The following is a 55189-nucleotide window of genomic DNA, read 5'->3' as shown; positions in this document are numbered from 1 at the left end:
ATTGGTCGTGGCAGTAAAGAACGACAGGAGTACACTAAAGGCACCAAGATCAACGTGCTTTCTTGATCTTTATTTTGTCAAGCTTCGCTCTGGTCTTGGTCGATTCCTCAGAGCGCGTGAGAGCTTTGGCAATGGCCTTCAAGCCCATCCCCTTTGACACCAGTAGGTGCAATTTTTGAATTTCCTCTTGTGTCCAAGCTTGACGGTGACGCTCAAATCGTTCTGCCATGGTTTTCGTCTACCTTATCAATGTGTCTGATCTGTCAAAAAGCATGGTGGTCGTGTTGACGCCAGCTCAAGCAAAATCACGAGTATCTTAATGAAGCAGCGGTGATACCAAACGCGACAAATGACAGACCCACCCCAAAGCGGACAATCAAGACCAAACTTTGCAATTCCGGATGGCGGACGGACCGGACATCAACGTTTAGCGTGCCAATGTCCGGTCATTGCTCGCTAGCCTTCAAGTGGGGCTCTGTTGATGCGACTGACCTCCTCCATAATGTCGAAAACATGGTCGGCGGTCACTGTGATCCCTATCGCTTCCAGGCGCTTCAGATGCATACTTTTATAGCTTTCCAGATATTCGCGGTTCCGAAACAGGTATGTGGACCCATAGTGATTGGTTCCATCTTCGACAGTCCAAATCTTCCAGATTATTCCCGGCTCCTCCGCGATACTCTTTGCAAGTTGCTCGGTGCCGGCGAGAAATTCTTCTGTGATCGGACCTTCATAGGTCATATGCAGATCCCAGACTTTCAGTGTACTCATGTTTAGTTTCCTTTGTGAGTTTGGGAAAGTTCAGCGGTTTTTCCCGAGTTGGAAGAAGCATAGGACCGCAAGCAAGGCGAAGAAGATGGGGTCAGACCAGCCAAACCCGGTGAAAACTCCTGTCAGGCAGGCGTAAAGCGTGATGATGACGCCAAGTAGATTGGTCCACATCAATCCTGTGAGAATGGCGATTGCAGCTTCACTGCCATGTTCAACGTCCCGAAACAGGAAGCTGATGATCCCGATGCCGCCCAGAAATATCGAGTTATGCTGTGACAGGAATACAGCGTATTGGTCGTTTAATTGCAGGCCGTAGTTCGGCCAGAGGATGGCCGGGGCAAAGAACAGCGCGAGTGCGAACAACATGTAAATCACGCCATGCGCGGTCAGGAGTGTTTTGTTAGGCATGTTACGGCTTTCTAAGGTTGAGGCAGTTTTTTTCGGAATTGGTTGAGTGTCTTGATCGTCTGGCGTTTGTCCTGCACGCTGAGATCACCAAAAATCTGTTCCAGAGCTTGATTGTGGAGTGGCAGGAATTCGGCCACTTTTTGGCGCCCGGCTGCGGTCAATAACAGAACACGCGCCCGTCTGTCGGTTTCATCGACACTCTTTTCCACCCATCCGGCTTGAACCAGGTTTTTGACAACCACATCCAGGTTGCCGGATGTAGACAGCGTCAGCCGCATCAGATCGTTGATTGACAGCGGACCCTTGTTGCTAAGTGTTTCCAGCGCGTCCCATTGTGGCGCTGTAAGGCCCGCCGAACGAAACGCTGACACCATAGCGCGCATGAACAATTGCTGACTGCGTAGCAGGGCCAGCACCAGGGTTTGGTTTTCTCGGGCTTGATTTTTATGTCTCATGTTGCGCATATATCCCTAGTTAGGGATAAATTCAAGTACTCCCCATAGAATGACCTAATCCACTCATTCGCTCGATGTGCAGCATTTGTTGGAATGACGCATAAAGCGAGCTTTCGCTGCATCTGCGCTAATGTCCGCAATCATTTCATCTCAGTTCATCAAGCAACGTTATTCTGTCACTGGAAATACATTTGTCTTCTTGACAACTCCGTAGACAAAGCTGCTGTCCATGGAGGCAATACCTCCAAGAGGATGCAGCTTTCTGCGAACGAATTTTTCGTAATCTGAAAGATCAGCCACGACCACACGAAGCAGGTAATCCGATGAGCCGGTCATAACGAAACACTCCAGTACCTGGTCAATCCGCGCAATGGCTGCTTCGAATTTCTTTACTGTCGCTTCAGTATGGCTTTCCAGTTTGACGTGAACGAATACCGTTACCGGCAACCCGTAAGCCTCGGCGTCTATGTTGGCGCTATAGCCGGTGATGATTCCATTTTGCTCGAGCAGCTTCAGCCGCCTCAGACAGGGCGAAGGTGACAAGTTCACCTCTGCTGCCAGGTCTTGATTCGTCATTCGACCATTGCGCTGCAACGCTCGAATGATCTGTTGGTCTTTGCGGTCTATTTTTTTCATAGATTAGCATATACTGCTACAAACGAGGTAGTATAAGACATTTTTGGAATATTTTGCCACTCGTGTCGTCATACTCTGCTTCTTGAAAACCAAGGAGTCACCCAATGCGCAACCGCCCCGACAGCTTTTCCACTCTTGCCATTCACCATGGCTATAACCCGATGGAAAACGAAGGCGCGTTGACGCCTCCGCTGCATCTGACCTCGACATTCGCTTTCGAAACCGCGGAAGCAGGCGGTGCGATGTTCGCGGGCGAGCGGGCAGGGCATGTTTATTCGCGCATCTCGAACCCGACTTGCGATTTGCTGGAGCAACGCATCGCGGTGCTTGAGGGGGCAGAGGCAGGATTGGCCCTGGCCTCGGGGATGGGGGCGATCACCGCAACGATGTGGACTCTTCTTGCCCCGGGGGATGAGGTCATTCTCGACAAGACGCTCTATGGCTGCACATTTTCCTTCATGCGGCACGGGCTGGCAAAATTCGGTGTGACAGTGACCCATGTGGATCTGACGGAGCCGGAAAACCTGACAGCGGCGGTCAGCGGAAAAACCAAGGTGGTCTATTTTGAAACACCCGCCAATCCGAATATGCGCCTTGTAGATATCCAGTCTGTATCAGCCATTGCCCATGCCAACGGCGCCTACGTGGTGGTGGATAATACCTATGCCACGCCCTATCTGACCCAGCCAATCAAACATGGCGCAGATATCGTTCTGCACTCGGCGACGAAATATCTAGGCGGTCACGGAGATGTTGTTGCAGGGTTGCTGGCCGGATCGGCCGAGCTGGTGACTGAAATCCGCCTCTATGGGATGAAAGATATGACCGGCGCGGTCATGGCCCCGTTTAACGCGATGCTCATACTGCGCGGCCTCAAGACACTGGAATTGCGCATGGATCGGCATTGCAGCAGCGCTGCGACCATCGCCGAATATCTGGAGCAATCCGCCGGTGTGCGAAAGGTCTGGTATCCGGGACTGAGCAGTTTCGAGCAGCATGATGTCGCGCAGCGGCAGATGTCCAAATTCGGCGGCATGATTGCATTTGAACTGGATGGCGGGCTGGAAGCAGGGCGCGCGATGATGAACAGACTGCAAATGATCACCCGCGCCGTATCATTGGGAGATGCTGAAACACTGGTGCAGCACCCGGCCAGCATGACCCATTCGACCTATACGCCTGAAGAACGCGCCGCACACGGCATCAGCGATGGGCTGGTGCGATTGTCCATTGGCCTGGAGGGGATCGACGACGTGATCCACGATCTCGAACAAGCCTTGCCAAGACCCCCTGTCCGCAGCGCAGCTTAAGGAAATTGACCATGTCCATTGATCTCAAAACAATTGAACAACGTTTGCTGTGGCTGTCCCACTGGATGATCCACCATGCGAACCACATTCGGCCCAAAGCTGACGGGATCAAGGTTGGCGGGCATCAGGCGTCTTCGGCGTCGATGGTATCGATCATGACCGCGTTATATTTTCAGACCCTGCGCCCGGAAGATCGCGTAGCAGTCAAACCGCATGCCTCGCCGGTCTTTCACGCGATTCAGTATCTGATGGGCAACCAGACCCGTGAGAAGTTGGAGAACTTTCGCGGATTTGGTGGCGCGCAAAGCTATCCTTCCCGCACGAAAGATATCGATGACGTGGATTTTTCGACCGGGTCGGTGGGCCTTGGCGTTGCTATCACCTCGTTTGCGTCACTTGTGCAGGATTATGTACAGGCCAAATCCTGGGGCGATACGCAAAAGCTTGGACGCATGATCGCATTGGTTGGCGATGCTGAGCTGGACGAAGGCAATATCTATGAGGCCCTGCAAGAGGGATGGAAGAACGATCTGCGCAATTGCTGGTGGATCATTGATTATAACCGCCAGTCATTGGACGGCGTGGTGCGCGAAGGCCTGTTCCAACGGATCGAGCAAATCTTCGACGCCTTCGGATGGGATGTTGTGCGGGTCAAATACGGCGCTCTGCAACGCGCTGCGTTTGAAGAGCCGGGCGGAGAGAAGCTGCGTCAATGGATCGATGAGTGCCCCAACCAACTCTACTCGGCACTGACCTTCATGGGGGGCGCTGTGTGGCGCGAGCGACTGATGGAAACCCTCGGCGATCAAGGCGACGTAAGCGCGTTGCTTGATGCGCGCAGCGATGACGAACTGGCCGCTCTGATGGAAAACCTGGGTGGGAACTGCGTCACCACCATGGCAGATACCTTCGCCGCAATAGATCACGACCGCCCGGTCTGTTTCCTTGCCTATACGATCAAGGGCTGGGGGACGCCGATTGCTGGCCACAAGGACAACCATGGTGGGTTGATGAACAAGACTCAGATGGCCGAATGGAAGAAATTCATGGGTGTTACTGAGGGTGATGAATGGGAGCGCTTTGCCACCATCGCAGACCCGGCAGCGTTTGAGAAAATGCTGGCAAAGACGCCCTTCTTCGCCAGCGGGCCGCGCCGATACTCAGATGACCTTATCGACGTCCCCTCAGTTGAGTTGGATCCGGGTCGTGAAATCTCGACTCAAATGGCATTCGGCAAGATTCTGGATGACCTGTCCAAAGGCAACAGCGCGCTGGCCGAGCGGATCGTGACGACCTCTCCGGATGTGACCGGCACAACCAATCTTGGCCCTTGGGTCAATCGCAGGAAACTGTTTGCGCGCACCCATCAATCCGACACTTTCAAGGCTGAAAATATCCCCTCCACCGCGAAGTGGGAGTTCACACCAGATGGTCAGCATATCGAACTTGGCATTGCTGAAATGAACCTGTTTTTGCTTCTGGCGGCGGCAGGGCTTTCGCACTCGGTTTTTGGCAAAAGGCTTATTCCCATTGGAACGGTCTATGATCCTTTTGTGTCCCGTGGCTTGGATGCGTTGAATTACGCTTGTTATCAGGATGCCCGTTTCATGATCGTGGGCACGCCCTCTGGCGTCACTTTGGCGCCGGAAGGCGGGGCGCATCAATCAATCGCTTCGCCGCTGATTGGCATGTCGCAAGACGGGTTGGCCGCATTTGAGCCCGCCTTTGCGGATGAATTGGCGGTCATCATGGAATGGGCCTTTGCCTATATGCAAAAAGATGGCGAGGGAGATCCCGATGAACGCACGTGGTTGCGCGACGAGACCGGCGGTTCGGTCTATTTACGTCTGACGACCAACCCGATTGAGCAGCCCGGTAAGCGCGTGGATGACGATTTCCGTCAGGGGGCCATCGACGGTGCCTATTGGCTACGCAAACCGGGGCCGAACTGCGAAGTTGTCATTGCTTATCAGGGCGCGGTTGCCCAGGAGGCCATCAGGGCAGCGGGCCATATCGCCCAGGGGCGGCGGGATGTTGGCGTTCTGGCAGTGACCTCTGCCGACCGGTTGAACGCCGGCTGGACTGCAGCGCAACGGGCGCGCACAAATGGCATTCGGGGCGCTGAGGCACATATCGAAACGCTGCTGGCAGATGTGCCGCGCGACTGCGCATTGATCACAGTGATCGACGGACACCCGGCAACTTTGTCCTGGTTGGGTGCCGTTCATGGCCACAAAACGATTCCGCACGGTGTGGAGCATTTCGGCCAAACCGGGTCTATTGCGGATTTGTACCGTCATTTCCGCATTGACGCCAACGCGTTGATCCAATCAGCTGGCGAATTGTCCCATGGTCGTAAAATCCCTCCGATTGTGGCTATAGCATAGCAACAGCAGACATTGGTTCACGTTGCTGCGTCTGTATCTATGGGCTCTCCTGTCGCCACTCTCTGCGGAGCGCTTCAACTGGTGGTAACAGCCCATTTTGTGAGTCCGGTTTTCATGCTGCGTGCGCTCGCGGTGTGGGAAATGCTGCGGTAGCGTAAAGTATGGTGCTGTCGGGCAGCGGGAAAAGCCGCCATTCGTACAGAGTGCAGCAAGGATCAGGGGCTGAATTTACGCAATGCGGGACGAAGCCGACCACTGATCTAAAATGCGCCGCACTCCTCCAAGACGATTTCGGCCCGTTCTTGAACAGACACCTTTGGCAACTCCATTCTCATGTAGCCTAGTGCGTCCAACGCCTCCTCGATGCGGATGTGTTCCTGTACTGCCGCCTCAAAACTATGCTGTCGTTCGGCGTCATTGGCAAACAGCTCCATCCAGGGCGGGACCACGAAAACGCGCTTCCGGTATGCATGGGTTTCTCCAAGTGTTTCTTCAACCCGTCGACCGCCTGAATGGGCCAAAGCGATAGCCGCGTCGATCAAACCACGGTCGAAGAAAACAATGCCTTCAGAGTTTTGCGCGTCCTGCAAGTCGGATTTGGCCATCTCGATTGCACATAGAGCGAACGCTTTCATGTTCACCCATGGCAATGCCTTGCCGCCTCTCGCAAGTTCATCCGAAACGATGCGGCGGCCCGGCTCTTTGACTGTCGCAAATCCGCGCTCTTCAAAAGCCTTCAATAAAGTTGATTTCCCGCCGCCAGAACACCCCGTCAGCAGGACAAACCTGTGGCTCAAATCGATTTCCCCTTTTCTGCTCTATCTTCTTCAATGCAATTGATGCTGCACCGCCGAACGGTGCAACAAGGGCTCAGAGCCAGGTTTCGCCGCTTGCGGCGCCAAAGTTCGCTCCTGCCATGCGAACGACAGCACATCGACCGTGACAGTGGAAGATCAGAGGCTTGAACTATTCTGCCGATGGCTGGTTCCGTTCCATCTGCGCCAAATTGCCTGCTGCATTGGCATTCGGCGGCTCTGAGCCCAGAACTACGGATGCTGTATTGGCAAGCCCATCACGTAGTAGACTGGCAAAACGAACGACAGAAAATGAGCAAGTGTTGCCAAAGGGTGTTCAATCGCAACGCGCAACTTCGACTTTTCCAAGTAGAACATTTTTACCGTATCAGCCTTATATCGCGGAGAAAATGCCAACAAGACTCCATACGTTACAAGCATCGACAAGGCGGCAACGGCAAAGCTTTGATTCTGTGTCGTAGTGAGGATCTGAATTTTGTTTGAACATTTTTACGCAAAGTATGCTCATATTCCAATGGCAGCAAAGACCGCACTGTGTGAATTGACCGTTCCAGCCTCGCTGCGCGCTGCACCAATGGCCGGTTTCATCGCCGCGTCACAGCGCCAGATTTCGTGCGCATGCAGCATTTTTTCCGTTGCGAGTGCACGCAGCACAAAATGGCAACGACTGGTGAGGGCTCAAAGCCGTCATCTGACAGTTTTTGTATGGTTCAAACGATCAGAAGTGGTGGTCGATGTCTGCTGTGCGGACAAACATGCCCCTGGTATTTTCCGCTCGAATGACCGCTTTGTACGCTTTGTGATCGCGGCGAAAAACATCTCTGGCGGGAAGTAGGCCTTAGGTGGTGATGTAAAACTGAACGGTTGTTGGATAAGATCAAACCTTCAATCTGACAGAAACAGTGGATTTCTTTCTGTGGAGAAAGCCTCTGATTGAGTTATGTAAATTGCAAGATTATCGAAGTCCTTTTGATCTGTTTGAAACGAACCCACGTTGTTGGCTTCGAGTACTGATTGATGGACCAAACCAAGATTAAGAGGCCAAGAAGGTTATTCCGTGAGGACCAAAGGCGGCAATAGCCCAGCACCTGCACTCCGATTTTCTCTGGTAGGAGACTGAAAACACCGCATTTTCAGTTCCTGAGTCTCTAGTATCCGGACCTGATACCGAGAGGCTTCCAAACAATAAAGCCAAGCCATCTTTTCGCATGGAAACACCGTTCATCCAATGTTCACATTCTATATATGCCCTTTTCATCTCTGCGAGCCATGTTGTCCTACTGAAATTAAATACCGTTGGTTCACAGAAACAACCGACGAGCAGGGGATCGTCTGTGACAAAGACTGGAAGTAGGTCAGCCCAACGCAAGTTGAGAATTTTTCGCTACCTAACCTGCGCCGTTTTATTGGCTTTCACTTTTCTGGTTGGCGACAGTCAATTCAATAAAGCAGCGGCGCAGACTGCTAGTTTCAGGTCTGTTGATACGAATACTGACGGTGTCTTGAGCTTGAATGAGCTGTCCGCCGCCTTTGGAGAAGTTGGTGCGCGGCGGCTTCTTGAAGACATTGATCGCAACCGAGACAATCGCATCACGATCCTTGAGTTACGGTGGGGAACAAAAAACAAGATAGGTAGCACTGGTGACCGCGGCGGTCGTGGAGATCGAACTAAAGGTCAAGATGATCGCGGATCTAACAACGAAGGGGCTAGTGAGCGGGATGGAGACGATGACCGTGGCGACGATCGGAACGATGATGACTGACCGAAAACCGTTCGTTTGCGCACTCTAAGTGACTGTCCGCAAGGACAAACCGGAGATCGAACTAGCATCAGATTGCTTTGAGACAGAAACGAGGACCCTGAAAAGTGTTCATTTGCCGTTCATTCGTTTGCATGCCAATCCTTCATTCCACTTTGCAAATGTTCTCACATCACTTTGGCAAAACGATTTCACTGAACAGCCAGTTACGGAGCAATGCATGACACAGTTTCCCCAAACCTCGCATATTGCCTGCGAAATCGCAAAATGGGCGTTTACAACCCGCAGAGTTGACCGGTCTGATGTACATGGACTTTCCGCGCAGTTGGATACTGCAAAGGCAGGGGATCTTATCCTCTGTGAGATCGCCGAGATTGGTCATCACAAGAAAATCCAATTAGCGGAACGTCGCGCCTCTGTCAGTTACCCAGGCGATTACGTTGTTCTATGCTTGGGTGACCGATACGCACCAGACCAATTTCTTGCCAGCGCGGTGATTGATGATGATCTTATCGATCTCGTTGCCGGTGGCGGCGTCGCAGGTCGCGTAGACGCCGCGCATGATTGCATGGATGATCCAACACGGTTAAAGCCAATCGGCCTTTTGACCAATGCCAAGGGTCAGGTGATCAACGTGGCAGATTATGCGTTACCATCGATGCCGACCAACGAGCGCGTAACGGTCATTGGTGTTTTTGGAGCCTCAATGAATTCAGGAAAAACTACAGCCGCATCAAGCCTTGGCCATGGGTTGATGCGCTCTGGATATACCGTCGCCGGTGTCAAAGCCACCGGAACCGGGGCCTTTGGTGACTTCAACAGTTTCGAAGATGGGGGCGCGCCAGCTCTTGATTTCACTGACGTCGGAATGGCGACCACGTATCGAATGCCATTTGAAGCGATCGAATCCGGATTTGATACACTGGTTGCAACTGCAGCGTCGCGCGGTGCCGAAGTCGTGGTTGTCGAGATCGCTGATGGCGTCTTCCAGCAGGAAACACGGGCAATCTTACAATCCTCACGCATTCGGGATCGATTGGACGGCATTTTATTCGCTGCGCCGGACGCGCTGAGTGCGTTGGGCGGTGTAACCGTTCTAAATAATGTGGGTCTCAGCCCATTTGCGGTATCCGGAAAGGTCAGTTGTTCCCCGTTGGCTGCTGCTGAAGCTGCAGAAGTAACCTGCCGCCCAATTTTAACACGCGAAGATCTTTGGTCGCCAGCGATTATCGCCCAACATGTTGCACCGTTGATGCGACGCGACCGCGAAGATGTGGCCGCATGAACCCCCTCCCAAGACTGGCCACAAGGGACCGCATCATTGATGCGGTCCTCGTGGTATCCTGTGGAATCGTGCAGGCTATTGCGCTTGCTTTCGCAGCGTTTGCTACACGAGATGCTTTTGCGGCACTTCACGCCGGGGATGTACTTGCAACAAATACTGTCTTGCAACTGGGGGTCTCCGGTACCGTCGCAGCAGCATGTCTCTTCTTTTCACGATATCGGGCAGAAGCGCTTGGCCAGAGTTACACAATTTCACTGCGCCGGACGCTTTATCGACAGATTGCGCGACTTCCAAAGTCCCGACATGAAAAACGCCGAGTTGGAGCGTTGTCCCTAAGGTTTGTCGGTGACTTATCTGCAGCGCGACTTTGGTTTGGTCGCGGATTGCCGGATGCATGGTCTGCAATGATTGTGATCCCTGGCGCGGTATCCATTCTCTATTTTCTCGACCCTATGCTTGCGATCAATGGTATCGCCTCGCTGAGTGTTGCACTGGTCGCAATGGGGTTGCTGGCCTGGCATCTCGTTCGGCGCCATCAAAAACTTCGTCGAAATCGAGCCAACATTGCTATTTCCATGATTGAACGCATTTCTATCGCACCTGAATTAGACCAGATGGGTCGAACCGACCGTGAACTGCGCAAGCTTGACAAACAGGGCGCATGTTTGCGCAGTGATGCGCTGGCACGTCGCGGTAGAACAACCAGCCTGCAGGCGGTCTTGCAGCTGGGTGTGGCGTTAACCGCTCTGCTGATGCTTTGGCAGGCCAGTCGGTACGCCATTGCTCCGTCGACAGTTGCAGCTTGCCTGTCGGTATTGGCGTTGATTGCCCTTCCGTTACAAAATCTGGCTGAGGCGTGGGACCAATATTGCGCGTGGAGGGTCGCCCGTGAAAAAGCCGAGAAGCTGCTTTCGGAACCAGAAGTGACCAGATCTGCAATAAACCTAAACGACCCGATTACCATCAAGGTGGCCGGAGAGCTTGATCAGGAGCCCATCTCATTTGTGGCTCCGCCGGGATCAGTTTCCAAATTAACAGATATACATGCAAACAGCCTCGCGCGTATCATCGCCGGGCTAGACGCAAACGATGGCATTGATGTCTGTTATGGTGGGGGAGTTAGTACCCCGAAGATCGCCTTTATCGGAGACAACCATGTTGGACTTCAGGGAAGTTTGCGACGATCCGCAACGCTGAGCTGTCGGAGACGACCGAGCGATCTGAGGATAGCAACGGTTATGCGGGTTTTTGGGCTGTCCGATCTCCTCGCGGCGCCCCGCGGCCTAGATCAACGGTTGGCGGAGAACGGTAAAGGTCTTTTGCCACTCCAGACTCTGCAATTGGATCTCGTGCGCGCTGTTCTCGGCAAAGCTGATGTCGTCATCATCGCGTCAGTCAGGTGGATGTCATGCTGGCATCACACGGTTGAATTGCTCGAAACTCTGCAGGAGTTTTCGTCGGCCACCATCATTTTGGCCGAACACGCCATCCCGCTTAGTTTAGAACAGAATTCAAGGGTTATTTGATATGCGTTCATCTACTCTATTTGGGATTTATGCCGCTGTACTGATCGGTTTTTTGGGTGGGTTAGCGGGCCTGACCCTATACAGTCTCGAAAAAACCCGATGGTGGGATGCCCGAATTTCCTTGGCCCATGAGTCATATGGCCTGCATCTGAGGCTTGAGGCGGACCTATACCGTCTGTTCAAGCAACACGGTGACGCACTTCTTATCGGCGATCGGGATGATGGGATCAGCGAGACAGAGCTGCAGGAGAAAATCGCCCAGACTTTGGATGCAATCCGAAAGACCATTGCCCGGGAAATTCAGATGGTCGGCGAAGAGGAGTTCGAAGAACTGGAGCTTCTCGATGAGATTGAAGACGATATAGAAGCTGTCAATGCAGCCATCGCGAACCTTTCAGAGGCTGGTAGCCCGATTGAGACATTTGTGCGGATCGAGCGCCTGGCCGCCCTGCTGGACGGGGACATTGATGACGAACTGGATCAAAAAATTCAGGCCGCGCTTGATGAAGAAGTGGAAGAGGTTGAAGAAGTTTTGGCCGAAGCAGCAGCCTTTCGAGAATGGAATGAACGATTGGTTTACGTGATCGTTATTGCGGCCATAGGTGTGTTGCTGGTGGCCCTTGTATCGTTCAACCGCCAAATCAGAAAACCACTTACGTTGCTTGCAGACGGCGTTGGGCGCCTGCGAAGAGCCGATTATTCGAAGCCCGTAGATCTTGGTGGTAGCCGTGAATTCAGGGAATTAGGCACTGTTCTGAATAGCATGGCGGAAGGCTTGGCTGCCCGAGAAGCAAGTCGCGCCGAGCAAAAGAGGCAACTTGAAGAAACGGTTGCTGCCAGAACGTTCGAGCTTCAACAACTTATCGACAAACTTGAAATGGGGGAAGAGAACCGCAAACGATTGATGGCCGATATTAGTCACGAGTTGCGAACGCCACTGGCAATTATCCTTGGAGAGGCCGACGTTACTTTAAGGACATCAGACACATTGTCAGAGGATACTTCCGACTCACTCGCCCGTATTCGGGATTCCGCAAAGCACACCAATCAAATCGTTGATGACATGCTAACCGTCGCTCGGTTCGAGGCGGGTCAACTTAGGCTGGATCGCAAGAAAACGGATCTACGAAAAGTGGTACGAGATGCCGTGGCGATGTTCCCTGATCCGGTGCAGGTCGAAAGCCCAGAATGTATGGTGAAGGCTTCGGTCGATGAGGTTCGGCTTCGCCAGTCAATACTCGCGTTGTTGCAAAATGCACGACGATATGGAGGCCCAACAATCAGCGCAATACTGGAAGAAGGGCTCGCGTCTTGCTCGATTACAATCGAAGACGACGGTCCCGGCCTGAGCGCAGCGGAAAAATCCCAGGCATTCGACCGGTTCTTTCGGGGCTCAAACGCCTCGGGGCAGGGGATCGAGGGAAGCGGTCTGGGGCTTCCAGTCGTTAAATCGATTGTCGAAGCCCATGGTGGGACCGTTGATCTTCAAGATCGCCAGGAGGGCGGGTTGAAAATCATTATAACGCTGCCCAAAGAACCCCTAATGAAAATTGTACAAACCGATGTTCGACGAGAAACGGGCTAATGCCTGTCTGTTTCAGAAGCAAATTGCAAAACCATAAAACCTCACGCAGCTTTGCCATACAAGGTTTCAGACAGAGAGAAAACTGAGGCACACTATGAATATTCTACTTGTCGAGGACGAAACACGCGTAGCTGACTTCATACGCCGCGGATTGTCTGCTGAAGGTTGGTCCATAGATCATGCACCAAGCGGGGAAGATGCTTTGGAGCACGTAGCATCCGGCAATTATGATATTATCTTGTTGGATCTGATGTTGCCGGGAATTCAGGGACAAGATGTTTGTCGCAAGCTACGTGCCCGAAAGTCAAAGATCCCTATCCTGATGTTGACCGCCTTGGATAGCCCTGAGGAACGGGTAGAAGGATTGAAGATTGGTGCAGACGACTATCTTCCTAAACCCTTTGATTTCGACGAACTCATCGCTCGGATAGAAGCGTTGCACCGCCGCGCCAACAGCTATGCAAATAATCTCAGCAACACGGTGATTACATGCGGAGCACTTACATTTGACAAGCAATCCCTTCAGGTCGCTGTCGAAGGTCAAGAAATCCAGCTGTCGAAGAAAGAGCGCGACCTTCTCCTTTTGTTTTTGACCAATGTTGGGCGCGTATTATCAAGAGAGCGGATTCTGAATTCAGTTTGGGGAATGAATGAAGATCCATTGACCAATGTTGTAGATGTCTATGTCGGGCGCCTCAGACGCAAGATCGGTGCAGATGGTCAGAGGATCGTGACCCTCAGAAACGTCGGTTACCGCATGAGCTGAATACTTCGTTTGTGGATCAGTCGAAGATGTACCTCCATTAAAGAGGCCTAGGTATTGCGCAAGGTTGAATAGCTATGCTCCGGCTCTTGAGCGATCTCAGGATTTGAGAAGAAAACACTCAAGAAACTTTCTTGCCCACTTTGTGTAAGAGAATTCAGCATGCCGACCAATGCCAACAAGACGCTTTACAACTGTGTGAGCCAAGGTCTCAATTAAAGCCGCTAAGCGATTTCGAATTTAATTGAAACAGTCAACCCAGGTGAGTTGTTTGTAGCCGCTAAGAGCGCCGAATGATGATCTGCTATAGCCTTCACCAGCGCCAAACCCAATCCATTCCCAACACTGGTTCGTTCACTTTCTAGCTTATAGAAAGGAACAAATAGCTTGCCCAGTGTGTTTTCGGGAACACCAGGGCCATCGTCAATAACCGAGAGCGTAATGGTGCTTTCTTCTTGTTCAACAGTCAGGAGAATCCTGGAATGATCCGGACAATGATCAATTGAGTTCTGCAGAAGGTTTGCACAGAGCTGTTTCAACATACCTTCATCACCTTCGATTAGTGTACGCCCTGATTGGTTATCCACAAAAATAAGACTTTGGTCCTTAACTTCCGCAAGTGGAATCATGTTTTCAACTGTTTCTCTACCCAATCTATTTAAATCCAGATAGCTGAACGCTTTGGGGCCGCCTCCTTCTTCAATACGGTTGATCCTCAAAACTGTTTCGAAGGTCCATTTGAGACGATCGAGTTCAGATTGAATTTGGTCAATCGGTTCTAAGGATCGACCTTCCGATTGTAGAGAATCCTTCGCTTTCTGAAGTGCTATATAAGCATGAGTGAGCGGGTTTTTCAGATCATGCGCAATGGCTGCAGCGGCTGATCGGGTCGTTGACATCAAAGCCGTCAGTTTGTCGAGATGGCCGTTCATTAGCCGTGCAACCCGGTCTATCTGATCATTGTTTTTACCGACCGAAAGTCTCGCTTTGATTTCCCCTCTTGAGACTTTGTTAAGCGTCTTCGCCATTTGATCGAGTTTGCGATATGTTCTTATGCTTGTGATGTAGCCAACCAACAGAGTGCACAGTGTTGCTCCTAATCCGATTGCGACCAAGGACCAGGCCAACGAACGCAGTGTACTTTTTACAAATGCAAGATCGCGGCCAACCACAATTACAAATCCACGGTAAGTTTGCACATTAACCCGATGGATACGTTTTTCACCGCCCAGATTTATTCCATCGTCTTCGATTTCTCCCCAACCTCTAAAGGAGGGGTATTCGTCGATGTTACCCGCTAGACGCTTCCCCTGACTATCGAACAGGCCAATCAAACTGGTGTCGAACGGCAACCATAGAGTTGCGTCATCGATCGCTTGTACAACATCAGAATCGTTGTCGTTATCGTCCAGAATTTCCTGAATAAAACGCATCTCATCGATCAATAACGAATCCATTTCACGCTGCAAGTCGCCACGAATTCTTTCGAATGTCAAAAAGGCCAATGCTGTAACTGAAAGGAGTATTACTACTGCTGCATACAAGGCAGTGGTAAAGGCTGCTCCAGATACAATGTTTGAGCGTTTCATTAGTCTTTCATCCGATTTATATGGCGACCCCATTGGTTTGGCTAACAGCAAACCTTTTTCGGCCGGTCCGGTGTGTGATCCGAGGGTTTTAGCTGCAATATTGACGCAAGAATGGGGAATTTGACTGAAGTGGCTGCACCACTGGTGATTCAGACCCGGTAAAGTGAAAAAAGGTCAATCCCTAACCTCTGTGCAAAATGCACTTGATTGAGCACATCCGGTCACCTTCAACCCATAACATACAAAGATTTCTTTGTCTGAAACAGAAAGCAAAAGAACGCAGGTTTCGATGAACATACAGCGCGCCCCTCCGAGGGGGAGGAAGGGCGCGCTGTTGTGACTGAGGGAAGCTTGCTTGCGAGTGAGTGGCCCGTGTCCTCACGGTACCGGTGACACCCTTTAGGAGGGTTCGAGTGCTTCCTCAGTTGAGTAATCGGTTTCAGTTCCAAACCTGATGACATCTTCTGCAACGTGACCTTGCCAACAGGTTTTCATGAACTTTACATTTTTGATAGGTTGTCACGATCTGTCTCTTTGATCACCCACCCTTTGTGCAATGTCCGTGATCTTCGAACGGTGTAGCGCCATGCGTGGACAACTCATAAGTCATGTTTGAAAAATGGAGCGCCAAGGTCCAGACTTCGTCAGTCTTTATGTGGATGAATGTCACACCGTCCAAGCCATGTGCGACAGATGCCATACCTTCTGTATCCTGCACTATCAGGCGCGCTTCTGAGAGATTGGTATCATGAAAAATTTGAATTATTTCTCCGTTTGTTTCTGACGTGCATTGGAATTCTGTTTCGTCCGCCAACGCCACAGTCGCAGGCAAGAGTGCCATTAGGAATATTGAATTCTTCATCATTGATTTCCTGATCAAAGGGTTGTGCTTTTAGAGTTGAGTGTTCCGGGTGGCAGTGAGAACTCTGAGAAATGCCGTTCTTAAGTTTGTGTTCAGGCCGCAATGGGAGGCTTCCCAAAACTTACACACACCCGCAGGCCCGGTTCATTGCTTTCTGCGGTGATTATTGCGCCGTGTCGCATCGCTACGGCCTTCACAAGCGATAACCCAAGCCCATTTCTAGCTTCGTTTCTTGGGTGATCACCTCGGAAGAACGCGTCAAAAATTTGGCTGATTTGAGGTTCCGGAACCCCAGGCCCATTGTCTGCCACAACCAGTTCAATCGCATCAGACTTGGCTGTTAGAGAAATCTTGATCCAAGATCCCGAAGGGCAATACCGGAGTGAGTTGTTCACAAGATTGACGAGCAGCTGCTTCAGCATGCATTCGTCACCTCGTAACAAAATCGTATCGGCATTGTAATCTGCCGTGATGTGCTTGCCTGCGTCGACCGCAACCGGATAAAACGCTTCGGCAACATTCTCAACGAGCGCACTAAGATTGACTGTTTTAAACCCGTTTTGATGCCCGCCTGCTTCGATCTGTGACACTTTGAGTATTATGTCGAAGACAGTTCTGATGTTCTTAAGGCTGCACTCCAACTCGTCGAGGCTGGGTCGCGGGTCGCTACCATACTCAATTTGGCTGTGTACCTGCTGCAAAGCCATGAACCCGTTCGTTAAGGGCTCCCTCAAATCGCGAGCGATAGTGGCTGCAGTTGATTGAGTGCTGTTGAGTAAACTGGAATTCCAGTCGAGACGTCGATTGATAATTTGGAAAACCCGATCGAAATGGTCGCCTGTATCCGTCACGGGAAGACGAATAGCTGTGTTTTCTTCAATGGCATGATCCAGAGTACGCTCAATCCACTCGAGTTTTCGAAAGCTCTGAGAACTGAAATAGTAACCAAGGCCCAAAACAGTGGCGGTTGTAGCGAGCGTCAATAGCAACAAGCCCTCCCATAGCGTTGTCAAAGCTTGATTAAGCGATGTCAGGCTGCGGGCGACCACCGTGCGATACCCGAGATAATTAGAACTGTGAAGCACATAGACAGGGGATGCTCCACCGATCTGGACAAAATCCGGATCAACCTCGTTCCAACCAATCTCGCCGGGCGCTTTCGTGATTGATCCAACGAGGGCTGAACCGTGCTGGTCGAACAGTGCGATTATGTGAAGCCCGGTTCGATTGGGGCTATTCAAATGTTCAATTGCTCGCTGAACTGCGTCTGCCCCACCGTCCAGCAATATCTCGTGAAACAGAAGCTCCTCGTCGAGGATTTGTTGTTCAAGGTCAGAGCGGAGCCGGTCTTCTAGCGCTAGGTAGGCAGCGTATCCGAAGACTGCAGTTATGATCCAGACAATCAATGCGGCGAAACAAGCTGTCCGGAACGGAACGCCCGCGAGAATGCTAGCGCGGCCCATGAAGGCTGTATCCAACGTTCCGAGACGTGTGCAAAAGTGGCGTCTCAAAGGGTTTGTCGATCTTCGACCTCAAACGACTGATATACGTTTCGATCACGGTCGAATTTGGATCAAAGTTGTAGTCCCAGACTTGCTCTAAAAGCATGGTGCGTGTCACGATCCGCCCTGTATTTCGCATCAGAACTTCCAACAGCGCAAATTCACGGGGCAACAAGTCAATTGTAATATCTTGCCGTTTCACTACCCGGCTGAGCAGATCCATTGAAAGATCGTGAACTTGCAGCTCAGTTGCAGCAATGCCGGTTGGTTGTCGTCTGATGATGCTGTTTAAGCGCGCAAGGAGTTCTGAAAAATGAAAAGGTTTAACCAAGTAGTCGTCGGCACCTTCGGTCAAGCCTTCGACTCTGTCCTGAACGTCTCCGATTGATGTAAGGAACAGAACCGGGGTCTGTTTTTTCGCAGCCCTCAGGGCTTTGAGAACGGAAAGACCATCCACTCCTGGCAACATACGATCTAAGATTATTGCGTCACATTCATTGTATAAACAATATGATAGAGCGTCCCGACCATCATCGTACCACTCCACGCTGAAACCGTTTGACCTTAGTCCCGAATTGACAAAGTCGGCGGTCTTTTTGTCGTCTTCTGCGACGAGTATTTTCATTTCAAGACCTCCGACTATGCCGCTGGACTCGCTTGTCGCAGTTCCTAATGCAGCGTTTAGTGAACTCAGCCATGACGAGATGGCTGAGTCCATTTGGCATATCGTTGCAGACTAGAGGCTCAGCGTTCCCTCAACAGCCTTCACTTGTAACCGGGCGAGACCCAGATTGGCGGCCTTCTTGTCCAACGCGACATACACAAAAATGTTTGGGTTTTTGTCCAGTGGGCGAACCAGATGAAACTGTTTGCCAAGTGTAATCAGAATGTCTTCGATGGTATCGTTGAGTTTCAAAGCTTCGATTGCCTGCAGCTTAGCGCGGACAACTTCAACATTCGCGGCGCCTGCGGTATCAAGATCAAACTTGGAACCGCCCTCTGTGCCTAAAACAAGACCGGTATCGCTGTCGACGAGGCACGCCCCCAGAAGACCTTTGATTTCACTTAGTTTAGAAATGTCCAATGACATGTTTGGCTCCTTTTTGGCCTTGGAATAGTTGGTCTGACCTGCACCAAACGCTCGATTGTCCGGACGGGCTTTGTTGTTTGCGGGCGGAATGGTGATGACGTGTCTTTGAATCAGGCCAAATCTTTCGTTAAATCTGGCCAGCACAGAGGTGGCGTCACCTTTGGGTTTCGACATTTTCTATCCAATTCTCGCTGTGATTGTGGAGGTACAATGTCGACCTGTATGTTTGTCACTTCGAACTGCTTGGGCATGAAGAAACAGCTGATCAATTAATCTGTCATCCAAACCAGGGAGGGCGTTGGTTCTCCGATGGGTGTGACACTTGGGATCAGATGTCACTTTCAGAACTGATGTACTTAGGTTGCGAGAGTGATTGCGGCCTCTGTGCAAAAAATCCAGTGCTGCAATGCAGGTAAGGACTAAGTATTGGGCAGTGTTGGTTGAAAAGGCCAAAACACTTTCGGGGCCCAGAAAGAATGCCGACCACAGATGTCCCATTTCAAAAAGAACGCCAGCCAAAACGGGTAAAACAGAACTCAGCATAAGACCCTCGCCTCGTTACTAATCAACTAAGCTGTCCGTAGAATACCGGGAGTTTTAATTGACCTTTCAGACAGCTTAAAAATTTGTAAGGATTTGTTTTTCGTTGGTGTGAAGTGAAGTCTAGGGCGCAAATGACTCGTTAACTGACCCTGCGTGTATTCAGACGCCGACGTGGTTTAGAACGAGATGAACAACAGTTCCTAATTGGCAACCGTGTGTACATTACCGACCTTCGTGCAGAGCGCAGCATCTGTTTCTCGGGTCTCGCTGAAGACCTCGGAGCAGGCGCAGCGTAAGCCCCAGCCCAGATTCCACGACCTATCTTACGGCCCAGAGCCGACATCGACGATCTGGTCAGTCGCTGCGCCGCGGCCTTCGTTTTGCGGTCATTCGCATCAGTGTCATCCACTCAAGCCAATCTTGCGGGTGCTGCTTCGGATGGTTATGATAGGAATGCTTCTAGGGAAAGCCTCCAGGTCCGCGGAAAGCTGTCATCGGCATCTCTATCAACAATACGACAGCCTTATTTCGGTATGTCTCATGCTCGGATTCAGCGGACCATCGAGCCAAAAGTGAGGACACCGATGACAAAATCCCTGGACCAATTGCGCCGCGATGCCAAAGCACTTCGCAAAGACTATGAAGCAGGCGAATTACGCGCCCGTCAACGCATCGAAAACTATCCACCTCGACCGGAGGCAACAGCACTCAGGCACTCAGACTATTTGCACGTAATTGCGTGCGAGAACAGTTTTCCGACCTGGCCTGCCTTAAAGTTCGCAGCCGAACTGCTGGGCATGGACAAAGCCGCCAAACGGCAGCGCCTGAAACTGGCTCTCGCTCAGGGTCATTTTACGGCTGTTGATCAACTTCTGGCCGACGCGCCCAATCTGGCTGACGGAGATTTCGGGCTGTGTCTGGCCCTTTATCGCAAGTCGGATGTGTTGGAATTTCTCAACCAAACGCCGAAACTGGCGACCGAGCTTATTGGCGATCTGGCGCCGCCTTTGACGATCCTCGCCCGGTCCAAGTGGATTCACCGCGCATCCGGGCTGGCCAATGACATGCTTGATATCGCAAATGCCCTTTTGGAATCCGGTGCTGATGTTGATCTTGGTGCGCCGGTCTACCATGGCAACGACTACAAGCTATCACCGCTCTACTTCGCCATAGGCCATTCGGACAATATGGTTCTTGGGCAATGGCTGCTGGAGAACGGCGCAAATCCGAACGACGGCGAGAGCCTTTATCACTCAACCGAGCTGGGTCATCATAAGGGATTGCAACTGCTTCTGGATCATGGCGCCGACCCGAAGGGGACAAACGCATTGCAGCGCGCGATGGACTTCCATGACACAACGGCGGTTCAGATGCTTCTCGACCACGGGGCTAAAGTAGATGAATTTGACGGGACGCATGTTGGCGGCGAGGCACCGTGGGTCGTCCCTGCGCTACACCAGGCGGCGCGAAGGATGGCCACACCAGATATGGTCGAGCTTCTTCTTGAAAATGGAGCCGATCTGAATCGGCCCTTTGAAAACACTACGCCCTATGCTTATGCGCGGGTATTTGGAAATGTCAGTTTGGCGAGGATGCTCGAAGAGCGCGGCGCAGATACGACCTTGAGTGAAATCGAAACTACATTGAGTGCCGTTGCCGTTGCCGATGGCGTTCAGCCGCCATGCAACCTTGACCCAGACAAGATACCTGACGCTTATAGCAATATCATTCGAATGATATTGCACATCCCGGGAAAACTGGATCACGTTCGACGACTGGTCGCCGTAGGAGTTGAATATGACCGTCCAGATACCGAAGGATTGACACCGGTGCAGGTTGCCGGATGGGAGGGCTTGCCAGACGTCATGGAATACCTTCTGTCGTTAAAGCCAGACCTGACACATGTGAACGGCTATGGAGGAACTCTTCTGTCCACAGTTATTCATGGGTCGGAGAACTGCCCGCAGCGATTAGACCGCGACTATATTCGGTGCCTGGGTCTAGCATTGCGGGAAGGCGTCGCTCTTCCGCGCCGTGCCATAGAACTGGCAAGCCAAGATGCCGTATCCGAGTTTTTGTCAGATTGGGCGGAGCTATATCCCGAGCAAGTTGTCGACGGTGGTGTCGCCTAAACTGGTTTATGCGATCATGACAGGAGGCGAAGGCGGAAGGCCGGATTCACCATACCATTCCGCCTCCGCACGGTTATGAATTCGAAAAGAAATCCGTAACAGCGTCGATGATCATCTCATGCTTGGCAGCACGAACTGTGCCACCATCTGAGCAGATGATTTCGTCTCCTGGTTCTTCTCTTGCGAGCAGTTCGTAGCCACCGGGCTTGCAGCGACCCAGGAAGTCAAAATGCGATAGCGTCTCGGGCTCGATATAGTGTGCATTCTGCGTGGGTAACGCGGCAATCAGGGCACGGGATTCAATGTCGAGGGTCAGACCAGAATTCATGATCGGTGCCCCAAAGACCAACATCGGTCGGTCAATTTTCCGAAGGCTCGCTTCGGAAAAGCTCTGTGTTCCGCCAAGATCAAAAACTGCAAATGCCTTGATCCGAGGATCAGACAGGTCAGCTTCCATCTGAGCGCGATCTTCAGATGTTTGCGCGATTTTCCAACCCGAAAGGATGCCACAAACCAGTTCGTCTGGCTGAGTGTCGCAAAACCGATTTAACCCAGCCGCGTCGTACCGCGCGCCGGCAAGGGCAACAGCCGTAAAGCCACCCAGTGAGTGTCCCGCCATATAGATTCTGTCTGTATCGACATACCTCGCAAAATCAGACGAACCGGTTGCATGGTCAATGACACGGGAAATGTCCTTTGGCCGCTCCCATAATTGCCGAGTCAGCTCGGGGTCGCGAGACCAGGTTGATGTACCAGGATGGCTGATGGCGGCCACAATGTAACCGTGTCGTGCCAACGCACCGGCAAGCCACGCCTGATTGTAGGCGTTGCCAAACATACCATGAGATAAGACAACAAGTGGAAACCGGCTCGTCGCTGGTGCGGCGTCTTTCACCACTTTCGTTCCCACCCACACTTCGCTTTCGAAGTCGTAAGTCTCTGGCCCAGTTGCACCTGTTGGATACCAAATAAATCCGGACAGATCGCGTTCTCCCTCAACGTCGGCGACATTGAGTTCTGTCATTGCTGGCCGATAGGGCTGGGCAAATGCCGTGGCAGCGAACATAGCTAAGAATCCTGCAAGAAGGTAAGAAGAGTGTCTCATCGAAAGCTCCGATCATCATTCAAGATAAGTCAAAGCTGAGCCGTAGGTTTATTTGAAACAATGCTTTGCACTGCCTATACCTGTCCTTGATCCTGATTGAGGACAGGTCTCGATAGAAAGAGGACAAATGGACAGCCCCGGGTTGATCAGTTTCCCCTTGCCGCTGGCTACAGCGTTTCTTTGCGGTGTGCTTACCATGCTGGCTTGGCGGCTGGATCTGGGCTTTCGTCTGGCCAACATGTTGTTCTCAGCCTTCTTTGGGTTGGGCGCCTTCTCATCCCTGTTGGTCGGTCTGCGATTTGGCTATGGAGTCGAGGAGTTGATCCCGCTGCAACGCAGTTTGCCCTTGTTCTTCGGACCGCTCCTGTATCTGAGCTTTGCATCGATGGCTGTCGAAAGGCACGACGTCGCCAAGATCGTCATGATGCACCTAGGTGCGCCTTTCATTTTGATTGGGTTGTATCTGCTCTTGGCCAGCGACTTGAGAAGTATGGATTGGGTAATCAGTGCCAGCTATTCGTATTATTGCGTCGCTCTCTTCTTACTTTGGCGGAAGGGGCCCGACGCACTGAGTCAAGCACGGGTCGATGTCACCCAGGCGCTTTCCAATTGGCTTTTACGCGGCATTGGATTTCTTGTCTTTGTACTGGTTTTGGATAGCGCGATCGCAATCGACTTTGCATTCTACAAGGGCGCCAATGCCTCAATGCTGATTTCATACGGAACTGTTCCGTTGATCTTTCTTCTTCTTGCGACGTCAATCACGCTCCCAGTGATGTTCTCTAAAGCCGACGCGGTGTCATACGCAGCGCCAGTAGCCAATACTGAAGATGCGAAAGTCCTAGAACGACTGCAGGCATTGTTGGATGAACAACAGCTTTTTTTGGACCCCAACATAACTGTCCAACGACTTGCCAAGCGCTTAAGCCTTCCGGCCCGCACTGTGTCGTCTGCTGTCAACAGAACTCAAGGAACCAACATGTCGCAATACGTGAACGAGTTCCGTTTGGCTCATGCGGCCCGGTTGCTTGCAGAAACTAATGAAAGCGTTGCCAACATCGCTACTCAATCAGGGTTTTTGGCACGCTCCAACTTCTATCGTGCATTCCAACGGGTCTACGGACAAACGCCTATCGAGTACCGCGCACTTCGAAATTCAAAAGAGAAACCACAATTCGACGACCATAATCCGCAAAATTCCAAGCATTCACACTCGGCGTAAATACTTGGTCACAAATCGAATGACAGTAGTCTCGGCTCGAAGCCGCGTCCGTGGCGCAGCCTTCATGCTGCGTTAGCAAAGTCACAATCTCAGTGAATGAATGTGCCGACATCAGGCTAGGACTTCGTGCCAATCGCGAATGGAACCTCATAGCTTGCTCATTGCAAGGCTGGTAAGCATTCCGCTGCTCAGAACACCGACTTGTTCAGAGAGCTTTGGCTCACTCTCACCATATACGGTGAAATGAAACATACCGGTTTCGTTATCTTCGTCTGTGACGAACGCCCCGACGGTTGTGTCACAAGCTTTTCGAAGTATTAGAACCAGCGTTATGCTATTTCACAACCCACCTATTCAATGTGGCGTGGTCAACTCGCACACTGCGTTCAGCCATGATCTCTCTATTACTTGCCCACGTAGTGCAAGTCCGCCAGCCACAAAGAAGTGCCTCTTCTGACCGTGAACTTGAAGTCAGTCTGGCCGTCATTCAAACCTGCTCGCAGTAGATCGGCAATCGTATCTTGCCCATCGATATTTTCATCTGTCGGAAAATATGCTGTCAGCTGGTCGTTCGGTTTCAGAGTTGTGCCTGGGCCTACATCTTCTGGGACATGAACCACGCTCGTAACCCATTTTCCATTCTCTGCATATTGAGTTTGAAAAACGACGCCATTCGACAAGGTCGTGTCTTGTACGACACCCAGAGTAACGTCCCGCACTTCGACACCGTCTCTTGGGTTAGAAAGCCCGATGGTCACATCCATGGTTCCCTCTTGTGAAGGAGTAGCCCCTGTTTGAAGTAGAACGGCAGCGATGGAGTTCAGATCATTGATTTCAATCCCATTGACAGAGTCAATACGCAGCCCCGCGTGAACCCAAACCGGGGCCTCGCTAGCGACGTATTCCACAGTATCGGGACTATCCGCCGACGCTACAAAAGGCAGAAGAACCTTCCATTCAGATTTCACTGAAGTCGGCCCTAAATCCTGAACGATTTGAGTGGTAGTATCAGCTTCGACATTCGCCTGATCTGTGTCGCCAGTGCTCACTTTAGCAGCAACTTCATCGTTAGCCTGCGCGCGCGATTCTGCCTCTGCCATCGCCATTGCGACTGCTTCGATCTCAGCCTGTGCTCGGGCTTGCGCTTCTGCTGCGGCTTTGGCTGCCGCTTCGACTTCGGCCTGCGCGCGCGCTTCTGCCTCTGCAGCGGCTTTGGCGGCCGCTTCAACCTCGGCTTGCGCGCGTGCTTCTGCCTCGACAGCGGCTTTGGCACGTGCTTCGGCTTCGGCTTGGGCAGCTGCCTGGGCAGCCGCTTCGGCCTCAGCCTGTGCACGAGCTTCCGATTCAGTTTCCGCTTTGGCGCGGGCTTCGGCTTCGGCCTGAGCCGCTGCCTGAGCTGCGGCTTCGGCCTCAGCACGCGCTATGGTCTCTGCCTGCGCGCGGGCTTCGGCTTGGGCCAGTCGTGCCTCGGCTTCTGCGACCCGTGCGGTGGCATCTGCGATTGCTTCTGCCGTCGCCGCTGCTTCGATCTCAGCTTGGGCGCGGGCTTCAGCTTCGGCAGCCAAAACGTCCTCTTGCGTTGCTTGTGGCTCGGAGGATGGTGAAAATGCTCCGATGGCCAGCACGCCGACTACGGCACCTACAACTCCAAATGCCAGCAGCCCGCCGGTTATTGCGACACGGTTGATTCCGCCGGATGAAGAGACCGCAACTCTAACATCCTGTTCCACGGCGGTCGGTTCGGTCAAGTGATCTATCGCCTCGAGCCACTCATCAGCGGTTTGAAAGCGATCCTTTGGCATCGCCGACAGAGCCTTGTCGAGCGCTTCGAGAAAGACGTCATCATACTTATCAAAGCGCCCCTGCAAAGGTTTGCAAGGATCGGGCTTTTGCTCGGCAATTGCAGAGACCCGAGTCTGGCTGTCTGGCGCGCGCTCTCCGGTGATCACATGATAGAATGTTGCCGCCAAGGAATAGAGGTCGCTAAAAGGTCCTTGCACGCCGTCAGTGACATAAAATTCCTGTGGGGAATAGCCATCCTTGACTGCGCGTAAGGCAGACAAAACACGGTTTGTTTTCCTATTTTGCTCACGCGCAGCACCAAAATCAATCAATACAGGTATCTTGTTGGGTCCGACCAGAATGTTGTCAGGCGATATGTCCCGATGCAACATCCCTTGCTTGTGCATAAATGCGACCGCATCCAGAATCTGCCGCAGGATCGACATGACATCGGCTTCGTCCAGCTGGGTTTCAGCGTCGTCGATAGCGTCCAAAAGGTCCGGGCCTTCAACGAAGTCCAGTGCCATATAGGCGGTGTCATTGTCCTCAAAGACTTGGTGCACACCAACGATATTGGGGTGATCCATAGTTGCCAGGCGCTGGGCTTCGTTGATGAAGTGCCGCACAATCTGGCGAAGATCTTCTTTGTGTTTTTGCACACGAGCCTTCACCAGCAGATTCTGTCGGCGCGCGAACATGGCTGGAAAACACTCTTTGATGACCACCTTGCGGTTGAGACTGTCATTGGCCAGATAGGTAATGCCGAAGCCGCCGCTGTTCAGGTAGTGGTCAATTTTGTACTGACCATGCAACAACCGGGCGCCTGCAGGGAGGTCGTCTGCGGAAGAGGCTCCGATCATCTGACCCGTATCTTCATCACCAGTCGTTACTAGTTTCATTACGTTGCCCATGCCTCGTCCCGTCCGTTATCGTCCCTTGCACATCAGGAAATATTCAATTTCCAATCACAAAACGTTTCTCAGTTATACACACTCTTTACGCGAGTCCGTTTGTTTCGTGATTTCCAGTATGCACACTGTTCGATCCAAGTTGGTCAGCGTAGGAAGTCAGTACATACAAACGTTTTACTTTTGCTTTACCGGAACCGGAACCATTGAACGGTTAAGCTATTTTGCAAAGGTTCACGACGCCTTCAAACATGTGATAATCTCAATCAAACCTTGTTTTAGCTATATGTTAGATCTTGGCTTTCAGATTAGCGGCAATGCAAGACGATCGAATGCCACGAGAGTAGTGGCGGCGCATGTTGTTTACCAACTGCGCGAAGATTTCGACCGCACGATTAGAATTCATGAATGTAGCCTGGTCAATTGACCCCTCAACTGGGGTGCGGATGGACATCAGCGTCTTGTAGCCACCTATGATTTCCAGAGCCTGAACCACGCAATCGTAGTCTACTGTTTCACCTTCGCATGAGTCGCAGTAGCGTTTTACGATGTTCAAGTATTTATCGGTTTCACTGATGCGGGAAATGCTTTCGTTCAAGCGAACCAAATCGACACTTTCAGGCAAGTCCGAGCCCCGGCCCAGCATCACTGTCGTGAACTGGTTGGCTTCGTCGGAAAAATGCTGATTGAGGTTCAACAGTCGTGCCAGTCGTTTGAGACCCAACAACCCCGAAACACGTTTGGGATTGGATTCTTCCACAAAGGCCCGCATCGTGATCGCCTTGTTTTCCCGCGCCATATAAGCTTCGATCCACTTGAGAAAACCGGCTTCGGACAGGCCGTAGTTGTCTGAAGGCATGGAATTGATCAGATCAAAACGGCCGTTATTCAGTGTATTCCACAGTACATACTCGGCGCCTTCAATCTCACCATGAGTTTGCAGTGCTATCGCATTGCTGATTGGCTGACGACCAACCCGATATCCAAAGATGGCCTCGCCGTGTTTTTGTAGGGCAGGATTGCTCAGAGCAAGCAACCAGTTTACGGTTCCCTTATCGGGATCCGGTGCACGAAGAAGCTGGTCTCGTGCCTGATGATTGATCAAGTAATCGGAAAATCCTCCAGGTACAGTATCGCGATCGATCTGACCAAGGATCATTTGCGCCGACGTGTTCCCCTGACTGGCCGCTTCCGACAAACCTTGCAGGCCTACGGCCTCGCTACCATTGAGCCAGCTGTCTACTGCGGTTTTGTATGGGTCTTCCTGCGCGACAGCCGCCCCTGACAATTGCAGTAGGAAAACATTGGCCAATACTGCGAGCATTCTCATACGACGTTACTCCATTGAATTATCGTCTTGGTCACTGACCGTTGTATTCCCGTTCCGAAGCTGCGTTGGCGCTTCGCTACTGGGATGTGGTGACAACGTCTCGCAACCAGACTTCCACTCGGCGGTTGATACGGCGACCATTCTCAGTGTCGTTGCAACTTAGCGGCGAGATCTCACCATAACCCAGAGTTCGGATGGTTAACCCGTCCAGGCTGTTGGTAGGCGCTGCTTGTAGCAACGCATTGCTAACTTGTTTGGCACGCTGCTGACTGAGTGACCGGTTGGATCCGCCAGCACCGACAGAGTCTGTGTATCCGATCAAGAGAAGTTCTTTGTTTGTGGTTTCTTCCTTGGCAAGCAACGAAGCAAGGCGCCTTATGTCGTCCTGTGCCCGCGTATCCAGGCGAGAGGATCCGAATGCAAACCGAAAGGTTATAGAACTACGGTCGGCACCGGACAGCTCAGCCGACATTTCCTGCAACTGTTTCAGGGTAACCTCTGCATCGGTTGGCATTACTGCGCCAAGATAGCGTAGTCCCTGCTCATTGGGGCCTTGCAGGGATTCACCAAGTGACACAAAGCCCGAAGCATCAATTGTCTCTTGCGCCTTTTCGCTTTCGAGGAATTGCATGAAGCGGTTCAACTGTGCTGGCGCAGTTTTGCCGGTATATGCATACAAGCGTCGGCTAAGCGGGTATTCTTCTGTCTTGATGGTGAAAGGTGTCGCTGGAACCTGAATTCCACAAACACCGCGAATTGCAAGAACCTTGGCCTCATCAGCACTTGCGAGGCTGGTAATTCCGATACCAAGCGGATCAGAAGCAACTGCTGCAGCCAATTCCGTGTCTGTTTCGAAAAAGCTTGTATCGCTCGCGTATGTTGCGCCCACGGGGTTCATGATCAGGTCATTGAAAACCAACGCAGTTCCGCTTTCAGGCACTCGCATGTAAAGCTGGATCGGGGCATCGGGCCCACCAATCTGGCTCCAGTTGGAAATGGCTCCGGAAAATATTCGCGCTAGATCCTGTTCGGCGACTGCCCGCAGTTGGTTACTTTGCGATGTAATAACAACTAGACCGTCCAGCGCAAAAATTTTCTCGTTTTCACTCGTGGTGATATCCCCGAGTCCAGCCTGCGATGCGCTCGCCAGCTCGTCGGGTTGAGCAGGGCGTGTGGTCACTGCCAGTGCTGAGTTTCCATCGACCAGTTGTTTGATCCCGTCTGCGGAGTCACCACCCATCAAGGAGACTTCGGCCAAAAACTCGCCTAGTTCGTTACGGAGCAGTAGCTTATCGACACCTTCTTCCTCAGAGCGCAAAGCAGTGCCGCCAATCTCCTCACCGAATTGCGTCGTAAGATCGGCGAATAAGACATCGACCAGGCGAGAAGAACCAGAAATGCCATATTCGACCGGACCTTCGTTCCGACTGGGGCAGGCTTCGCCAATGCATTCAACTTTGAAAGCGTCAACCGTGATTGTACCAACCACCGTTCGGAGTTCGTAATTGGCGCCATCAAAATCTATTAGCTCTCCGGTCAGAGTCATTCCGCCGTCTAAACTGTTCAATTGAACAGTTTCAGCGTTTGCCATGGTCGCGACGGACAACATCAACGCACCAGAGGTAGTTTTCAGGACCCGATTTAACATTTTCCTAACCTCAAACTTCTGATTATTGATTCTCATTTTACTCAAGGTTGTTTCGCAAAAACTGATACAACCTTCATAATTTCTTAATGACGTAGCGGTACCCGGGAAGTTTAGTCAAGGCTGCAGCGGGGATACATAAAATTGCCTTGCTTCCCCCCACTTATGGACACGTTTGAGGCAGATTCTGACCACAGTTGGCGCTCTTTCTTAGCTTGTATCCGAAGCTGACGCGATTCAACGTCGAATTGAGTCGTGATTTTAGGGCCTCAGGTTTCCCTTGAGATTTCTCAGAACGAACCTCATACCTTTCTTGCCAGGCATTCGCAGCCTTTGACCCAGGTGATTCTTAACTATTTCGGGCACTCGAACGGTTCTGTTGCAAAGTTCTGAACCTGCCGAGCGGTTTCAGCAATCGCTCGTGAGTTAGGCCGCGAGCTCAGGGAACTGCCGAAACGGACAGAATCCGGGTGTGAATTGCCCCTTGCGGATTATGTGAGGGACTTCGATATCGTCCAAAGTTGCCGCTGCTGAAGCGAAGGGGTTGTGTCGCAAACTTTAAATGACGCGTACGGCACATGTGTGGGGTCAAGCCATTTAGATCAGCTTCAGCCACACTCGATGGCATTGAGGTAGTCAACATGATCCGGAGAAACAATTCTCTAGTAATACAACCTCTGGCTTTCGGATGTTTGCTGAGATCGCAGGATAACTGGGTCTAGCATAACGCTGGTTCTAGTCTTCGAAAAGTTGGCGACACAACCTTTGGGCCAGTCGCAAACGCGCAGCACTCCAGTTGAAGGGTAGATGCCCATCATCGAGCACAAGCTGCAACTACGCTTCGATAGTGAAGTACATTATTTTTGACATTGGGTATAATATTTCATACAAGATGTAAGTAATAATCGACTCACTAGAAGTGTACTGTCCAATAGGGATTTCAGAAATGACCTACCAAGATCGCAATACGGTCGTCTCGATCTTCGTGAACCTCGCCGTTAGTGCATTTGTTGTTTCACGGCTTCTGGATATGAATGCCTCTGGATTGTTTGATGGCCCAGACGCTGTAAACAACTGGGCCCGCATGGTGATCTGGCTGATCCCCTTGGGCGTCGTGGCCACCATCATCGGCACCATACTGTTCAACATTGGGTTTGCGATTGTTACACACGAACCCAAACCCAGCTTCGTCGTTGATGAACGTGACAAGATGTTCGAGCGCCGTGGCAGCTACGCCATCATTATCTTCGCGGGTGCGGGTTTTGTCTCAGCTGTCGTCGCCATGGCTCTCAACGCATCAGCGCTCACCGGCTTCAACATCATCTATTTCGGAATGGCTTTCGGATCCCTGTCAGCAGATATTGTCAAATTTGCTAGCTATCGGCGGGGGTATTGATCCATGGGCAAGCTCAGGATCTCCAACAACATTAGACGTCTACGCTTTGACGCAGATGAAATGACGCAAAAAGAACTCGCCGAAAAGGTTGGAGTCACCCGACAAACCATCGTTGCCATTGAAAACGCCAAGTATTCACCAACGCTCGAACTGGCGATCTTGATTTCTCGTGTATTCGACAAGCCCCTCGAAAAAGTCTTCGACATCCAAGACGCCAGCTAAATCATCGCGTCTGCTGCACCCTACCAAAGGATTAGATATGTTCATCAAACCCACCCGGTTCTGGAATCTGATGGCGAGATCCTATGCCCGCCGTCCGGTCCAAAACCAAGCCGCGTATGAATACAAACTGGACATCACTGCAAGACACCTGTCCCCCCAAGATCGTGTCCTGGAATTTGGTTGTGGCACCGGTACGACGGCGCTCATTCACGCCCCAAAAGTCGCCCATATCGACGCCATCGACTATTCATCCGAAATGATCTCAATCGCCCGGGAAAAAGCCGACGCGCAGGGCAGCAAGAACATCAACTTTGAAGTTAGCGCGTTCGAGTGCTGGCCTATTCCGGCGAAGGGTCAACAGTATGATGCCGTACTGGCTATGTCGATCCTGCACTTGGTACTGGATCTTGACGCGACACTGGACCGTGTTCGTAGTTCCTTGAAGGAAGGTGGCCTGTTCTTCAGCTCGACGGTCTGCCTGGAAGGTCTCGAGAAGTTCGTCATACCATCTCTCGGGACCATCGGCCTATTGCCCAAGATCCGCGCCCTGACGCAAGAAATCCTTGTTGAGCGTATGCAAGCTCATGGGTTCGAAATTGAACAAAAGTGGCGTCCCGAAACGGGTTCGACTGCTTTCATCATCGCAAGGAACAGCGGTTAGTTCGTTCGACATCTGACAACACCGACCCTGCCGTTCACGCACGCCGCAGAGAACGGCTGGAGAGAGCCCTGATTGACCTATGCTGAAACACGCATGAATGTCTGCTATGGGGCAAGCAAAGCAATAGCGATGGTTGAGGCGATGATGCGAAGTACAATGTGGCGACGGATTGATGTCGTGGGCACAGAAGCCTGTTCGGTTAACCGTAACGGAACGTCTCGCGTAATCTCGGGCATGGCTGTCTACGTAGTTGAAAATTCTCCCGTCAGAATAGCTTATTCCGTGACCTGTAATGACGAATGGGAGTGTAGCGCCGCCACCGTACAGCGTTGGATTGGGGCAGATAGGGTTGATCTTGTTTTAGTGAAGCAAGACGATGGTACATGGACCTCGAATGACAAAGTTGTGGATGCTGTTGATGAATTGCTCGACATCGATCTTGGGTTTACACCGGCCACGAACACGAATGCGATCAAGCGACTCCAGCTAGGGATTGGAGATCAGGCAGAGTTCACTGCTGTTTGGTTGGATGATGAAACCTGGACATTCAAACCGCTGAAGCAACGATATGAGCGGCTGAACGAGAATACCTATAGGTACACTTCGATCAATAGTGGATACGAAGCAAATTTGACTGTCGATGAATTTGGTTTCGTTCGAGTTTACCCTGAGTTTTGGAAAGCAGTGATAGCTTAGGCCCAACAAGCGTTCTAAAGCTAAAACGATAGCCAGAAACGGACTTTCGTTTTTCCAGGTGAGCGGCATTATAGTCCGTCTACCCGTCGTAAAAAGCCTCTAAAAATCGATCTCAACACCCGGCAGGTTCAGCTCTTTCATCATGTCGCGCAATTCCTGACGTGCTGCGATGTTCGAAATGTTCAGCTGTTTGATCCCGATATCCTTGAGGTCCAATAGGGTCAGCCCGCGCGGGAACAGCTCACGGAAAATAACGCGTTCGGAAAAGCCCGAAGCAACCCGGAAGCCGATGCGCTGCGACAGCATCTCGATCGCGCGCTGCATCTTTTCCTTGTTGACCATGCGTTGGGTACCGACGCGGTTGCGCACAACGACCCAGTCGATGGGCTTCAGGCCGGCTTGCGCGCGCAGCTGGCGTGCGTTCCAGACCATCTCGGAATAGACCGACGGACCCAGAATTTTCTCACCCTTTGAATCGATGCGTGCCAGCAGGTCAAAATCGATAAAACTGTCGTTCAGCGGAGTGATCAGCGTATCAGCCAGCGAATGCGCCACCTGGCTGAGACGGGTATGAGAGCCGGGGCAGTCGATCAGGATGAAATCGCTGTCGCTTTCCAGCTCGGACACGGCCGCTGAGAGGCGGTGGTCATAGATGTTCTCGCCGGGTTTCAGCGTGCTTGCGTCAATTTCGGGCAGGTCATGGTGGCGGGGGCTGGGAAGGGTCAGGTCCGCGCTTTTCAGAAAGCTATTCCGGTTCTCGAAATACCGTCCCAAGCTGCGTTGCCGCAGGTCCAGATCCAGGGTGCTGACCTTGTGACCCAGGCGGGCGAGTGCGGTGGCCACATGCATCGACACAGTCGATTTGCCCGCGCCGCCCTTCTCGTTCCCCACTACGATAATATGTGCCATGCCTGTATTCCCAAGTCTCACCGTGTTTGCGTACACGTTGTTGCAGGCCACTATATGTTGTGGAAAGCGGGAAGGGAAGAACCCGAAACAATGTATGGCGGCATAAAAAGGCGGTGTTGCGGAAATCTCAGCCTGCCCATAGGCCGCTGACTTGCGAAAGCCAGGACTATGTTTCAATCTCCAGGCTTAAGGACTGTGAGAAAGACATGGCTTGGAGCATCTGTTTCTGAACGTACTGAATGTGGTGTTGCCGGTGCTGATCTGTGCCGGGGCTGGGTATGCACTGGCGTTGACTAAAACGCCCTTTGACAACAAGGTCATTGGCGCGATCGTTTCGCGGGTTGGATATCCCACACTGATCATCTCGCATCTGTCGGCCACAAAGATCGCTGTTGGAACGTTTCTGGACGTGATGGCCGCTGCGGTTTTGGCGATTGCCGGGTTTGGTGTTCTGGGATTTGCGGCGCTGAAGGTTATGCGCCTACCGGCGCGGGCCTTTCTGACGCCTCTGATGCATGGGAATGTGGGCAATATCGGATTGCCAATCACCTTGCTTGCGTTAGGCGATGCGGGGATGGCCTATACGATGGCATTTGTAGTGGTCGTTCTTGTCAGCATCTTCACTGTAGGGATGTGGATACCAGCCAAAGAGTTTTCGCCCAGAAAGCTCGCCACCTCGCCGATCATATATGCGGTGGTCCTATCGCTGGTGCTGATGGCCAGCGGCTATAGCCTGCCTCAGCCTGTTGCGAAGTCATTCGATATCCTGGGTGGGCTTTCCATCCCGCTGATGCTGCTGACATTGGGCCACACATTGGCCAGCCTTCGGGTCAACCGCCTTGGGCGTGCGGTGATGCTGACCGCTTTGCACCTGGTGATGGCAGTTGCAATCGCCAGCGGGTTGGTCTGGGCCTTCGGCTTTACAGGCGCTGAGCGCGGCGCGGTGATCCTGTGCTGTTTGATGCCGTCATCGGTGGCAACCTATTTGTTCATAGACCAGCATGTGCCGGAATACGGCCCCGATGTTGCCGGGTTCATACTGGTTTCGACCCTGACAACGATCATCGCTTTGCCGCTGGCGCTGTCCTACTGGATCTAAGGCTAGGCGGTTTGCACATTCCTGCTAAGCTGTCGGTGTGGCGCTCCATAGTCGCCGGCCGTATTTTAGGACGTATTTGATGTTACAAACGAATTCATCTGATGTCGGCGCACGCGTTGTATTGGTCATGACGGCGATTTGCATGGTTGTTGTTGGCTTCAATTCCACGGCGGTTGCGACCATCCTGCCTGATCTTAAGAATGAGTTCGATCTGTCGCCTTCGGACCTGCAATGGGTCATGGCCATCTACACCGTGGTCAGTGCCACGCTGGTGACGATTATCAGTCGGCTGGGTGATATCACGGGCAAGCTGGGCGTGTTTCTGGTTGGCATGATCGTTTTTGCCATAGGCTCTGCCTCGGCCTTGTTCGCGCAGGACGGGGCGATGATGCTGTTTGGCCGTGGGGCGCAGGGGGCAGGGGCCGCAGCGCTGTTTGGCACGTCGTTGCCCTTGTTGACTGCAGCGACCCCGGAGGAAAAACGCGCCAGCGTTACCGGAGCATGGGGCGCCATTGTCGGACTGGCGATCGGGATCGGCCCAATCCTGGGCGGCGCATTCGCCCATTACATCAGTTGGAGAGCCGTTTTCGCCACCGATCTGATCTTGCTGGCCACCGCGTTTATCATTGGGTTGACCGTGAGAAAACGGAACTATGTACCGAACACGCGACTGGCCGGTGCCCGGTTCGATTATCTCGGCGCTGTGGCTCTTGTGCTGTTTCTGGGGCCGTTGTCATTTGCCCTGAGCAATGGGGAAAGTGGTGGATGGCGGGCACCGTTGACGCTGGTGCCGTTGGGTGTGGCCATGCTGGCCATGGTCGGTCTTGTGCTGGCTTCGCGCCGCAGTGAAGATCCGTTGGTCGAGCTGCGCTATTTCCTTCATCCGCGCTATTTCATGGCGGCAGCGGGGATGTTCCTTACCGGCTTTACGCTGTTTGGCTTTTTCGTCTACTTCAACACATTCGTCCAATCGCCTGATACATTCGGATACACGCCTATCGGGGCTGGACTTGCGATTATGCCACTCAGCCTTAGCATGTTCGCGATCTCGGTCATTGCGCCCCGATTTCTTGCGCCCTACAGCTTTCAATGGCCTGTTGTGATCGGGCTGGGTGCAATGGCCGTTGGGTTTTTGTTGCTGACCACGATTACAGTTCCCACTCAATACGCGCAGATCTGGTGGAAGTTGATGATCGTCGGCATTGGTCTTGGTATCTGTTTCTCGCTGCTACCGCGTCTTGGGTTGCGGCTTTTGCCTGATGAGCATGTGGGGCAAGGCTCAGGTGTAATCAATGCCTGCCTCTATTTCGGGGCTACGTTGGGGGCTGTGGTCTGCGGGCTTGCTGAAGCCATCACCTCTCGTCGGGGTCTTACCGAAGTGATCGACGCGTTACCGGCCGGCTCGGCCTCCCGTGATGATCTGGCTCATGCGCTGACCCACGGAACGCCCAGTCAAATCCAGCAACTGATCGCCGGCATGGATCCGACGTCGGGAAGTGCTCTGGCAGGGGCTCTGCGCGACCTGCAGGACAACGCTTTTGACAGCGCCATGATGGTGACGGCGATTGCGGCGCTGATCGGCGTGACGCTGGGGTTGATGTTGCTGCGCGGCCCTGTGCCCCCGGTGCACAGCGCGGCGGATCTGACACGCGCGACGAAACCCTGAGGGATTGATCCTGACGCGTTTCTTGTCAGGGCGTTGCCAGAGGTTTCGGGTAAAACGAAAAAGGCCGCCCAGAGGGGCGGCCTTTCGCATTCGAAACGGGTCAGGCTTAGAAGCCCAGACCTTCGTATTTCTTTTTGAACTTCGACACACGGCCACCGGCGTCCATCAGACGCGCGCCGCCACCGGTCCATGCGGGGTGCACGGAGGGGTCGATTTCCAGAGCCAGCTGATCGCCTTCGGAGCCCCAGGTGGATTTCATCTGAACTATGGTGCCATCGGTCATTTTGACGTCGATGACGTGATAATCGGGATGGATGTCTTTTTTCATCTTTCCGTTCCTTACGCTTCGGCGCCAGCTTTGGGCTTGTAGTTGGTAACCTCTGCGATACGTGCGGATTTACCGCGACGAGTGCGCAGATAATACAGTTTGGCGCGACGAACGCGGCCACGGCGGACAACGGTGATGCTGTCGATATTGGTTGAATACAGCGGGAACACACGCTCCACGCCTTCACCAAAGGAAATCTTACGCACGGTGAACGCACCGGCGATGGTGTTGCCACCTTTACGGGCGATGCAGACGCCTTCGTAGTTCTGAACACGGGTGCGCGACCCTTCGGTCACTTTAAAGCCGACACGAATGGTGTCACCGGCTTTGAAATCGGGGATGTCTTTCCCCAGGGCGGCAATCTGTTCCGCCTCAAGCTGTGCGATCAGGTCCATCGCAGGTTCTCCTATCTGCTCGTGGTTGGTCCACGAAGTTTGGGCACGGCCTGAGAGCTCTTGGTCTTCACCGGGTCCTGCGTACAGCCCGCCAGAGGTCAGATCGAATGTTCACTTGGTCTCTGGCCTGCCCGCCGCGCCGTGGCTGAAGAAAGCCGGGCGTCACGACATGATGCAAACCAAAACACCGGAGTCGCGAAGTTGCGGCACCGGATTGCGGTCATTTACGGGTATCGGGGGCAGGGATCAAGCCTAAATCGCCATGCAAGGCGGGGAAAACGGTGGGTTTCCGCCGCACGCAAACAGAACCATTGCCTTGCGGGGCTGATCAGGCAAACTGGACGTAATTATAAGAGCAGTCATTTGATACAGGATTAGATCATGCGCACCGCATTGATGCTCGCCGTCATGGCCTTTGCAACCCTGTCCTGCGGTCGCAGCAGCCCGCCGCCGCAACTGGTCGAGGCCCAGTCGTTTCCAGATGCTACGCCGCCCTCTGTGATCTTCCCAGCCTTTGCAGATGCAGACCCCCACGAATGGGAAGGGCGACATCCGGGGCATTACCCGGTGCACGGGCTGGACGTATCGCGCTGGCAAGGAGCGATAGACTGGCGCACCGCCAAGCAGTCCGGCGTTAGTTTCGTCTTTATCAAAGCGACCGAAGGGGGCGACGTGGCAGACCCTATGTTTGCCGATCATCGGCAAGGTGCGCGGGCAGCAGGTGTGCCTTGGGGGGCATATCATTACTACTATTTCTGCCGGTCGGCGCGGGAACAGGCCAGCTGGTTCATCCAAAACGTACCCAAGGGATCGGATCTGCCACATGTGCTGGACATGGAGTGGACTCCGCATTCTAAGACCTGCACCCTGCGCCCCGATGGTGCGACGGTTCGGGCCGAGGCTCAACGGTTCCTAGATATCCTCGAACGCCACTATGGGCGCCGTCCGATCGTCTATACGACGGTGGATTTCTATGGTGATACGAATATCGGGCGGCTGCCCAAGACCGAGTTCTGGTTGCGTTCGGTCGCCGGTCATCCGCGAAATGTGTATCCCAAAGCGGTGTGGCGGCTCTGGCAATACACCGGCACCGGGCTGGTGCCCGGTGTTCAGGGGAGGGTTGATATCAATGTCTTCAACGGGCCACCGGAAATCTGGGCGCGCTGGAAATCTGGTAGCCCTTAGACTTTGGGCACCCCATAGGTTTCGACGGTGTCGCCCACGACGAAGTGACCAAGCGTGCATTCGCGCTTCCCCCCCGAAAAATTCTGCAGCCGGGACCGCTCAGTTGCGGGGCTCATATCACACGGGGGATGTCATTCAGACGTCTCTTCCGGTTCACCCAGATAGGCCTCCCACAGATCGGGTCGCCGTTCGCGGGTGATCTGTTCGGACATATCGTGACGCCATTCGGCGATGCGACCATGATGGCCTGACATCAAAATCTCGGGGATTGGGCGGCCTTTCCATTCGGCCGGGCGGGTGTACTGGGGGTGCTCCAGCAGGCCCGACGAAAAACTCTCTTCTTCGGCCGAGGCCTGATTGCCCAGAACGCCGGGGATCAGACGCACCGTGGCGTCGATCAGCGCTTGCGCGGCAATCTCGCCTCCGGTCATCACGAAATCCCCCAGCGAGACCTCTTGGACGCCGTAATGCTCCAGCACCCGTTCATCAACACCTTCAAACCGCCCACAAAGCAGGGTCATGCCATCACAGCGCGCGAGGTTCTGCATCATGCGCTGGTCCATGCGGCGACCGCGCGGGCTAAGGTAGATCAGAGGCCAGTTTCCTTGCGCCTCGGTCATCGTGTGCTCGATTGCTTCGCCCAATACATCAGAGCGCAACACCATCCCCGCTCCGCCGCCGGCCGGGGTGTCGTCCACATTGCGATGCTTGCCGACACCGAACTGACGCAGGTCAACGGTTTCCAGCTGCCACAACCCTTCTTGCAGGGCTTTTCCAGTCAGGCTTTCGCCAAGAACTCCGGGAAAGGCCGACGGAAACAAGGTGATGATCTTGGCCTTCCACACCCCATGCAAATCGGGCGTGGGCGTAAGCAGTTCGCGCGGTTTCAGCGTAGGACGGATCGCCTTGCGACCATGAGATTTCGGGGACGTATCAGTCATGATGTACCAATCAGGTCTGTCTGCGCGCGTTCAATCACGGCAGTCTTTTGCGCCACCAGAGCCGCCTCGTCCAGGCGCGAACGGTTCAGGTCCAGCAACTCGGACAGGACGTCTGCGGGGAGCCGGGTATTGACCTGAGTCGGAGGCACCAGAAGGTTGGCCTTGTCACGCGACAGGTCCATAAATTCGGCAAAGGGGTCGCCAGGTCCAAGCCGTCGCAGTTGCAAATCTTCCAGCCATTCAGTCGTAACAGAGACGGAAGGCAGCTTTTCCTTGATGCGGCTGACGGTGTCTTGCAGCGGGGGCAGGTGGTCCAGGTTGTCGCGAAAGGTTTCAAAGTCAAAAACCTGTCGCATCCGTTCCAGATCATGTGCCCACAGGCTGCGCAACCAGCCTCCGCGCTGGCGCAGAGACAGGTATATCGTGATCTCAACCTCTTGCCCTGAAAATCGCTGGCGAATTGAATCCACCAGACAGGCAGCCAGATCGGGGGCCGCAGCATAGCCTTGGTCGATATTGCGGCTGGGCCTGAGGCCGGCGAAGTTTTCTTCGCTCAGGATCAGTCCCCGCTTGTCGCCGAAATCCAGGCTGTCCAGAAATTCGCGCAGCTGACTGCCAAACTCGGAGAGGGTTCCCACTGTTCCATAGACGGAATGGTTGGTGGCCGCGCGGGAAAGGCCGGAATTGCGGGTTCGATACGGTAGGACCAGCGCAAAATGCGGCCAAATCAGCTCGCGATTTTCATAGAGGAAGGATTGCGCTGCTGTTGTGCCAGTTTTGTGCAGGCCCAGATGCAGCAGGACCCGACGCATCAGATCAGCCCTTCGGGCGGGTCGGCGACGATGCGGCCCTGTTCCAGATCAACTGTAGGAACCGACTCGAGTGTGAACGGTAGCAAAACAGTGGAATTCAGGCCCGGCCCGTGCAATTCCAACAGGTCCGCCGCACCGTGGTTCTGGACAGATTTAACCTGACCCAGCAACGCCCCCCCTGTGTCATAGACCGCAAGCCCGATCAGATCTGTGTGGTAGAACTCGTCATCAGGTAGCGAAGGCAACTGATCGCGCCGCGCAAACAGGCGCAGCCCCTTCAGGTCATCTGCCTGTTCCTTGGTTTCAACTCCGCCCAATCTGGCGGCAAAGCCATTCTTGATCGAACGAGTCAGGACCAGCGGATAGCGTTCCGCGCCCTGTTCATCCGTCAGCGGCGAATAGGCTTCGATATCCTCGGGGATCGCGCAATAGCTTTTCAGGCGCACTTCGCCGCGCACCCCGTATGAGCCCGCAACACTTCCTACGCAGATCAGGTCATTCATTTGGTCCATCCACCGTCACACATAGCCCGTCTTGCCATAACCCGCGTGCCTCACACGCTTCGCGCTGGTTCGAGCGTTCGAAAAACACGCCCACAATAAAGGCGATCATCAACAGGATAGGAAGCCGTAATAGTCCGAACATACGTCTATCGTACCTCCACAAGCAGGTTGTCGTCGCGGATTTCCCAGCCAGATTGCTGCAACTCGGGGGTTTCCGAGTGCTCTTCGGGCCATCCGACACAGAAGTAACCGATCAACCGCCAGCTATCCGACACATTCAGATCACGCGCCATTTGTTCGGGATCCAGAATAGACACCCATCCCAAACCCATCCCTTCGGCCCGCAACGCAAGCCAGAACAACGTGACAGCCGAGACCACGGAATAGCGCCGCATCTCGGGCATCGAACCTGCACCCAAACCGCGTCCCTTGTCGGTGGAATCGTCGCAGAACACGGCCAGCTGCACCGGTGCTTCCTGCATTCCCGTCAGTTTCAGCTGACTGTAGAGCTGCGCATTGTCGCCCGAGTATCCCTTTAGGGCCTGGGCATTCGCCGCCTGAAAGTTCTTAAGCGCAGCCTCACGCGCGGCGGTACTTTCGACTCGGACCACACGCCAAGGCTCGCTGAGCCCCACAGAAGGCGCCAGTCGAAACGCGTCGAGGCAGCGCGTCAGCACTGCCTCGTTCACAGCTTCGTCGCGAAACCGGCGCACGTCGCGCCGGAGCCGCAACAACAGATCGAACTGCGCGCGAAAATCGTCGGTAAAGGTCTGATGCCGCACGCGCCGCCCTGCTTACTCTTCTGCTGCTGCTTCTTCAGCAGGCGCAGCAGCAGCTTCGGCAGCTTCAGCGGCCTTTGCAGCTTTTTCTTCCGCGCGCTCCTGAGCTTTCTTGCCCGGGGTACCCTTGTTGGGGTTGCTACGCTCAGCTTTTTCCTTGGCGCCGGCTGCTTCCAGCATGCGGGCGATCCGGTCGGTGGGCTGGGCGCCCTGGTCCAGCCAGTACTGGATGCGCTCCATGTCCATTTTAACGCGCTCTTCGTTGTCTTTCGGCAGCAGCGGGTTGTAGGTGCCCAGCTTTTCGATGAAACGGCCGTCGCGCGGCATGCGGCTGTCGGCAGCCACGATGCGGTAGAAGGGACGCTTTTTCGAGCCGCCGCGGGCGAGACGAATTTTCATTGCCATGGTGGTATCTCCTTTAGATGGCGTGTGCCGGGAACGGCCCGGTCAATTCTGGTGTTTCTTATGGTGTCGGATGACTTCCTGAATGATGAAATTCAGAAAAGCCTTGGCGAAATCGGGGTCAAGATCGGCCTCTTTCGCCAGGTCTTCTAACCGTGCGATCTGCGCAGCTTCGCGCGTGGGATCGGACGGGGGAAGGTCGTGTGCCGCTTTCAGTTTGCCAACGGCTTGTGTGTGCTTGAACCGCTCGCCCAGTGTGTAAACCAGAATCGCGTCCAAGCGATCGATGCTTTCGCGGTGCCCCTTGAGCAACGCGGCAGCCTGAGTCACGGGATTGGTCATTGGCCGGTCCTTTCGGTGGTCAAAGCAGGTTCGGATAAATCGAGCGTGGGATGGCGCCAGACCTGGCAGGGCTTGCCCATCACTTCGCCTTCGCGCTCGAAGCTAGCCCCCATACGCTCGGCCAAGGCACGAGAGCGCGTGTTTTCATGCGCGATATAGCTGATGACGCCATTCAAACCCTGTTGGCGTGCAGCATAGTCGCGAGCTGCAAGGGCTGCCTCGAAAGCCAGACCTTTGCCTTCCGCCCCTTCCATCAGGGTCCAGCCGAGTTCGGGTTCGTCCCAGCCAGGTACATCAATGATGCCAACCCCGCCAACAAAGCGACCGCTGGATTTCTCGGCCAGATGCCAAAGGCCGTAGCCTTTCAGCGCCCAGTGACCCAGACGTGTTGCCAGAGAGCTCCAGCTGCCCACATGATCCCGCGGACCGCCAACCATATGGCTGCGCTCGGATGCATAGAAGGCAGTCAACTCAGGCAGGTCATCCACATGCGGGGCCCGCAGAACAAGGCGTTCAGTTTCGATGATCGGGATGGAGAACGTCGTCATGCGTATGCCTCCACTCCACCGTTCTCAAGGTCTGATGGAGCCGGGTGCCGCCAAACCTGCATCTCGCCATAGGCCGGGTGTTTATAGATGCTGTCAAACCGCGCACCCAATCGTTCGGCCACGGCTCTGCTCGCCAGATTGTCGGGGTCGATCAGAGAAATAGCAGTATCCCAGCCCAGTACGTCATAGGCATATGTCCGTGCTGCGAGCGCCGCCTCGGTCGCGTATCCTTTGCCTATTGCGCTGCTCATCAGTGTCCAGCCGATTTCCGGCTCAGGCCAGCTATGCGGAAACCACAGCCCTACATGGCCGATGTATTTGCCGGCGCCTTTTTCCTCTACCGCCCAATACCCATAGCCGCGAAGGGTCCAGTGACCCAGCAGTAGGGCAAGTGTCCGCCATGTCTCATCCGCACGCTTGGGACCGCCGACGAATTTCGATGCGTCGCTGGCAAAGAATGCTTCCAGCGCGCTGAAATCGTCCTCGCACGGGGCGCGCAGGATCAGGCGTTCGGTTTCAAGCCGGGGGATATGAGGTGCAGCGGCGGTCATTTACTTCTTTTTGCCAAATCCGCTGAGGCCCGGAGGCAGGGCCATGCCTCCGCCCATTCCGGGCATCTTGCCACCCATCGCTTTGGCCGCCTGCTCCAGCGCCTTGGGGTCCATGCCTGCCGCCATGTCTTCTGGCGAGGGGCCGCCTTTACCAAACATGCCCTTCATGGCCTGTTTCAGCATCTTGCCTTTGCCCATCTTGCCCATCTTCTTCATCATGTCCGACATCTGCCGGTGCATCTTGAGCAGCTTGTTGAGGTCGCTGACCTCCATACCCGAACCCGCCGCGATACGTTTCTTGCGGCTGGCTTGCAGCAGTTGCGGGTTGGCGCGTTCACGCTTGGTCATGGATTGGATCAAGGCGATCTGGCGCTTGAGCACCTTATCATCCATGCCCGATTCTTCGACCTGTTTGGCCATCTTGCCCATGCCGGGCATCATGCCCATCATGCCTTGCATGCCGCCCATCTGGATCATCTGTTCCAGCTGCATCTTCAGGTCGTTCATGTTGAACTGACCTTTGACCATGCGCTTCATCATGCGCTCGGTCTGTTCGATCTCCATCGTTTCCTGGGCCTTTTCGACCAAGGCAACGATGTCGCCCATTCCCAGAATACGTCCTGCAATCCGGTCCGGCTCGAACGTCTCAAGCGCGTCCATCTTTTCGCCCAAGCCCACAAAGCGGATCGGTTTGCCGGTGACCGCGCGCATCGACAGCGCCGCACCGCCGCGCCCGTCGCCATCCATCCGGGTCAGAACCACGCCCGAGATACCGACCTTGGCTTCGAATTCCTCGGCGACCTCAACGGCGACCTGACCGGTCAGACCGTCGACGACCAGCAGGGTTTCGCGCGGGTCGACCGCGTTGCGAACCTGCTCGACCTCGTTCATCAGCACTTCGTCGATGTGCAGACGGCCCGCGGTATCGAGCATATAGACGTCATAGCCACCCAGCGTCGCTTGCTGCTTGGCGCGTTTTGCGATGTCGACGGGCTTCTGGCCGGGAACAATCGGCAGCGTATCGACGCCGACCTGCGTGCCCAGAACGGCCAGCTGATCCATCGCCGCCGGGCGATAAACATCCAGCGAGGCCATCAGGACCTTCTTGCCCTCTTTCTCTTTCAACCGTTTGGCCAGCTTACCGGTGGTTGTCGTCTTACCCGAACCCTGCAAACCGACCATCAGGATCGGGGCAGGCGGGTTGTCGATCTTGAGCGCACCGGGGTCTTCCTCACCGCGCAGCACGTCAACCAGCGTGTCATGCACGATCTTGACGACCTGCTGGCCCGGGGTGATCGACTTGGTCACCGCTTGTCCGGTGGCCTGATCCTGTACCTTCTTGACGAATTCCCGCGCGACCGGCAGCGAGACGTCAGCCTCAAGCAAGGCAACCCGTACTTCGCGCAGGGCGGTCTTGACGTCTTCTTCGGACAGCGCACCCTGTTTGGTCAGCCGGTCAAAGACGCCAGAGAGGCGTTCGGATAGATTTTCAAACATGCCTTCGGCCTCCTATGCCGGTTATCTGGTGGCGCCTCTTAGATAAGAAACACCGGTTAAATGCACAATTGCCCCCACGGGCGTAACACGCTGGTGGGGGGCGATCCCTGAACGACTCAAGGGACCGGAAGATCTGAGGCTTCCGGATGTTGGGCAGGGATTTAAGCTGAACGGCTAGCGGTGTCAACCTTGCGCGCGGGAAGCCAGTTATTGACCGCATCAACCAGCCGATGCGCACCACGACCGTTCGAGAACGCTTCGACGATGGGATGACCTCCCGCGCTCATCCCCTTGTCCAATATTAGCACAGGGCGATAGAGGGTGGATGACCCCTTGTCGCTTCTCGATGTCGTGCTTTCAATCTCTGCATGGGATAGGTTTGAAAGCACATGCTCGACAGTATCATAGCCAAAAACCGACTGCCTGCGGATCATTATGCGGTCTTCCTTTCGGTCCAGGATGACCTGAACACGACGGACAAAGGCGCAGAATGCTCCAAAGCCCATTCCACCGCCGAACAGTGCAAAGAAGATGCCGAACAAGATGCCCTCACCGCCTTCGCTGGCCAGAAACAGGCCTGCGCCGACAAAAGCCAGAATGAAGAAGACCAGCATGATGCCGATGAACCATGGCGTATCGGACAGGATCAGTTGGTTCGGAGTGTTGCGTGTAATTTTCATGGCGGCACGCTAACACCGAAGGCAGCACCTGTCGTGGCTTGAATTCGCCCGCGCGTTGCGCGATGAGCGCAGCAAATTAGGAGGGTCCCATGGACGCATCATCAGCTTTTCAGGATACACTGCCGCTCAGCTCGGATGCGCTGTTGGCGCAACTGGACGTCTGGGGGCTGTCCTATCGGTTGCACACACATATCCCGCTGCGCACGGTCGAGGATGCCAAAGGGGTCGAAGACCAATTCATGGTGCCGGGTGAGAATGCGTTGCGCCTCAAGAACCTGTATCTGCGCGATAAGAAAAAGCGGAACTATCTGGTGACGCTGGAACAGAGCCGCGACATCGACCTCAAGGCGCTGGGCGCCGAGCTGGGTGTCGGCAGCCTGTCCTTTGGCTCGGCGGATCGGCTGTTGCAAAACCTCGGCATCCGCCCTGGGGCTGTCAGCCCGCTGGCGATGATCAACGGGGTGCAGAATGATGTACGCTTTTACATGGATGCTGCCGCACAACAGGCCGATGTGATCAACATGCATCCCTTGGTCAACGACCGCACAGTTGCCATCTCGCGCGCTGATTTGATGGCCTTCTTCGATCGGATTACATGCGCGGTGAACTGGCTGCCCTGATCAGGGCACTAACGCCTCCTCCAGGGCCGCGGCCACATGTGCAGCGGACGGGTTGATGAACAGATGCCCGTCAGCCTCGAACACAGGGTCGTCCAGATGATCGGGAAAGGCCAGCGGCAGTTCCGTGCAGGCCAGAAGGATTGCGGTTCCGGGTTCGGCATGCCGGTTACAAAAGGCCAGCAGGCGCGCACGGGCGCTTTCTGACGCGCCGCCGTAGAAATCACCGTCGATCATCGCTTGCATCTTTGCAATTTCGCTTTCGGGCAGGCGGGCGTTTGCCCTGATGCCAATCTCGCCCAGTTTGTTGGCAAAGTGCGTCGCCTGCATCGTTACCGTGGTGCCCAGAACCAGCGCGCGCGTGGCGTCTGTCGAGGCCGTAACCTCGGCGGTTGCATCGAAGATGCTGAGAATGGGCATCGTAACGCCCTGTCGGATTGCATGCAGCCGCGCGTGGGGTGTGTTCGAGGCGATAATCCCAAAGTCACAGCCAGCGGCTTCAAGAGTTAACAAAGCTTCCCGAAATACAGCATCAAATCCGGCCCAACTGGCCTCATCGCCCGCGACGCCACGCAGGGCACGGGTTTTAGCCTGGGTCACGGACTCGATGGTCATGGGTGGGATGGGCAGAGGGGATCCATGCCCGCGCTGGGCGAAAAACCGCCCCGCGCCTTCGGCAATCGCCCGGTAATAATCGACGGTCGAGGCCCAGCCCACGCCGCCCAGAATGCCGATCTTTTTCATTGCGTGCGTCCAGTCTGCCCATTTGGTATCCAGGACAGACTGGACGCTTTCTGATGTGAAGGTCAATCAGGCTGCCAGTTGCGAAACCGCATTTCGTGCATTGCTGAGAGAACCTTCGGCATCCAGCGCCAACTGGTCGGCGGCGACGATTTCCACGTCTTGGATACCGATAAAGCCAAGTACATGCTTGGCATAGGTGGTGGCAAAATCGACATCAGACCCGACAGCTGTGCCACCCGACGCCACGGCTAAAACCGCGCGCTTTCCATCCAACAGGCCTTTTGGACCGCTTTCGGAATACGAAAAGGTCACTCCGACGCGGGCAATCAGGTCGATCCAGGCTTTGAACGCCGCGGGCACCGAGAAATTGTAGATCGGCAGGCCTATGACAAGCGTATCGGCCTGCTGCAGTTCAGTTACCAGCTCGTCAGACAGGGATAACTGGTCCTGTTGCATGGTACTGCGCTGATCGGCAGGGGTGAAATTTGCGCTGACCCAAGCTTCGGTCAGCAGCGGCAGAGGTGTGGCAAGGTCACGGCGAATTATGCGGTCAGCGCCCAGGTGATTGACGATGCGTGCCGACAGGTCACGAGTGGTCGAGCCTTCGCGGCGGGCCGATGCGTCGATATGCAGGATAGTTTTGGTCATGGTTCAATTTCCTTTGGTGTACAGGATGTGTCTTGGCCCGATATGAGCGTTGCGCGAGCGAACAAAACTCTGGTAAGTCAACAGGGTCTGTTAGAATTTGCACAATGGAAAACCGCAGTGGACAACTGGGACGAGGTAAGAACCGCCTATCAGGTGGCGCGTATGGGTACGGTCAGTGGCGCGGCCGAGGTGCTGGGTGTGCATCATGCCACCGTCATTCGCCACATTGATGCAATTGAGGCCCGGCTGGCGGTCAAGTTGTTCCAGCGCCATGCGCGTGGCTATACCCCGACCGAAGCCGGAGAGGACCTGTTGCGTGTGGCACAGGCGACTGAGGATCAGTTCAATCAACTGATCGGCCGTATGAAGGGTCGGGGTGATGACGTGTCGGGCGAGTTGGTCGTGACGTCGCTGTCCTCTCTGGCATCTCTGGTGGTGCCGGTTCTTGCCGAGTTTCAGCGACGGCACCCTGAACTGATCGTCCGGTATCTGACCGGTGATCGGCTGTTTCGTCTGGAATATGGCGAGGCGCACGTGGCGATCCGTGCCGGGTCAGCGCCTGATCAGCCCGACAACGTGGTTCAGCCCTTTATGAAGCAAGAGGTCGGGTTATACGCCAGCACCGATTATGTCGCGCTGCACGGCAAGCCTGGCAGCCTCGATGACTTTGCAGATCATTCTTTCATCAGTACCGATGACGAAAACAGCCGAGCGCCGTTTTCCCGCTGGTTGCGCCAGACCGTGCCAGCCGAGCGCATCACCTTCCGTTGTACCAACAACTTCTGTATCCGCGAGGCGGTCCTGTCCGGCGCGGGTATCGGTTTCATGCCACGTTGGTCAGCTGCAGGAGATCCGAACCTGGTCGAAGTGATCGACCCGATGCCGGAATGGTTTGGTGATCTGTGGCTTGTTACCCATGTGGATCTGCATCGCACGACCAAGGTGCAGGCCTTTCTGACCTATCTGAAAGAGCAATCCAAGAGCTGGGCAAAATGAGTCAACAGGCGCGTGGCCATCTGGCCATGCTGATTTTTTCGGCCCTGGTTGCAGGGAGTTTCTCGCTGGGGTCACTGATCGCCAATCAGATCGCGCCCGAAGCCATTACCGCGGCCCGGTTCGGCATCGCTTCCGTGGTGATTGGGGGTGCTGCCCTTATGACCACCGGTCTGCCGCGCAGCGCGGCACAAGCCCCGTGGCGCTATTTGGTTCTGGGCGGAGTATTCGCGGCCTATTTCGTGTTGATGTTCTACGGGTTGAAAACTGCACCGCCTGTCAACGCGGCAGCGGTCTTTACGCTGACTCCGGTTATGGCCGCATTCGCCGGTTGGATCTTGTTGCGCCAGATCACCACACCAAGGATGGCGCTTGCACTGACCCTTGGGGCAGTCGGGGCGCTGTGGGTGATCTTTCGCGCTGATTGGCAAGCCGTGCGCGCGTTCGATATCGGGCAGGGGGAAATCATCTATTTCTGGGGCTGTGTCGCGCATGCTTTGTATACCCCCCTTGTACGCAAGCTGAACCGTGGAGAGCCTGCAGTGGTGTTTACCTTTGGTACGCTTCTGGCGGGATGCCTGATGCTGACGATCTACGGGTGGTCCGAGATCCGTGCCACCGACTGGGCGAACCTGCCAGCGATAGTCTGGGTGGGTTTGATTTATGTTTCGGTCTTTGCAACCGCGGCAAGTTTCGTGCTGGTTCAATATTCAACGCTGCGCCTGCCATCGGCAAAGGTGATGGCTTATACTTATCTGGTTCCCAGTTGGGTCATTCTGTGGGAAATCTCTCTGGGGCAGCAGGCGGTTGGCCCTGTCGTCTATTTTGGTGCCGGTCTGACGATCCTGGCCCTGGTTTTGCTGCTGAAATCCGAGGAGGGCAAACCCGCGCGTCCTTTGCCGCAAGCCGATTGAACTTGTGAAACGACCAAATTGTGTCAGGCTTGGCCCTAGACCAGAATATGAAACGTCCAAGGGGACGACATGAAACCAGTTCTTTCCATAATGATATTGGTGGTTTGCGGCGCCTGTGCCGGGTCATCTGAAACGGATTTACAAGCCAGTTGCGAGGCGCTGGTCGCAGCCGAAACCGGAACGCGGCCCGGAGATGTTCGGGCATTGTCCACCGATACTGAACCGGGCGGGTCGGTCACGACGGTTTCCGTTACCGGGGCCCAGGCCCCGTGGTTGTGTCGGGCGGACCCTTCGGGGGTCGTGACCGGTGTTGAATACAGTCAGGAAGGCTAGCCCGTTTCAATGTTTGACCAAGCGGGCGAGGGTGTTGAGGCAGATCAAGGCCTGGCACCCTCTGGTTTCTCTATGCTTCAGGCCAAGGAGGAACCTCCCATGTACAGTCATATCATGATCCCGGTTGATCTTCATCTGCCACCCGAGGTGCGCAAGGCCGCCAAAGTTGCAGCAGCTATAGCCGAATGGCAGGGGGCCAAGATTACTTTGGTCAGTGTCACCGGCACCCAACCGGGTGACCCTGTTCAGTCAGATGCTGCGATTGACAAGAACCTACGTGATTTTGCCAAACAGTTGGCTGAAAGCAGCGGGACCGAAGTGGCGTATCGCAATATCCATTCGGTTGATGTCGCCGCCGAAGTTGACGGTGACCTGACACGAACTGCCGAAGAAATCGAAGCTGACCTTATCGTCGTCGGCACCCATGCGCCGCGTATTACCGACTATATATTCTCGAGCCATGCGGGGTATCTGGCGAAACATGCCAGTGTCTCTGTTTTTGTAGTCAGGTAGGCGGATCATTCCTCGGCTGCGGGCAGTTCAACCTCAAGAAATCGTTCGAACGCGTCCAGATTGACCGGCTCGAACTGCCCGAACCCTTGCATCCAGACGGATGCGGATCGCAGCGCGTCAGGCTCCAGCTTGCACCACTTCACCCGTCCACGCTTTTCCTGGCTGATCAAACCGGCTCTGGTCAGGATCACCAGGTGTTTTGAAATCGCGGCAAGCGACATCTCGAACGGTTCGGCGACATCCGTCACCGCCATGTCATCCTCCAGCAGCATCGCAAGGATGGCGCGGCGTGTGGGGTCGGCAAGGGCCGCAAAAACGGTATCGAGATCGTTGGACATACTCCTTTCCTAAAGCGCAAGAACCGGTTTGACAATTTTCGGTATGAGGTCACTGTGCCCCGGCATGTGTATCGGGGGTTGGGATGTCACTAAAATACTGGCTGGTGATTTGTATTCTTGGCATCGGTTGGGGCATGTCCTTCATGTTTAATGCCATTTTGCTGCGGGAACTTGGGCCGCTTTCGGTGTCGATGGGACGGGTTGCATTTGGGGCGCTCGGGTGCTGGGTCTATGTGATCGGGGCGCGATTGCCAGTCAATCTGACACTGGCACGTGCGTTTGGGTTGTTGGGATTTGGTGCGCTCAGCTATGCCGCGCCCTTTGCGTTCTATGCGCTTGGGCAACAGCATATCGCTTCGGGTGTGGCAGGGATTGTCAATGCAACGACACCGGCCTTTGCCGTCATTGTTTCGCATTTCTGGCCCGGAAGTGAACGTGCCACCCTGTTAAAGTCTCTGGGCGTGGTTTGCGGCTTCACCGGTATCGTTGTGCTGTCTCTGCCTGTGCTGGGCGGTGGCGCGTCGTCCGAATTTTGGGCGATCCTTCTGACACTTTGCGCACCGATCTGCTATGCGTTCTCGGTCAACATCGCGCGGGCCTTCCGGGATATGCAGCCTGTGGTTCTGACCGCCCTTGCATTGACGGGTGCTACGCTGGCCATCACGCCATTGGCGCTTTGGCAAGAAGGACTACCCCATATAACCCGGGCCGAGACTTGGGCCTCGCTGGCGATGATCGGGTTTGTGCTGACATCCGCCGCCTTTATCGCGTTCTACTGGTTGCTGCCCAAAGTTGGCCCGACCAATATCTCGACAGTGACATTGATTGCGCCTGTTTCGGCGCTGGTGCTTGGAACATGGGTGCTGGGGGAAACCCTGCGGCCCGAGCATCTGCTGGGAATGGCAGCGATCTTCGCTGGTCTGCTGCTGATCGACGGGCGCGTGATCAGACGTATCTGGCAGGGGGTGTCGGGCAAAGATCAACCAAAAGGTTGAATATGCGGATTCCGTGCCTTTGTACCCGCTTCCTGTGGTTCGGGCTGATCACGCCTATGCTGACTCGGAAAAAATACCTTTAAAAACAATAGAGTAAAGTGCGGCAAATCGTGCTGCCAACGCCGTTGACTCTGCGCTCTCCGCCCCTTAGCACCGTGCCCAAGACTGTACGAGGGAAACGCCCGTGACTGATGATGACCAAAAGCAGCGTATGGCGCAGCTTGAGGCTAAGATCACGGCGGCGAAAAAGGCCAAGTCAAAGCCTGAGGCCCGTGCGGACGCCGATTATTCGGGAGGCGAGCTTGCCTGGCGGATGGTCATCGAAATGGTATCCGGTCTGGGGATCGGATTTGGCATCGGATACGGGCTGGACAGCCTGTTCGGGACAATCCCGATCTTCCTGGTGCTGTTCACATTGCTGGGTCTGGTCGCCGGGGTAAAGGTTATGCTCCGCAGCGCACAACAGGCGCAAGAGAAACAGATGGCCGACAAGGCCGACGAAGACGAGAGGGACTGAACGTGGCAACCGAGACCACCGCAGCAGAAGGCAGCAGCCTGGTTTTCCATCCGATGGATCAGTTCATCGTCAAACCGCTTTTTGGCGACGGTGCGATTGCTTGGTACACGCCCACTAACGTCACTCTGTGGCTGTTTTTCGCAATTCTCGCCGTGATCGGCCTGCTGGTGCTCAGCACGTCCAAGCGCGCCATTGTCCCGACACGCATGCAGTCGGTGGCCGAACTGGCCTATGGCTTTATCTACAAGATGCTTGAAGACATCTGCGGCAAGGATGGCGTCAAATACTTCCCCTATGTCATGACCCTGTTCATGTTCATCGTGACCGCGAACTTCCTGGGTCTGATCCCGACCTCGTTCACAACTACATCGCATTTCGCCGTGACCATCCCACTGGCGCTGGCCGTGTTCCTGACTGTGACCATTCTGGGTTTTGTCAAGAACGGCGCCGGGTTCCTGGGCCTGTTCTGGGTCTCCAGCGCGCCGCTGGCGCTGCGCCCGATCCTGGCGATCATCGAGCTGATCTCGTATTTCGTGCGCCCGGTCAGCCACTCTATTCGTCTTGCCGGTAACGTCATGGCAGGCCACGCGGTTATCAAGGTTTTCGCAGGCTTCGCCGCGATTGCCGTGATCTCGCCTGTGTCCGTTCTGGCGATCACCGCAATGTACGGTCTTGAGGTCCTAGTGGCCTTTATCCAGGCCTACGTATTCACCATTCTGACCTGTGTATATCTGAAGGATGCACTGCATCCGTCGCACTAAGGTCCGATACCCAAACATCGAAACTTCCAATTCGTAAGGAGAAACATCATGGAAGGCGATCTCGCACACATCGGCGCAGGCCTGGCAGCAATCGGTTCCGGCGCAGCCGCAATCGGGGTGGGCAACGTAGCAGGCAACTTCCTGGCTGGCGCTCTGCGCAACCCTTCGGCGGCTGCTTCGCAGACCGCAACCCTGTTCATCGGTATCGCATTTGCAGAAGCCCTGGGGATCTTTGCATTCCTAGTTTCGCTGCTGCTGATGTTCGCCGTCTAATCTGCGGAACCTGATCCTTACGCGCAGGTGGGCCCAAGCCATAGCGGCCCGCCTGTTGTAAAGACAACGTTCCGACGGAGGACATCATGGCGACAGAACCCGTATACGAAGAGGTGGCTGGCACCTGCGTTGACTCTCATGGGTCTGCGATTGGTATGCCTCAGCTTTGCTTCGATTGGTTCCCCAACCAGATTTTCTGGCTGGTCATCACGCTGGTCGTCATCTTTCTGGTCCTGTCCCGCGTGGCTTTGCCCCGCATCGCGGCAATCCTGGCGGAACGTCAGGGGACCATTACAAATGACCTGGCTGCGGCCGAAGATCTAAAGGCCAAAGCGGTCGAGGCTGAAGAGGCCTATAACAAGGCGCTGGCCGATGCCCGTTCTGAGGCACAGCGTATCGCTGCCGAAGCACGCGCCGAAATCCAGTCTAGTCTGGATGACGCGATTGCCAAGGCAGATGCTGAAATCGCTGCAAAAGCGGCTGAATCGGAAAAGGCGATTGCCGACATCCGTGCAGGTGCGCTGGAAAGCATTCAAATCGTTGCCAAGGATACGGCAGTAGAACTGGTTACCGCTCTGGGTGGCGAGGCTGATGCCAAAACCATCAACGGTGCGGTTGACGCGCAGACAAAAGGATAAGTGACATGCGGAACACTCTTGCCCTTATCCTGACATTTGTTGCCGCCAGCCCCGCGCTGGCCGCAAGTGGCCCGTTTTTCTCGCTTGGCAACACCGACTTTGTGGTTCTGCTGGGCTTCATCGTTTTCATCGCAGTCCTGTTCTACTTCAAGGTCCCGGGCATGATCGGTGGAGCGCTGGATAAGCGTGCCGAAGGCATCAAGTCCGAACTGGACGAAGCTCGCGCCCTGCATGAAGAAGCGCGCAGCCTGCTTGCCTCGTACGAGCGCAAGCAACGCGAGGTTCAGGGCCAGGCGGATGCCATCGTGGCCGCTGCAAAGGAAGATGCGGTTCTGGCAGCTGAGCAAGCCAAGGTCGATCTGGAGAAATCCATCGCGCGCCGTCTGGCGACCGCGCAGGACCAGATTGCTTCGGCTGAAGCGTCGGCTGTCAAGGAAGTCCGCGATCAGGCCATCACCGTTGCAATTTCTGCAGCCAATGCTGTGCTGGCCAAGCAGATGACCGCCACGCAGGCCAACAAGCTGATCGACGCATCCATTGTGGATGTGAACGAAAAGCTTCACTAAGAAAATTCCGGCCCGGCAGCACATCTGCCGGGTCCGGACATTGGGCTGCGAATATCGCACCCCGCTTCCCGATTTGACCGGGGACCGATTGTCTGCGTTACATATTCGGAAACACTCCAACCAATTTTGCGCCCGTGCGACGGCATATGCCGAAACCGGGCTGGATAAGAGCCCTTTATGACCGAATTGCCGACGATCAGTGTCGTTATTCCCAACCTGAACTGCGTCGATTTCATCGAACGGACAATCCTCTCTGTGCTTGAGCAGGAATATCCCAAGCTGGACCTGATCCTGTCGGACGGCGGTAGCACCGATGGTTCGATGGAGGTGGTCGAAAAGTACCGGGATGCGTTTTCACATATCATCTCGGGCCCGGATACCGGGCAGGCCAACGCTGTAAACAAAGGCTTTGCAGTGGCCACGGGCGACGTAATGGGTTGGATCAATTCGGACGATGTTCTTATTCCCGGCGGCCTTGCCACGGTAGGATCGCTGTTTGCGTTGAACAAAAACATGAATTGGATGACCGGGCGGGTCACGTGCATTGACGAAGAAGACAATGTCCTGACTGTACGGCGCCCAAAGCCCGTTTCACGGGTAAGACTGCTTGCCGGGGATTATCAGTGGGTTCAGCAGGAATCGACCTATTGGCGGCGTGACCTTTGGGATCAGGTCGGGGGCCAACTGAACGAGAACCTCAAGCTTGCCGTCGACGGAGAGCTATGGCTGCGGTTTTCGCGACATACCGATTTGGTGCCCGTGCATGCTCAGGTCGGGGCTTTCCGGTTCCGCAAGGGCCAGCGGTCCGAAGCGGCTGAGGCTTACCATTCGGAAATGCTTCAGGCGATTGAGGTCGAGCGTCAGGCGCAGAGCCGGTCGGATGACCTGATCGGGGCGATATTGGACACGCCGTTGGAATTGCGCTCTCGGACCGAAGCTGAAGGGTTGTTTCCGTCGCTGTCCAGTCAGGACCCGAAGGCAATGAAACGGCCAAATTTGTGGGTTCACAGTCTTAAGCGGCGGTTGAACGGAATTTAAACCTCAAGGCCCTGCTGTTTCTTGCGCCTTCTGGTCCACCACACATAGGCCGCCAGGAGAGTGATTGCGATTTCGATCTTGAAGGTCCAATGGCTTAGAAAAGATAAAGTCCAATGAGAATGCGTGGCCTGAACAACCACCAGCGGGTGGGTGAATTCGGAAATTGGCCAAGCCCATGCCACTTCGCCAACAATCGAATCCAAGGTCATATGCACCAGACCCCCGGCGCCGAAGGCTGCAGTAATGAGTCCTGCGCGCGGGAATCTTAGCCGCAGCAG

At 54.3% G+C, this 55189-nt stretch carries 61 protein-coding genes (1 of these 61 cut by a window edge); 29 read left to right on the top strand and 32 right to left on the bottom strand.

Annotated features, from left to right (window positions below; translation table 11 throughout):
- Positions 1-456: 456 nt before the first annotated feature.
- From AC2FIP_RS19025 to AC2FIP_RS19010, 4 genes are all read right to left on the bottom strand, one after another.
- Positions 457-771, bottom strand: coding sequence for a monooxygenase (locus AC2FIP_RS19025; protein WP_142640352.1), 315 nt, complete (start codon positions 769-771; stop codon positions 457-459).
- Between the two features lie 30 nt (positions 772-801).
- Positions 802-1179, bottom strand: coding sequence for a hypothetical protein (locus AC2FIP_RS19020; RefSeq protein ID WP_496692082.1), 378 nt, complete (start codon positions 1177-1179; stop codon positions 802-804).
- A gap of 11 nt (positions 1180-1190) precedes the next feature.
- Complete coding sequence (locus AC2FIP_RS19015) at positions 1191-1634, bottom strand: MarR family winged helix-turn-helix transcriptional regulator (RefSeq protein WP_496787722.1); 444 nt, start codon at positions 1632-1634, stop codon at positions 1191-1193.
- Between the two features lie 168 nt (positions 1635-1802).
- Positions 1803-2261 (bottom strand): Lrp/AsnC family transcriptional regulator, encoded by a 459-nt coding sequence (locus tag AC2FIP_RS19010; RefSeq protein WP_281973936.1) that lies wholly within the window; start codon positions 2259-2261, stop codon positions 1803-1805.
- Positions 2262-2374: 113 nt separating this feature from the next.
- Here AC2FIP_RS19010 and AC2FIP_RS19005 point away from each other — a divergent pair, with 113 nt between their 5' ends.
- Both AC2FIP_RS19005 and AC2FIP_RS19000 read left to right on the top strand, forming a co-directional pair.
- Entirely contained in the window at positions 2375-3580 is a 1206-nt protein-coding gene (locus tag AC2FIP_RS19005) for a methionine gamma-lyase (RefSeq protein WP_496787720.1), read from the top strand.
- A gap of 11 nt (positions 3581-3591) precedes the next feature.
- Positions 3592-5967, top strand: a complete 2376-nt coding sequence (locus AC2FIP_RS19000) for a thiamine pyrophosphate-binding protein (protein ID WP_496787718.1) — start codon at positions 3592-3594, stop codon at positions 5965-5967.
- A 260-nt stretch (positions 5968-6227) separates the two neighbouring features.
- On the opposite strand, the gene AC2FIP_RS18995 is transcribed toward AC2FIP_RS19000, so the two are convergent.
- Positions 6228-6764, bottom strand: coding sequence for an AAA family ATPase (locus AC2FIP_RS18995; RefSeq protein WP_496787716.1), 537 nt, complete (start codon positions 6762-6764; stop codon positions 6228-6230).
- 493 nt (positions 6765-7257) lie between these two features.
- Here AC2FIP_RS18995 and AC2FIP_RS18990 point away from each other — a divergent pair, with 493 nt between their 5' ends.
- The 6 genes from AC2FIP_RS18990 to AC2FIP_RS18965 all read left to right on the top strand — a co-directional run bounded on the left by AC2FIP_RS18990 (position 7258) and on the right by AC2FIP_RS18965 (position 13704).
- Positions 7258-7617 carry a hypothetical protein gene (locus AC2FIP_RS18990; protein WP_496787714.1) on the top strand — a complete coding sequence of 120 codons (360 nt, stop codon included), beginning with the start codon at positions 7258-7260 and terminating at the stop codon, positions 7615-7617.
- 499 nt (positions 7618-8116) lie between these two features.
- Positions 8117-8545 (top strand): EF-hand domain-containing protein, encoded by a 429-nt coding sequence (locus AC2FIP_RS18985; protein ID WP_496787712.1) that lies wholly within the window; start codon positions 8117-8119, stop codon positions 8543-8545.
- A gap of 217 nt (positions 8546-8762) precedes the next feature.
- Positions 8763-9827, top strand: a complete 1065-nt coding sequence (locus AC2FIP_RS18980; protein ID WP_496787710.1) for a hypothetical protein — start codon at positions 8763-8765, stop codon at positions 9825-9827.
- On the top strand, positions 9824-11353 hold the full coding sequence (locus AC2FIP_RS18975) for an ABC transporter transmembrane domain-containing protein (protein WP_496709597.1): 1530 nt from the start codon (positions 9824-9826) through the stop codon (positions 11351-11353). The genes AC2FIP_RS18980 and AC2FIP_RS18975 overlap by 4 nt, the downstream gene beginning before the upstream one ends.
- 1 nt (position 11354) lies before the next feature.
- Entirely contained in the window at positions 11355-12938 is a 1584-nt protein-coding gene (locus AC2FIP_RS18970; protein WP_496787708.1) for a sensor histidine kinase, read from the top strand.
- Positions 12939-13032: 94 nt separating this feature from the next.
- The gene (locus tag AC2FIP_RS18965; RefSeq protein ID WP_496692155.1) at positions 13033-13704 is read left to right on the top strand and encodes a response regulator transcription factor; all 672 of its coding nucleotides are present in this window, start codon (positions 13033-13035) and stop codon (positions 13702-13704) included.
- A 221-nt stretch (positions 13705-13925) separates the two neighbouring features.
- Here AC2FIP_RS18965 and AC2FIP_RS18960 read toward each other — a convergent pair whose 3' ends face one another.
- From AC2FIP_RS18960 to AC2FIP_RS18940, 5 genes are all read right to left on the bottom strand, one after another.
- Entirely contained in the window at positions 13926-15290 is a 1365-nt protein-coding gene (locus AC2FIP_RS18960) for a HAMP domain-containing sensor histidine kinase (RefSeq protein WP_496698140.1), read from the bottom strand.
- Positions 15291-15828: 538 nt separating this feature from the next.
- Positions 15829-16152: a hypothetical protein gene (locus AC2FIP_RS18955; protein ID WP_496698141.1), complete on the bottom strand. Its 324-nt coding sequence runs from the start codon at positions 16150-16152 to the stop codon at positions 15829-15831.
- 92 nt (positions 16153-16244) lie between these two features.
- A complete protein-coding gene (locus AC2FIP_RS18950; protein ID WP_496698143.1) occupies positions 16245-17615 on the bottom strand; it encodes a sensor histidine kinase in 1371 nt (456 codons plus the stop codon).
- Positions 17602-18279, bottom strand: a complete 678-nt coding sequence (locus tag AC2FIP_RS18945) for a response regulator (protein ID WP_496787703.1) — start codon at positions 18277-18279, stop codon at positions 17602-17604. The genes AC2FIP_RS18950 and AC2FIP_RS18945 overlap by 14 nt, the downstream gene beginning before the upstream one ends.
- Positions 18280-18390: 111 nt before the next feature.
- Complete coding sequence (locus tag AC2FIP_RS18940; protein ID WP_496698147.1) at positions 18391-18918, bottom strand: roadblock/LC7 domain-containing protein; 528 nt, start codon at positions 18916-18918, stop codon at positions 18391-18393.
- A gap of 953 nt (positions 18919-19871) precedes the next feature.
- On the opposite strand from AC2FIP_RS18940, the gene AC2FIP_RS18935 reads away from it, so the two are divergent.
- Positions 19872-21419 (top strand): ankyrin repeat domain-containing protein, encoded by a 1548-nt coding sequence (locus tag AC2FIP_RS18935; protein ID WP_496787701.1) that lies wholly within the window; start codon positions 19872-19874, stop codon positions 21417-21419.
- 73 nt (positions 21420-21492) lie between these two features.
- Here the strand turns inward: AC2FIP_RS18935 and AC2FIP_RS18930 are convergent, their stop codons facing one another.
- Positions 21493-22485 carry an alpha/beta hydrolase family protein gene (locus AC2FIP_RS18930; protein WP_496787700.1) on the bottom strand — a complete coding sequence of 331 codons (993 nt, stop codon included), beginning with the start codon at positions 22483-22485 and terminating at the stop codon, positions 21493-21495.
- Between the two features lie 166 nt (positions 22486-22651).
- Here AC2FIP_RS18930 and AC2FIP_RS18925 point away from each other — a divergent pair, with 166 nt between their 5' ends.
- A complete protein-coding gene (locus tag AC2FIP_RS18925) occupies positions 22652-23746 on the top strand; it encodes a helix-turn-helix domain-containing protein (RefSeq protein WP_496787699.1) in 1095 nt (364 codons plus the stop codon).
- Between the two features lie 404 nt (positions 23747-24150).
- Here AC2FIP_RS18925 and AC2FIP_RS18920 read toward each other — a convergent pair whose 3' ends face one another.
- The 3 genes from AC2FIP_RS18920 to AC2FIP_RS18910 all read right to left on the bottom strand — a co-directional run bounded on the left by AC2FIP_RS18920 (position 24151) and on the right by AC2FIP_RS18910 (position 29450).
- Entirely contained in the window at positions 24151-26427 is a 2277-nt protein-coding gene (locus tag AC2FIP_RS18920; protein WP_496787697.1) for a serine/threonine protein kinase, read from the bottom strand.
- A gap of 298 nt (positions 26428-26725) precedes the next feature.
- Positions 26726-27766: a hypothetical protein gene (locus AC2FIP_RS18915; RefSeq protein ID WP_496787695.1), complete on the bottom strand. Its 1041-nt coding sequence runs from the start codon at positions 27764-27766 to the stop codon at positions 26726-26728.
- 76 nt (positions 27767-27842) lie between these two features.
- The gene (locus tag AC2FIP_RS18910; RefSeq protein WP_496678715.1) at positions 27843-29450 is read right to left on the bottom strand and encodes a phosphate ABC transporter substrate-binding/OmpA family protein; all 1608 of its coding nucleotides are present in this window, start codon (positions 29448-29450) and stop codon (positions 27843-27845) included.
- Positions 29451-30357: 907 nt separating this feature from the next.
- Between AC2FIP_RS18910 and AC2FIP_RS18905 the strand changes: the two genes are divergently transcribed.
- From AC2FIP_RS18905 to AC2FIP_RS18890, 4 genes are all read left to right on the top strand, one after another.
- A complete protein-coding gene (locus tag AC2FIP_RS18905; RefSeq protein WP_271951474.1) occupies positions 30358-30807 on the top strand; it encodes a hypothetical protein in 450 nt (149 codons plus the stop codon).
- A gap of 3 nt (positions 30808-30810) precedes the next feature.
- Positions 30811-31029 (top strand): helix-turn-helix transcriptional regulator, encoded by a 219-nt coding sequence (locus AC2FIP_RS18900; RefSeq protein WP_425595609.1) that lies wholly within the window; start codon positions 30811-30813, stop codon positions 31027-31029.
- 37 nt (positions 31030-31066) lie between these two features.
- Positions 31067-31690 (top strand): class I SAM-dependent methyltransferase, encoded by a 624-nt coding sequence (locus tag AC2FIP_RS18895; protein WP_496787694.1) that lies wholly within the window; start codon positions 31067-31069, stop codon positions 31688-31690.
- A gap of 72 nt (positions 31691-31762) precedes the next feature.
- Positions 31763-32386 carry a putative glycolipid-binding domain-containing protein gene (locus tag AC2FIP_RS18890; protein WP_496787692.1) on the top strand — a complete coding sequence of 208 codons (624 nt, stop codon included), beginning with the start codon at positions 31763-31765 and terminating at the stop codon, positions 32384-32386.
- A gap of 99 nt (positions 32387-32485) precedes the next feature.
- Here the strand turns inward: AC2FIP_RS18890 and AC2FIP_RS18885 are convergent, their stop codons facing one another.
- Complete coding sequence (locus AC2FIP_RS18885; RefSeq protein WP_142639130.1) at positions 32486-33295, bottom strand: division plane positioning ATPase MipZ; 810 nt, start codon at positions 33293-33295, stop codon at positions 32486-32488.
- 211 nt (positions 33296-33506) lie between these two features.
- Between AC2FIP_RS18885 and AC2FIP_RS18880 the strand changes: the two genes are divergently transcribed.
- On the top strand, positions 33507-34394 hold the full coding sequence (locus AC2FIP_RS18880) for an AEC family transporter (RefSeq protein WP_496692168.1): 888 nt from the start codon (positions 33507-33509) through the stop codon (positions 34392-34394).
- A gap of 79 nt (positions 34395-34473) precedes the next feature.
- Complete coding sequence (locus tag AC2FIP_RS18875; protein ID WP_496787691.1) at positions 34474-36060, top strand: MFS transporter; 1587 nt, start codon at positions 34474-34476, stop codon at positions 36058-36060.
- A gap of 106 nt (positions 36061-36166) precedes the next feature.
- Here the strand turns inward: AC2FIP_RS18875 and rpmE are convergent, their stop codons facing one another.
- Both rpmE and rplS read right to left on the bottom strand, forming a co-directional pair.
- Positions 36167-36388, bottom strand: a complete 222-nt coding sequence (gene rpmE, locus AC2FIP_RS18870) for a 50S ribosomal protein L31 (RefSeq protein ID WP_142639136.1) — start codon at positions 36386-36388, stop codon at positions 36167-36169.
- Positions 36389-36399: 11 nt separating this feature from the next.
- The gene (rplS, locus tag AC2FIP_RS18865; protein ID WP_142639138.1) at positions 36400-36783 is read right to left on the bottom strand and encodes a 50S ribosomal protein L19; all 384 of its coding nucleotides are present in this window, start codon (positions 36781-36783) and stop codon (positions 36400-36402) included.
- Between the two features lie 381 nt (positions 36784-37164).
- Between rplS and AC2FIP_RS18860 the strand changes: the two genes are divergently transcribed.
- Complete coding sequence (locus tag AC2FIP_RS18860) at positions 37165-37968, top strand: glycoside hydrolase family 25 protein (protein ID WP_496698490.1); 804 nt, start codon at positions 37165-37167, stop codon at positions 37966-37968.
- A 131-nt stretch (positions 37969-38099) separates the two neighbouring features.
- Here AC2FIP_RS18860 and trmD read toward each other — a convergent pair whose 3' ends face one another.
- The 11 genes from trmD to AC2FIP_RS18805 all read right to left on the bottom strand — a co-directional run bounded on the left by trmD (position 38100) and on the right by AC2FIP_RS18805 (position 45023).
- Complete coding sequence (trmD, locus tag AC2FIP_RS18855) at positions 38100-38909, bottom strand: tRNA (guanosine(37)-N1)-methyltransferase TrmD (protein WP_142639142.1); 810 nt, start codon at positions 38907-38909, stop codon at positions 38100-38102.
- Positions 38906-39721, bottom strand: coding sequence for a hypothetical protein (locus AC2FIP_RS18850; RefSeq protein ID WP_496698489.1), 816 nt, complete (start codon positions 39719-39721; stop codon positions 38906-38908). Before AC2FIP_RS18850 ends, trmD begins: the two co-directional genes overlap by 4 nt.
- The gene (gene rimM / locus AC2FIP_RS18845; protein ID WP_496787690.1) at positions 39721-40224 is read right to left on the bottom strand and encodes a ribosome maturation factor RimM; all 504 of its coding nucleotides are present in this window, start codon (positions 40222-40224) and stop codon (positions 39721-39723) included. The genes AC2FIP_RS18850 and rimM overlap by 1 nt, the downstream gene beginning before the upstream one ends.
- Complete coding sequence (locus AC2FIP_RS18840; protein WP_185956731.1) at positions 40217-40366, bottom strand: hypothetical protein; 150 nt, start codon at positions 40364-40366, stop codon at positions 40217-40219. The genes rimM and AC2FIP_RS18840 overlap by 8 nt, the downstream gene beginning before the upstream one ends.
- 4 nt (positions 40367-40370) lie before the next feature.
- Positions 40371-41006: a 5,6-dimethylbenzimidazole synthase gene (gene bluB, locus AC2FIP_RS18835; protein ID WP_496698487.1), complete on the bottom strand. Its 636-nt coding sequence runs from the start codon at positions 41004-41006 to the stop codon at positions 40371-40373.
- A gap of 12 nt (positions 41007-41018) precedes the next feature.
- Complete coding sequence (gene rpsP, locus AC2FIP_RS18830; protein WP_142639148.1) at positions 41019-41408, bottom strand: 30S ribosomal protein S16; 390 nt, start codon at positions 41406-41408, stop codon at positions 41019-41021.
- A gap of 42 nt (positions 41409-41450) precedes the next feature.
- Positions 41451-41747 (bottom strand): chorismate mutase, encoded by a 297-nt coding sequence (locus AC2FIP_RS18825; protein WP_496787688.1) that lies wholly within the window; start codon positions 41745-41747, stop codon positions 41451-41453.
- Entirely contained in the window at positions 41744-42295 is a 552-nt protein-coding gene (locus tag AC2FIP_RS18820; RefSeq protein WP_281973527.1) for a GNAT family N-acetyltransferase, read from the bottom strand. Before AC2FIP_RS18820 ends, AC2FIP_RS18825 begins: the two co-directional genes overlap by 4 nt.
- On the bottom strand, positions 42292-42846 hold the full coding sequence (locus tag AC2FIP_RS18815; RefSeq protein WP_496692176.1) for a GNAT family N-acetyltransferase: 555 nt from the start codon (positions 42844-42846) through the stop codon (positions 42292-42294). Before AC2FIP_RS18815 ends, AC2FIP_RS18820 begins: the two co-directional genes overlap by 4 nt.
- Entirely contained in the window at positions 42847-44343 is a 1497-nt protein-coding gene (gene ffh, locus AC2FIP_RS18810) for a signal recognition particle protein (protein WP_281973525.1), read from the bottom strand. It lies immediately after the preceding gene.
- Positions 44344-44504: 161 nt separating this feature from the next.
- On the bottom strand, positions 44505-45023 hold the full coding sequence (locus AC2FIP_RS18805) for a hypothetical protein (RefSeq protein ID WP_496787687.1): 519 nt from the start codon (positions 45021-45023) through the stop codon (positions 44505-44507).
- A gap of 89 nt (positions 45024-45112) precedes the next feature.
- On the opposite strand from AC2FIP_RS18805, the gene AC2FIP_RS18800 reads away from it, so the two are divergent.
- Positions 45113-45643 carry a prolyl-tRNA synthetase associated domain-containing protein gene (locus AC2FIP_RS18800; RefSeq protein ID WP_496787686.1) on the top strand — a complete coding sequence of 177 codons (531 nt, stop codon included), beginning with the start codon at positions 45113-45115 and terminating at the stop codon, positions 45641-45643.
- Here the strand turns inward: AC2FIP_RS18800 and AC2FIP_RS18795 are convergent, their stop codons facing one another.
- Together AC2FIP_RS18795 and AC2FIP_RS18790 are read right to left on the bottom strand one after the other, a co-directional pair.
- Positions 45644-46384 carry an aspartate/glutamate racemase family protein gene (locus tag AC2FIP_RS18795; protein ID WP_496787685.1) on the bottom strand — a complete coding sequence of 247 codons (741 nt, stop codon included), beginning with the start codon at positions 46382-46384 and terminating at the stop codon, positions 45644-45646.
- A gap of 66 nt (positions 46385-46450) precedes the next feature.
- Positions 46451-47032, bottom strand: a complete 582-nt coding sequence (locus AC2FIP_RS18790) for an FMN-dependent NADH-azoreductase (RefSeq protein WP_496787683.1) — start codon at positions 47030-47032, stop codon at positions 46451-46453.
- A gap of 117 nt (positions 47033-47149) precedes the next feature.
- Between AC2FIP_RS18790 and AC2FIP_RS18785 the strand changes: the two genes are divergently transcribed.
- The 4 genes from AC2FIP_RS18785 (at position 47150) to AC2FIP_RS18770 (ending at position 49785) form a co-directional block, all read left to right on the top strand.
- Positions 47150-48028 carry a LysR family transcriptional regulator gene (locus AC2FIP_RS18785; protein WP_496787682.1) on the top strand — a complete coding sequence of 293 codons (879 nt, stop codon included), beginning with the start codon at positions 47150-47152 and terminating at the stop codon, positions 48026-48028.
- The gene (locus AC2FIP_RS18780) at positions 48025-48939 is read left to right on the top strand and encodes a DMT family transporter (RefSeq protein WP_271951443.1); all 915 of its coding nucleotides are present in this window, start codon (positions 48025-48027) and stop codon (positions 48937-48939) included. The genes AC2FIP_RS18785 and AC2FIP_RS18780 overlap by 4 nt, the downstream gene beginning before the upstream one ends.
- Positions 48940-49008: 69 nt before the next feature.
- Positions 49009-49272 (top strand): hypothetical protein, encoded by a 264-nt coding sequence (locus AC2FIP_RS18775; RefSeq protein WP_496702939.1) that lies wholly within the window; start codon positions 49009-49011, stop codon positions 49270-49272.
- A 99-nt stretch (positions 49273-49371) separates the two neighbouring features.
- Positions 49372-49785, top strand: a complete 414-nt coding sequence (locus AC2FIP_RS18770) for a universal stress protein (protein ID WP_142639302.1) — start codon at positions 49372-49374, stop codon at positions 49783-49785.
- A gap of 5 nt (positions 49786-49790) precedes the next feature.
- Here AC2FIP_RS18770 and AC2FIP_RS18765 read toward each other — a convergent pair whose 3' ends face one another.
- Entirely contained in the window at positions 49791-50123 is a 333-nt protein-coding gene (locus AC2FIP_RS18765) for an ArsR/SmtB family transcription factor (RefSeq protein ID WP_142639170.1), read from the bottom strand.
- Between the two features lie 83 nt (positions 50124-50206).
- Here AC2FIP_RS18765 and AC2FIP_RS18760 point away from each other — a divergent pair, with 83 nt between their 5' ends.
- From AC2FIP_RS18760 to AC2FIP_RS18730, 7 genes are all read left to right on the top strand, one after another.
- A complete protein-coding gene (locus AC2FIP_RS18760) occupies positions 50207-51118 on the top strand; it encodes a DMT family transporter (protein ID WP_496692180.1) in 912 nt (303 codons plus the stop codon).
- A 184-nt stretch (positions 51119-51302) separates the two neighbouring features.
- Positions 51303-51635, top strand: a complete 333-nt coding sequence (locus AC2FIP_RS18755) for an AtpZ/AtpI family protein (RefSeq protein ID WP_142639174.1) — start codon at positions 51303-51305, stop codon at positions 51633-51635.
- 2 nt (positions 51636-51637) lie between these two features.
- The gene (locus tag AC2FIP_RS18750) at positions 51638-52396 is read left to right on the top strand and encodes a F0F1 ATP synthase subunit A (RefSeq protein WP_142639176.1); all 759 of its coding nucleotides are present in this window, start codon (positions 51638-51640) and stop codon (positions 52394-52396) included.
- A 48-nt stretch (positions 52397-52444) separates the two neighbouring features.
- Positions 52445-52669, top strand: a complete 225-nt coding sequence (locus tag AC2FIP_RS18745; protein ID WP_005981269.1) for a F0F1 ATP synthase subunit C — start codon at positions 52445-52447, stop codon at positions 52667-52669.
- An 86-nt stretch (positions 52670-52755) separates the two neighbouring features.
- Positions 52756-53307: a F0F1 ATP synthase subunit B' gene (locus AC2FIP_RS18740; RefSeq protein ID WP_496787680.1), complete on the top strand. Its 552-nt coding sequence runs from the start codon at positions 52756-52758 to the stop codon at positions 53305-53307.
- 5 nt (positions 53308-53312) lie between these two features.
- Positions 53313-53873, top strand: a complete 561-nt coding sequence (locus AC2FIP_RS18735; protein WP_496787679.1) for a F0F1 ATP synthase subunit B — start codon at positions 53313-53315, stop codon at positions 53871-53873.
- 177 nt (positions 53874-54050) lie between these two features.
- Positions 54051-54911 carry a glycosyltransferase family 2 protein gene (locus AC2FIP_RS18730; RefSeq protein ID WP_496690333.1) on the top strand — a complete coding sequence of 287 codons (861 nt, stop codon included), beginning with the start codon at positions 54051-54053 and terminating at the stop codon, positions 54909-54911.
- Here the strand turns inward: AC2FIP_RS18730 and AC2FIP_RS18725 are convergent.
- Positions 54908-55189 carry the 3' portion of a metal-dependent hydrolase gene (locus AC2FIP_RS18725; RefSeq protein ID WP_496787678.1) on the bottom strand. The gene runs 213 nt beyond the window's last position, so only the last 282 of its 495 coding nucleotides appear in the window; its start codon lies beyond the right edge, outside the window — the gene reads right to left on this strand; it ends in the stop codon at positions 54908-54910. The two genes, AC2FIP_RS18730 and AC2FIP_RS18725, sit on opposite strands and share 4 nt — an antisense overlap.

The sequence above is a fragment of the Ruegeria sp. CDSB114 genome (assembly GCF_059611025.1).
The sequence above is the reverse complement of the archived record's forward strand: the minus strand, read 5'-3'. Positions and strand labels throughout refer to the sequence as shown.

Excerpts from the sequence above, each read along its gene's own strand:
- AC2FIP_RS18905 (WP_271951474.1), top strand. The coding sequence starts at position 30,358 with ATGACCTACCAAGATCGCAATACGGTCGTCTCGATCTTCGTGAACCTC.
- AC2FIP_RS18960 (WP_496698140.1), bottom strand. The coding sequence starts at position 15,290 with ATGAAACGCTCAAACATTGTATCTGGAGCAGCCTTTACCACTGCCTTG.
- AC2FIP_RS18970 (WP_496787708.1), top strand. The coding sequence starts at position 11,355 with ATGCGTTCATCTACTCTATTTGGGATTTATGCCGCTGTACTGATCGGT.
- AC2FIP_RS18920 (WP_496787697.1), bottom strand. The coding sequence starts at position 26,427 with ATGAAACTAGTAACGACTGGTGATGAAGATACGGGTCAGATGATCGGA.
- AC2FIP_RS18915 (WP_496787695.1), bottom strand. The coding sequence starts at position 27,766 with ATGAGAATGCTCGCAGTATTGGCCAATGTTTTCCTACTGCAATTGTCA.
- AC2FIP_RS18805 (WP_496787687.1), bottom strand. The coding sequence starts at position 45,023 with ATGAAAATTACACGCAACACTCCGAACCAACTGATCCTGTCCGATACG.
- AC2FIP_RS18850 (WP_496698489.1), bottom strand. The coding sequence starts at position 39,721 with ATGCGTCGGGTCCTGCTGCATCTGGGCCTGCACAAAACTGGCACAACA.
- AC2FIP_RS19000 (WP_496787718.1), top strand. The coding sequence starts at position 3,592 with ATGTCCATTGATCTCAAAACAATTGAACAACGTTTGCTGTGGCTGTCC.
- AC2FIP_RS18825 (WP_496787688.1), bottom strand. The coding sequence starts at position 41,747 with ATGACCAATCCCGTGACTCAGGCTGCCGCGTTGCTCAAGGGGCACCGC.
- AC2FIP_RS18735 (WP_496787679.1), top strand. The coding sequence starts at position 53,313 with ATGCGGAACACTCTTGCCCTTATCCTGACATTTGTTGCCGCCAGCCCC.
- AC2FIP_RS18740 (WP_496787680.1), top strand. The coding sequence starts at position 52,756 with ATGGCGACAGAACCCGTATACGAAGAGGTGGCTGGCACCTGCGTTGAC.
- rpsP (WP_142639148.1), bottom strand. The coding sequence starts at position 41,408 with ATGGCAATGAAAATTCGTCTCGCCCGCGGCGGCTCGAAAAAGCGTCCC.
- rplS (WP_142639138.1), bottom strand. The coding sequence starts at position 36,783 with ATGGACCTGATCGCACAGCTTGAGGCGGAACAGATTGCCGCCCTGGGG.
- AC2FIP_RS18760 (WP_496692180.1), top strand. The coding sequence starts at position 50,207 with ATGTCACTAAAATACTGGCTGGTGATTTGTATTCTTGGCATCGGTTGG.
- AC2FIP_RS18780 (WP_271951443.1), top strand. The coding sequence starts at position 48,025 with ATGAGTCAACAGGCGCGTGGCCATCTGGCCATGCTGATTTTTTCGGCC.
- AC2FIP_RS18745 (WP_005981269.1), top strand. The coding sequence starts at position 52,445 with ATGGAAGGCGATCTCGCACACATCGGCGCAGGCCTGGCAGCAATCGGT.
- AC2FIP_RS19005 (WP_496787720.1), top strand. The coding sequence starts at position 2,375 with ATGCGCAACCGCCCCGACAGCTTTTCCACTCTTGCCATTCACCATGGC.
- AC2FIP_RS18935 (WP_496787701.1), top strand. The coding sequence starts at position 19,872 with ATGACAAAATCCCTGGACCAATTGCGCCGCGATGCCAAAGCACTTCGC.
- AC2FIP_RS18900 (WP_425595609.1), top strand. The coding sequence starts at position 30,811 with ATGGGCAAGCTCAGGATCTCCAACAACATTAGACGTCTACGCTTTGAC.
- AC2FIP_RS18765 (WP_142639170.1), bottom strand. The coding sequence starts at position 50,123 with ATGTCCAACGATCTCGATACCGTTTTTGCGGCCCTTGCCGACCCCACA.
- AC2FIP_RS18840 (WP_185956731.1), bottom strand. The coding sequence starts at position 40,366 with ATGTTCGGACTATTACGGCTTCCTATCCTGTTGATGATCGCCTTTATT.
- AC2FIP_RS18950 (WP_496698143.1), bottom strand. The coding sequence starts at position 17,615 with ATGGGCCGCGCTAGCATTCTCGCGGGCGTTCCGTTCCGGACAGCTTGT.
- AC2FIP_RS18945 (WP_496787703.1), bottom strand. The coding sequence starts at position 18,279 with ATGAAAATACTCGTCGCAGAAGACGACAAAAAGACCGCCGACTTTGTC.
- AC2FIP_RS18795 (WP_496787685.1), bottom strand. The coding sequence starts at position 46,384 with ATGAAAAAGATCGGCATTCTGGGCGGCGTGGGCTGGGCCTCGACCGTC.
- AC2FIP_RS18730 (WP_496690333.1), top strand. The coding sequence starts at position 54,051 with ATGACCGAATTGCCGACGATCAGTGTCGTTATTCCCAACCTGAACTGC.
- AC2FIP_RS18770 (WP_142639302.1), top strand. The coding sequence starts at position 49,372 with ATGTACAGTCATATCATGATCCCGGTTGATCTTCATCTGCCACCCGAG.
- AC2FIP_RS18895 (WP_496787694.1), top strand. The coding sequence starts at position 31,067 with ATGTTCATCAAACCCACCCGGTTCTGGAATCTGATGGCGAGATCCTAT.
- AC2FIP_RS18965 (WP_496692155.1), top strand. The coding sequence starts at position 13,033 with ATGAATATTCTACTTGTCGAGGACGAAACACGCGTAGCTGACTTCATA.
- AC2FIP_RS18910 (WP_496678715.1), bottom strand. The coding sequence starts at position 29,450 with ATGAGAATCAATAATCAGAAGTTTGAGGTTAGGAAAATGTTAAATCGG.
- trmD (WP_142639142.1), bottom strand. The coding sequence starts at position 38,909 with ATGACTGATACGTCCCCGAAATCTCATGGTCGCAAGGCGATCCGTCCT.
- AC2FIP_RS18885 (WP_142639130.1), bottom strand. The coding sequence starts at position 33,295 with ATGGCACATATTATCGTAGTGGGGAACGAGAAGGGCGGCGCGGGCAAA.
- rpmE (WP_142639136.1), bottom strand. The coding sequence starts at position 36,388 with ATGAAAAAAGACATCCATCCCGATTATCACGTCATCGACGTCAAAATG.
- AC2FIP_RS18955 (WP_496698141.1), bottom strand. The coding sequence starts at position 16,152 with ATGAAGAATTCAATATTCCTAATGGCACTCTTGCCTGCGACTGTGGCG.
- AC2FIP_RS18815 (WP_496692176.1), bottom strand. The coding sequence starts at position 42,846 with ATGACCGCCGCTGCACCTCATATCCCCCGGCTTGAAACCGAACGCCTG.
- AC2FIP_RS18925 (WP_496787699.1), top strand. The coding sequence starts at position 22,652 with ATGGACAGCCCCGGGTTGATCAGTTTCCCCTTGCCGCTGGCTACAGCG.
- AC2FIP_RS18820 (WP_281973527.1), bottom strand. The coding sequence starts at position 42,295 with ATGACGACGTTCTCCATCCCGATCATCGAAACTGAACGCCTTGTTCTG.
- AC2FIP_RS18790 (WP_496787683.1), bottom strand. The coding sequence starts at position 47,032 with ATGACCAAAACTATCCTGCATATCGACGCATCGGCCCGCCGCGAAGGC.
- AC2FIP_RS18860 (WP_496698490.1), top strand. The coding sequence starts at position 37,165 with ATGCGCACCGCATTGATGCTCGCCGTCATGGCCTTTGCAACCCTGTCC.
- AC2FIP_RS18800 (WP_496787686.1), top strand. The coding sequence starts at position 45,113 with ATGGACGCATCATCAGCTTTTCAGGATACACTGCCGCTCAGCTCGGAT.
- AC2FIP_RS19020 (WP_496692082.1), bottom strand. The coding sequence starts at position 1,179 with ATGCCTAACAAAACACTCCTGACCGCGCATGGCGTGATTTACATGTTG.
- AC2FIP_RS18980 (WP_496787710.1), top strand. The coding sequence starts at position 8,763 with ATGACACAGTTTCCCCAAACCTCGCATATTGCCTGCGAAATCGCAAAA.
- AC2FIP_RS18775 (WP_496702939.1), top strand. The coding sequence starts at position 49,009 with ATGAAACCAGTTCTTTCCATAATGATATTGGTGGTTTGCGGCGCCTGT.
- rimM (WP_496787690.1), bottom strand. The coding sequence starts at position 40,224 with ATGAATGACCTGATCTGCGTAGGAAGTGTTGCGGGCTCATACGGGGTG.
- AC2FIP_RS18975 (WP_496709597.1), top strand. The coding sequence starts at position 9,824 with ATGAACCCCCTCCCAAGACTGGCCACAAGGGACCGCATCATTGATGCG.
- AC2FIP_RS18940 (WP_496698147.1), bottom strand. The coding sequence starts at position 18,918 with ATGTCGAAACCCAAAGGTGACGCCACCTCTGTGCTGGCCAGATTTAAC.
- AC2FIP_RS18930 (WP_496787700.1), bottom strand. The coding sequence starts at position 22,485 with ATGTTCGCTGCCACGGCATTTGCCCAGCCCTATCGGCCAGCAATGACA.
- AC2FIP_RS19015 (WP_496787722.1), bottom strand. The coding sequence starts at position 1,634 with ATGAGACATAAAAATCAAGCCCGAGAAAACCAAACCCTGGTGCTGGCC.
- AC2FIP_RS19025 (WP_142640352.1), bottom strand. The coding sequence starts at position 771 with ATGAGTACACTGAAAGTCTGGGATCTGCATATGACCTATGAAGGTCCG.
- AC2FIP_RS18875 (WP_496787691.1), top strand. The coding sequence starts at position 34,474 with ATGTTACAAACGAATTCATCTGATGTCGGCGCACGCGTTGTATTGGTC.
- ffh (WP_281973525.1), bottom strand. The coding sequence starts at position 44,343 with ATGTTTGAAAATCTATCCGAACGCCTCTCTGGCGTCTTTGACCGGCTG.